At 71.6% G+C, this 56,847-nt stretch carries 48 protein-coding genes (1 of these 48 only partly in view); 17 read left to right on the top strand and 31 right to left on the bottom strand.

Features of this window, described 5'->3' with window-relative positions; translation table 11 throughout:
• A protein-coding gene (locus ACLF3M_RS16815) for a multidrug effflux MFS transporter (protein WP_430658110.1) crosses the window boundary here: on the top strand, positions 1-1,120 show its 3' portion. Its footprint begins 71 nt before the window's first position; only the last 1,120 of its 1,191 coding nucleotides appear in the window; the start codon falls outside the window, past its left edge; it ends in the stop codon at positions 1,118-1,120.
• A 26-nt stretch (positions 1,121-1,146) separates the two neighbouring features.
• On the opposite strand, the gene ACLF3M_RS16810 is transcribed toward ACLF3M_RS16815, so the two are convergent.
• The 7 genes from ACLF3M_RS16810 to ACLF3M_RS16780 form a co-directional block, all read right to left on the bottom strand.
• Positions 1,147-2,232, bottom strand: a complete 1,086-nt coding sequence (locus tag ACLF3M_RS16810; protein WP_430658109.1) for a divergent polysaccharide deacetylase family protein — start codon at positions 2,230-2,232, stop codon at positions 1,147-1,149.
• Positions 2,233-2,246: 14 nt separating this feature from the next.
• Positions 2,247-3,749 carry a S41 family peptidase gene (locus ACLF3M_RS16805; RefSeq protein WP_430658108.1) on the bottom strand — a complete coding sequence of 501 codons (1,503 nt, stop codon included), beginning with the start codon at positions 3,747-3,749 and terminating at the stop codon, positions 2,247-2,249.
• Positions 3,750-4,008: 259 nt separating this feature from the next.
• A complete protein-coding gene (locus tag ACLF3M_RS16800) occupies positions 4,009-5,193 on the bottom strand; it encodes a murein hydrolase activator EnvC family protein (RefSeq protein ID WP_430658107.1) in 1,185 nt (394 codons plus the stop codon).
• 238 nt (positions 5,194-5,431) lie between these two features.
• Entirely contained in the window at positions 5,432-6,979 is a 1,548-nt protein-coding gene (gpmI, locus tag ACLF3M_RS16795; RefSeq protein ID WP_430658106.1) for a 2,3-bisphosphoglycerate-independent phosphoglycerate mutase, read from the bottom strand.
• Positions 6,980-7,044: 65 nt separating this feature from the next.
• Positions 7,045-8,400 (bottom strand): hypothetical protein, encoded by a 1,356-nt coding sequence (locus ACLF3M_RS16790; RefSeq protein ID WP_430658105.1) that lies wholly within the window; start codon positions 8,398-8,400, stop codon positions 7,045-7,047.
• Positions 8,357-8,809 (bottom strand): hypothetical protein, encoded by a 453-nt coding sequence (locus ACLF3M_RS16785; RefSeq protein WP_430658104.1) that lies wholly within the window; start codon positions 8,807-8,809, stop codon positions 8,357-8,359. Before ACLF3M_RS16785 ends, ACLF3M_RS16790 begins: the two co-directional genes overlap by 44 nt.
• Before the next feature lie 151 nt (positions 8,810-8,960).
• Positions 8,961-10,076 (bottom strand): ion transporter, encoded by a 1,116-nt coding sequence (locus ACLF3M_RS16780; RefSeq protein WP_430658103.1) that lies wholly within the window; start codon positions 10,074-10,076, stop codon positions 8,961-8,963.
• A 245-nt stretch (positions 10,077-10,321) separates the two neighbouring features.
• On the opposite strand from ACLF3M_RS16780, the gene ACLF3M_RS16775 reads away from it, so the two are divergent.
• Positions 10,322-11,302: a TAXI family TRAP transporter solute-binding subunit gene (locus ACLF3M_RS16775; protein ID WP_430658102.1), complete on the top strand. Its 981-nt coding sequence runs from the start codon at positions 10,322-10,324 to the stop codon at positions 11,300-11,302.
• A gap of 33 nt (positions 11,303-11,335) precedes the next feature.
• Here ACLF3M_RS16775 and ACLF3M_RS16770 read toward each other — a convergent pair whose 3' ends face one another.
• The 11 genes from ACLF3M_RS16770 to proB form a co-directional block, all read right to left on the bottom strand.
• Complete coding sequence (locus ACLF3M_RS16770; protein ID WP_430658101.1) at positions 11,336-12,007, bottom strand: NnrU family protein; 672 nt, start codon at positions 12,005-12,007, stop codon at positions 11,336-11,338.
• A 200-nt stretch (positions 12,008-12,207) separates the two neighbouring features.
• Positions 12,208-12,711, bottom strand: coding sequence for a 23S rRNA (pseudouridine(1915)-N(3))-methyltransferase RlmH (locus tag ACLF3M_RS16765; RefSeq protein WP_430658100.1), 504 nt, complete (start codon positions 12,709-12,711; stop codon positions 12,208-12,210).
• Positions 12,665-13,447 (bottom strand): ribosome silencing factor, encoded by a 783-nt coding sequence (gene rsfS / locus ACLF3M_RS16760; protein WP_430658099.1) that lies wholly within the window; start codon positions 13,445-13,447, stop codon positions 12,665-12,667. Before rsfS ends, ACLF3M_RS16765 begins: the two co-directional genes overlap by 47 nt.
• Positions 13,444-14,130 (bottom strand): nicotinate-nucleotide adenylyltransferase, encoded by a 687-nt coding sequence (locus ACLF3M_RS16755; protein WP_430658098.1) that lies wholly within the window; start codon positions 14,128-14,130, stop codon positions 13,444-13,446. Before ACLF3M_RS16755 ends, rsfS begins: the two co-directional genes overlap by 4 nt.
• 4 nt (positions 14,131-14,134) lie before the next feature.
• A complete protein-coding gene (locus tag ACLF3M_RS16750; protein ID WP_430658097.1) occupies positions 14,135-14,983 on the bottom strand; it encodes a hypothetical protein in 849 nt (282 codons plus the stop codon).
• Positions 14,984-15,054: 71 nt separating this feature from the next.
• Positions 15,055-15,351, bottom strand: a complete 297-nt coding sequence (locus ACLF3M_RS16745) for a DUF1330 domain-containing protein (RefSeq protein WP_430658096.1) — start codon at positions 15,349-15,351, stop codon at positions 15,055-15,057.
• Between the two features lie 13 nt (positions 15,352-15,364).
• Positions 15,365-15,754, bottom strand: coding sequence for a Rid family hydrolase (locus ACLF3M_RS16740; RefSeq protein ID WP_430658095.1), 390 nt, complete (start codon positions 15,752-15,754; stop codon positions 15,365-15,367).
• A gap of 63 nt (positions 15,755-15,817) precedes the next feature.
• A complete protein-coding gene (locus ACLF3M_RS16735; RefSeq protein WP_430658094.1) occupies positions 15,818-16,111 on the bottom strand; it encodes a DUF1330 domain-containing protein in 294 nt (97 codons plus the stop codon).
• A 57-nt stretch (positions 16,112-16,168) separates the two neighbouring features.
• The gene (locus tag ACLF3M_RS16730; RefSeq protein WP_430658093.1) at positions 16,169-17,434 is read right to left on the bottom strand and encodes a glutamate-5-semialdehyde dehydrogenase; all 1,266 of its coding nucleotides are present in this window, start codon (positions 17,432-17,434) and stop codon (positions 16,169-16,171) included.
• Positions 17,435-17,459: 25 nt separating this feature from the next.
• On the bottom strand, positions 17,460-18,953 hold the full coding sequence (locus ACLF3M_RS16725) for an ABC transporter substrate-binding protein (protein WP_430658092.1): 1,494 nt from the start codon (positions 18,951-18,953) through the stop codon (positions 17,460-17,462).
• A gap of 163 nt (positions 18,954-19,116) precedes the next feature.
• Complete coding sequence (gene proB, locus ACLF3M_RS16720; protein ID WP_430658091.1) at positions 19,117-20,241, bottom strand: glutamate 5-kinase; 1,125 nt, start codon at positions 20,239-20,241, stop codon at positions 19,117-19,119.
• Between the two features lie 181 nt (positions 20,242-20,422).
• On the opposite strand from proB, the gene ACLF3M_RS16715 reads away from it, so the two are divergent.
• On the top strand, positions 20,423-22,126 hold the full coding sequence (locus tag ACLF3M_RS16715; protein WP_430658090.1) for a calcium-binding protein: 1,704 nt from the start codon (positions 20,423-20,425) through the stop codon (positions 22,124-22,126).
• Positions 22,127-22,187: 61 nt separating this feature from the next.
• Here the strand turns inward: ACLF3M_RS16715 and ACLF3M_RS16710 are convergent, their stop codons facing one another.
• From ACLF3M_RS16710 to ACLF3M_RS16695, 4 genes are all read right to left on the bottom strand, one after another.
• Positions 22,188-22,478 (bottom strand): hypothetical protein, encoded by a 291-nt coding sequence (locus ACLF3M_RS16710; protein ID WP_430658089.1) that lies wholly within the window; start codon positions 22,476-22,478, stop codon positions 22,188-22,190.
• 4 nt (positions 22,479-22,482) lie between these two features.
• Positions 22,483-22,800, bottom strand: coding sequence for a hypothetical protein (locus tag ACLF3M_RS16705; protein WP_430658088.1), 318 nt, complete (start codon positions 22,798-22,800; stop codon positions 22,483-22,485).
• 166 nt (positions 22,801-22,966) lie between these two features.
• On the bottom strand, positions 22,967-25,021 hold the full coding sequence (locus tag ACLF3M_RS16700; RefSeq protein WP_430658087.1) for a sodium:solute symporter family protein: 2,055 nt from the start codon (positions 25,019-25,021) through the stop codon (positions 22,967-22,969).
• Between the two features lie 4 nt (positions 25,022-25,025).
• A complete protein-coding gene (locus tag ACLF3M_RS16695; protein WP_430658086.1) occupies positions 25,026-25,421 on the bottom strand; it encodes a DUF4212 domain-containing protein in 396 nt (131 codons plus the stop codon).
• A gap of 73 nt (positions 25,422-25,494) precedes the next feature.
• Between ACLF3M_RS16695 and ACLF3M_RS16690 the strand changes: the two genes are divergently transcribed.
• Complete coding sequence (locus ACLF3M_RS16690) at positions 25,495-26,106, top strand: hypothetical protein (RefSeq protein WP_430658085.1); 612 nt, start codon at positions 25,495-25,497, stop codon at positions 26,104-26,106.
• On the opposite strand, the gene ACLF3M_RS16685 is transcribed toward ACLF3M_RS16690, so the two are convergent.
• The 4 genes from ACLF3M_RS16685 to ACLF3M_RS16670 all read right to left on the bottom strand — a co-directional run bounded on the left by ACLF3M_RS16685 (position 26,107) and on the right by ACLF3M_RS16670 (position 30,800).
• The gene (locus ACLF3M_RS16685) at positions 26,107-26,778 is read right to left on the bottom strand and encodes a 3'-5' exonuclease (protein ID WP_430658084.1); all 672 of its coding nucleotides are present in this window, start codon (positions 26,776-26,778) and stop codon (positions 26,107-26,109) included.
• A 153-nt stretch (positions 26,779-26,931) separates the two neighbouring features.
• Positions 26,932-28,752 carry a DUF294 nucleotidyltransferase-like domain-containing protein gene (locus ACLF3M_RS16680; protein ID WP_430658083.1) on the bottom strand — a complete coding sequence of 607 codons (1,821 nt, stop codon included), beginning with the start codon at positions 28,750-28,752 and terminating at the stop codon, positions 26,932-26,934.
• A 36-nt stretch (positions 28,753-28,788) separates the two neighbouring features.
• Entirely contained in the window at positions 28,789-30,495 is a 1,707-nt protein-coding gene (locus ACLF3M_RS16675) for a cation acetate symporter (RefSeq protein WP_430658082.1), read from the bottom strand.
• Positions 30,495-30,800, bottom strand: coding sequence for a DUF485 domain-containing protein (locus ACLF3M_RS16670; protein WP_430658081.1), 306 nt, complete (start codon positions 30,798-30,800; stop codon positions 30,495-30,497). The genes ACLF3M_RS16675 and ACLF3M_RS16670 overlap by 1 nt, the downstream gene beginning before the upstream one ends.
• Positions 30,801-31,332: 532 nt before the next feature.
• On the opposite strand from ACLF3M_RS16670, the gene ACLF3M_RS16665 reads away from it, so the two are divergent.
• From ACLF3M_RS16665 to ACLF3M_RS16640, 6 genes are all read left to right on the top strand, one after another.
• Positions 31,333-33,057 (top strand): MFS transporter, encoded by a 1,725-nt coding sequence (locus ACLF3M_RS16665; RefSeq protein ID WP_430658080.1) that lies wholly within the window; start codon positions 31,333-31,335, stop codon positions 33,055-33,057.
• 196 nt (positions 33,058-33,253) lie between these two features.
• Positions 33,254-35,158, top strand: a complete 1,905-nt coding sequence (locus ACLF3M_RS16660) for an AMP-binding protein (protein ID WP_430658079.1) — start codon at positions 33,254-33,256, stop codon at positions 35,156-35,158.
• Positions 35,159-35,160: 2 nt separating this feature from the next.
• The gene (locus ACLF3M_RS16655; protein ID WP_430658078.1) at positions 35,161-35,964 is read left to right on the top strand and encodes an enoyl-CoA hydratase; all 804 of its coding nucleotides are present in this window, start codon (positions 35,161-35,163) and stop codon (positions 35,962-35,964) included.
• The gene (locus ACLF3M_RS16650) at positions 35,964-37,595 is read left to right on the top strand and encodes an acyl-CoA synthetase (RefSeq protein ID WP_430658077.1); all 1,632 of its coding nucleotides are present in this window, start codon (positions 35,964-35,966) and stop codon (positions 37,593-37,595) included. Before ACLF3M_RS16655 ends, ACLF3M_RS16650 begins: the two co-directional genes overlap by 1 nt.
• Before the next feature lie 5 nt (positions 37,596-37,600).
• Entirely contained in the window at positions 37,601-37,972 is a 372-nt protein-coding gene (locus tag ACLF3M_RS16645; RefSeq protein ID WP_430658076.1) for a nuclear transport factor 2 family protein, read from the top strand.
• Positions 37,973-38,267: 295 nt separating this feature from the next.
• Entirely contained in the window at positions 38,268-39,086 is an 819-nt protein-coding gene (locus ACLF3M_RS16640) for a hypothetical protein (protein WP_430658075.1), read from the top strand.
• Positions 39,087-39,093: 7 nt separating this feature from the next.
• Here ACLF3M_RS16640 and ACLF3M_RS16635 read toward each other — a convergent pair whose 3' ends face one another.
• Positions 39,094-39,729 carry a class II aldolase/adducin family protein gene (locus ACLF3M_RS16635; RefSeq protein ID WP_430658074.1) on the bottom strand — a complete coding sequence of 212 codons (636 nt, stop codon included), beginning with the start codon at positions 39,727-39,729 and terminating at the stop codon, positions 39,094-39,096.
• Between the two features lie 91 nt (positions 39,730-39,820).
• Here ACLF3M_RS16635 and ACLF3M_RS16630 point away from each other — a divergent pair, with 91 nt between their 5' ends.
• Complete coding sequence (locus ACLF3M_RS16630) at positions 39,821-39,994, top strand: hypothetical protein (RefSeq protein ID WP_430658073.1); 174 nt, start codon at positions 39,821-39,823, stop codon at positions 39,992-39,994.
• Between the two features lie 5 nt (positions 39,995-39,999).
• On the top strand, positions 40,000-40,548 hold the full coding sequence (locus ACLF3M_RS16625) for a disulfide bond formation protein B (RefSeq protein ID WP_430658242.1): 549 nt from the start codon (positions 40,000-40,002) through the stop codon (positions 40,546-40,548).
• Here the strand turns inward: ACLF3M_RS16625 and ACLF3M_RS16620 are convergent.
• Positions 40,541-41,503, bottom strand: a complete 963-nt coding sequence (locus ACLF3M_RS16620; protein ID WP_430658072.1) for a Bug family tripartite tricarboxylate transporter substrate binding protein — start codon at positions 41,501-41,503, stop codon at positions 40,541-40,543. The two genes, ACLF3M_RS16625 and ACLF3M_RS16620, sit on opposite strands and share 8 nt — an antisense overlap.
• 98 nt (positions 41,504-41,601) lie before the next feature.
• Here ACLF3M_RS16620 and ACLF3M_RS16615 point away from each other — a divergent pair, with 98 nt between their 5' ends.
• Positions 41,602-42,309: a hypothetical protein gene (locus tag ACLF3M_RS16615; protein WP_430658071.1), complete on the top strand. Its 708-nt coding sequence runs from the start codon at positions 41,602-41,604 to the stop codon at positions 42,307-42,309.
• 3 nt (positions 42,310-42,312) lie between these two features.
• On the opposite strand, the gene prfB is transcribed toward ACLF3M_RS16615, so the two are convergent.
• Together prfB and ACLF3M_RS16605 are read right to left on the bottom strand one after the other, a co-directional pair.
• Positions 42,313-43,443, bottom strand: coding sequence for a peptide chain release factor 2 (prfB, locus tag ACLF3M_RS16610; RefSeq protein ID WP_430658070.1), 1,131 nt, complete (start codon positions 43,441-43,443; stop codon positions 42,313-42,315).
• Positions 43,444-43,695: 252 nt separating this feature from the next.
• Entirely contained in the window at positions 43,696-46,299 is a 2,604-nt protein-coding gene (locus ACLF3M_RS16605; RefSeq protein WP_430658069.1) for a penicillin-binding protein 1A, read from the bottom strand.
• Between the two features lie 246 nt (positions 46,300-46,545).
• Here ACLF3M_RS16605 and ACLF3M_RS16600 point away from each other — a divergent pair, with 246 nt between their 5' ends.
• The 3 genes from ACLF3M_RS16600 to ACLF3M_RS16590 all read left to right on the top strand — a co-directional run bounded on the left by ACLF3M_RS16600 (position 46,546) and on the right by ACLF3M_RS16590 (position 52,459).
• A complete protein-coding gene (locus ACLF3M_RS16600) occupies positions 46,546-49,119 on the top strand; it encodes an arylsulfatase (RefSeq protein ID WP_430658068.1) in 2,574 nt (857 codons plus the stop codon).
• Between the two features lie 62 nt (positions 49,120-49,181).
• Positions 49,182-50,018 (top strand): hypothetical protein, encoded by an 837-nt coding sequence (locus ACLF3M_RS16595; RefSeq protein WP_430658067.1) that lies wholly within the window; start codon positions 49,182-49,184, stop codon positions 50,016-50,018.
• Positions 50,019-50,113: 95 nt separating this feature from the next.
• Positions 50,114-52,459: a tetratricopeptide repeat protein gene (locus ACLF3M_RS16590; protein ID WP_430658066.1), complete on the top strand. Its 2,346-nt coding sequence runs from the start codon at positions 50,114-50,116 to the stop codon at positions 52,457-52,459.
• A 9-nt stretch (positions 52,460-52,468) separates the two neighbouring features.
• Here the strand turns inward: ACLF3M_RS16590 and ACLF3M_RS16585 are convergent, their stop codons facing one another.
• Positions 52,469-53,593 carry an N-acetylmuramoyl-L-alanine amidase gene (locus tag ACLF3M_RS16585; protein ID WP_430658065.1) on the bottom strand — a complete coding sequence of 375 codons (1,125 nt, stop codon included), beginning with the start codon at positions 53,591-53,593 and terminating at the stop codon, positions 52,469-52,471.
• A 792-nt stretch (positions 53,594-54,385) separates the two neighbouring features.
• Here ACLF3M_RS16585 and ACLF3M_RS16580 point away from each other — a divergent pair.
• Positions 54,386-56,847, top strand: a 2,462-nt coding sequence (locus ACLF3M_RS16580) for an Rne/Rng family ribonuclease (RefSeq protein ID WP_430658064.1), incomplete at its 3' end; no start/stop codon positions are given.

The raw sequence follows: 56,847 nt of genomic DNA, 5'->3' as shown, positions 1-56,847 counted from the left end.
CACCATGCAGGTCGTGGTGCCGTCGCTGCCCGCGATCGGTCGCGACCTCGGCGCCGGCATCGCGACGGTGCAGCTGATCGTCACGCTCTATCTCGTCGCGGTCGGGGTGGGGCAGCTGATCTACGGGCCGCTGTCGGATCGCTTCGGGCGGCGGCCGCTGCTGATGGGCGGGCTTGCGGTCTATGCGGTGGCGAGCCTGGCGGCCGCCGTCGCGCCGGGCATCGGCAGCCTGATCCTGGCGCGGCTGGTGCAGGCGGTCGGCGCCTGCGCCGGCGTCGTGCTGGCGCGCGCGGTGATCCGCGACGTCTGGCCGCGCGACCAGGCGGCGTCGGTGCTCGGCTACGTCACCATGGGCATGACCGTCGCGCCGATGGTCGCCCCCGTGATCGGCAGCCTGCTTGAGCTCTGGTTCGGCTGGCGCGCGATCCTGCTGTCCTGCCTGGCCTTCGCGATCCCGCTCGCAATCGTGGCTGCGCGCCGCCTGCCGGAGACGCTGCCAGCGCCTCAGCACCTGCCGGGCATCGCGGCGATGCTCGGCGCCTATCGCGGGCTGTGGGCGATCGCGGCCTTCCGCACCCATGCTGCGGTGCTGGGCTGCGCGTCGGGCGTGTTCTTCGCCTTCCTTGGCGGCGCGCCCTTCGTGGTGGTGCAGGGCATGGGCTACTCCGCCGTGACCTTCGGGGGCGCCTTCGCGCTGCTGTCCGCCTGCTTCGCCGCCGGCAGCTGGGTCGCGGGTCGGGAGGCGGTGCGGCTCGGCACGCTGCGTCTGATGGGCATCGGCGTGGCGATGAACGGCATCGGCGCGGGAATGGCGGTGCTGGCCGTGCTGGCGCTGCCGCCGCACCTGCTGACGTTCTTCGTCCCGATGGCGCTGGTGGCGATCGGCAACGGCATGCTGCAACCCCCTGCCTTCGCCGGCGCGCTCAGCGCCCGGCCGCAACTCGCCGGCACGGCCTCGGCGCTGGTGGGATCGCTGCAGATGCTGTCGGGCGCGGCCCTGTCCTTCACGGTGGGCCTGGTCGAGGGCGGCGCCGGCATCGGCACGGCGCTGGTCATGGCCGGCGCCAGCATCGGCGCGTGGCTCGCGCTGCGCGGCGTGCGGCGCGCGGTGGGTGGGTGATCCTGGGGAGGGCGCTGCCCAACCACTCACCGGCTCGCCTGCTCGCTCGGGCGGCGGATCAGCACGCTGACCGGCGCGATGACGACGCCGCGTTCCTCGAGCCCCGCGCTCCAGGCCGAGATGGCGGCCACGACGCTCGGCACCGGGTCGTTCGCCAGGCCGAGCGCGGAGCCCTGGCTGCGCGCCAGCGCCTCCAGCCCCGCAAGGCGGCGTTCCACTTCCGCGCGCACGGCGGAGGGCTCGTCGAGCAGCACGTCCACGCTGCGGCCGAAGGCGCGCGCGGGCGTCGGCGCGCCAGGGCGCGGATCGACATACAGCAGGCCGCGCTGGGTCAGCTGCTGCTGCAGCGCGCCCAGCAGCTCCGCATTCGCGGCGTAGCGCTCGCCGCGCATGCCGCCCAGGCCGCCGATCGCGCCGACCTGGCCCTGGATGCGCGACAGCGCCCAGTCCAGCCGATCCATGTTCTCGTTCAGCGTCAGCGTCGTCAGCAGCGCGCGGTCGCCGGGATCGGCGGCCTGGCCATAGCCCTGGGGCTCGAGCGGCAGCGCGATCAGCACTTCCATCCCGCGCGCCCGCGCGCGGTCCAGCATCGCCTCGGGCCGCAGCGCATAGGGGCTGACGGCGAGCGTGATCGCGCCGGGCAGGCGCCGGATCGCGTCGTCGGAATGCTGCGCGAAGAGACCGATGTTGTTGACGATGACGCCCACGCGCGGGCGCTGGTCGCCGCGGTCGAAGGCGCGGGCATAGGCGCGGATCGAGCTGCGGTTGTCCGGCCCGAGGCGCGGGATGTCGCCATGCCGCGAGCGTTCGAGAAGCTGCGGGTCGGGCGGCGCGATGACTGGGCTCGCGTCGCTGCGCGGCGTCGCGGCGGCCGAAAGCGGCGGCGGCTCCGGCGCAACGGGGGTGCCGGCGGGGGCGGGCGGCGGCGGCGTCGGTGCGGCGGCCTGCGGGGGCGGTGCGGGCGCCGGTGCCGGAGCGGCGGCCGGGGCAGCCGGCGCTTCCGCCACGACCGGCGCGGCCGGTGGGCCGAGCCAGGCCAGCGTCCCCGCGCCGCCCGCGAGCAGCGCGGTCACCGCGGCCCAGAACAGGCCGAGGGCGCGCCACCCGCGCATCCGGAAGAGCTCTCCTAGCGTTGGGCGCGCCGCTGCGGGCCGCCTTGGCCGGCCTGCGCCGAGGCCAGGTTGCGCAGGAACTGCACGGCCTGCTGCAGCTGGTGGTCGGTCTCGGGCTTGGTCGGATCGAAGGCCGGCGCGTTCTCCGCCGGGGCGCGCACCACGCGGTCGGCGACGCCGTTCGGCAGGTTCAGCGGCGGCGGCGCGGCCTGGGGCTGCTGCTGCTGCTGCGACGCCTGCCCGTCGTTGCGCAGCGCGCGGCGGAGGTCGGCCTCGCGGTCGCGCTGCGGCGCGTTGGGGTCGGGGCGCTGGGCCAGCACCTCGATGTCGGGCTCGATCCCCGTGGCCTGGATCGAGCGGCCCGACGGCGTGTAGTAACGCGCGGTCGTCAGGCGGATCGCGCCGTTGCCGGGGATCGGCATCACGGTCTGCACGCTGCCCTTGCCGAAGCTCTTGGTGCCCATCACCACGGCACGCCGATGGTCCTGCAGCGCGCCGGCCACGATCTCGCTCGCGCTTGCGGAGCCGGAGTTGATCAGGACGACCATCGGCAGGCCCTGCGCGATGTCGCCGGACCGCGCGTTCCAGCGCTGCGCGTCCTCGTTCCGACGCGCGCGCGTGCTGACGATCTCGCCCTGGTCGAGGAAGTCGTCGGCGACCTGCACCGCCTGGTCGAGCAGCCCGCCCGGGTTGTTGCGGAGGTCGAGGATCAGGCCGCGCAGGTTGCCGCCGGCCTGCTGGCGCATCGCCGCGACGGCGCGGCGCAGCGCGGCCTCGGTCTGCTCGTTGAAGGCGGAGAGGCGGACATAGGCGATGTCGTTGCCTTCGAGGCGGAACCGCGCGACCTGCGGGCGGATCACGTCGCGCTGCAGCGCGAGCTCGATCGGCGCGCGCTCGCCTTCGCGGCGGATGGTCAGGCGGATGGTCGTGCCGCGCTCGCCGCGCATCTGCTCGACCGCTTCCTGCAGGGTCAGGCCCTGGGTGGATTGGCCGTTGATGTGGGTGACGAGGTCGCCGGGGCGCACGCCGGCACGCGCGGCGGGCGTGTCGTCGATTGGGGAGATGACCTTGACGTAGCCGCCTTCCTGCGTGACCTCGATGCCGAGGCCGCCGAACTCGCCGCGCGTCTGCACCTGCATGTCGCGGAAGCTGCGCGGGTTCATGTAGGAGCTGTGGGGATCGAGGCCCTGAAGCATCCCGTTGATCGCGTTCTCGATGACGTCGCGGTCGTTCACGGGCTCAACGTATTCCGCGCGGATGCGCTCGAACACGTCGCCGAAGAGGTTGAGCAGCCGATAGGTCTCGGCGCGGCCGCCATCCTGGGCGAAGGCCTGGAAGGTCGGCAGGGCGATGATCGGGCCGATCACGGCGCCGGCCATGAAGGCGGCGGCGACCGCGCCGACGCTGCGCAGGCGGCGCTTGCGGTCGCCAGGCGCCGGCGGCTCGGCGGGGCTGTCCGTCACCTGGCCGACGCTCGGCAGCCTGCCGCTGCGCTCCGTGCCGTTGTTCATGCCCATGCGATCACCCGATCTCCTGGCCGGAAGCCGCGGCCGCTGGAAGTTCCCGTTGCAGGGGGCCCCTTATGCCCCGGCCGTGTAACCCGCATATTTCCCCAAACCGGCCCGCCGACGCGAGTCCCAGAAAGCCCTCTCCACCCGCAGGGGGGAGAGGGTTGGGTGAGGGGGGCGTGCAGGATGATGAGCGCGCCCCTTTTCCTCGCCGTCCCCGTCACCCCACCCTCTCCCGCATTGAAGGGGAGAGGGCCCAAGCGCCCCTCTAGCTCCGCGCGGCGAACCAGGGCCGCGGGTCCACCGCCTGGCCGTTGCGCCTGAGCTCCACATAGAGCGAAGCGCCCTGGCCGCCAGAGGCCGACAGCACGCCGACCGGCTCGCCGGCCAGCAGCCTCTGCCCCGCCGAGGTGTCAAGGCGATCGAGCCCGGCGAGGACAAAATGGTACCCCCCGCCGCAATCCACAATCAACAGCAGGCCGTAGGAGCGGAACGGCGCGGCATAGACCGCACGCCCCGCACAGGGCGAGACGACCCGCGCGCCGGGGGCGGCCGCGAAGGTCAGGCCGCGATGCGTGCCGCCCGCCCCCTGGTCGCCCCAGCCCTGGGAGACGCGGCCGGCCACCGGCAGCACCCGCCCGCCCGCGACGGCGGGGAGAGAAGCTTCCTGCCGGCGGGCGCTGTCGGCGCGCTGGCGCGACCGCTCCTGCTCGGCGAGCTGGCGCTCCCGCGCCTCTTCCGCCCGCCGGCGCGCCTCCTCCGCCGCGCGGGCGGCGGCGTTCGCGCGCTCCTCGGCCTCGCGCCGGAAGCGCTCGCGCTCCAGCCGCTGGAGCATGTCGGCGAGGTCGCGGGCCTGCGCCGCCGCGGCCTGGGCACGATCGGCGGCCTGGTCCTCCGCCGCCTCCGCCGCGGCGCGGCGACGGCGGGCCTCGGCGAGCTCGGCATCAAGGCGCACCTCGGCCTCCCGCGCCTGGCGCTCGGCGGCGGCGAGCGACGCGGCCTCGCGCTCGGCCGTCGCCTGGGCCTGGGCAGCATCCAGCTGCGCCTCCCGCAGCGCGGCCGCCTCCTCCTCGAGCCGGCGGACCATGCCGCGCAACACCAGCGCGCCGCGCAGGGCTTCCTCGGGGTCGGCGGGCACGGCGAGCACCGTCTCGGCCGGCCAAAGCGACAGCCTCACCATTACCGGCAAGAGGGGCCTCAGCGCCTCGGCCCGCGCGCGGACCTCGGCCGTCGCGCCATCGCCCATACGGCGCGCGGCGGCGACCCTCGCCCGGGCGGCGGCGACCTCGGCCTCGGCGTCCTGCGCGCGCCTGGCGGCCTCGACCCGCTGGCCCGCCAGGCGCACCTCCTCCTCCGCCCGGCGCCGGACCTCGGCCGCGGCGTCCTGCGCGGCCTGACGCTGCTCCCGCGCGACCCGCTCCGCGTCCCTCAACTCCCGGGGCGACTGGGCCATCGCTGCCGCCGGGACGACGAGGAGCGCTGCCGCGAGGAAGGTCGCCAGGGGGCTCCGCCCCCTGACCCCCGCCGGGGAGCCATGGGGCTCCCCGGACCCCGCCGTCAGTTTTCTAACGCCGAAGGCGGAGGGGGCACTTCGGCCCCCTCCGCCTTCGGCGTTGAACGGATCGCAGGTCCAGGAGGCCGATGCCTCCTGGCGGGAGGGTCCAGGGAGGGCAGAGCCCTCCCTGGGCGACTCACCCCGCCGCAACGCCACCCTCGCCGCCGCGCAGCAGCGACTGGCCGGTCATCGCCGGGGGTTGGGGAAGGCCGAGCAGGGCGAGCAGGGTCGGTGCGATGTCGGCCAGGCGGCCGTCGTGGAGGGTGGTGCCCGCGGGCGCGTTGTGCAGCAGGACGGGGACGGGGTTGGTGGTGTGGGCGGTATGGGGCCCGCCGGTGACGGGGTCGCGCATCAGTTCGGCGTTCCCGTGGTCGGCGGTGACGAGGAGGCGGCCGCCCATCGCGGTGATGGCCTCGGCGATGCGGCCGAGGCCGGCGTCCACGGTCTCGACCGCCTTGATCGCGGCGGGGAGGCTGCCGGTGTGGCCGACCATGTCGGGGTTGGCGAAGTTCAGCACGATGAGATCGTAGCGGCCGGAGCGGATGGCCTGAACCGCTTTTTCCGTCAGTTCCGGTGCCGACATCTCGGGCTGCAGGTCGTAGGTCGCGACCTTGGGCGAGGGGACCATGGTGCGGTCCTCGCCGGGGTAGGGTTTCTCCTCGCCGCCGTTCAGGAAGTAGGTGACGTGCGGGTATTTCTCGGTCTCGGCCATGCGCAGCTGGGCGAGGCCGGCCCTGGACGCGACCTGCCCGAGGATGTCGGCCATGGATTGGGGCGGGAAGAGGGTCAGCAGGAAGCGGTCGAGCTCCACGCTGTATTGCGTCATGCCGGCGGCGGCGGCGAAGCGGATCGTGGGGTCTGCGGCGAAGCCGTCGAAAGCGGGATCGACAAGGGCCGACAGGATCTCGCGGACCCGGTCGGCCCGGAAGTTGAAGCAGAGCAGGCCGTCGCCGTGGTGCATGCCGGCGTAGTCGCCAATGGCGGCGGCGGGGACGAACTCGTCGAATTTCCCGGCGGCGTGGCCGGCCTTGATGGCGGCCTGGGCGGTCGGGAAGCGCGCCCCTCGCGGGTTGACCATCACGTCGTAGGCCTGCTGGACGCGGTCCCAGCGCTTGTCGCGGTCCATGGCGAAGTAGCGGCCGCAGATCGTCGCGATGCGCGCGCCGTCCGGAAGCTTCGCTTCGAAGTCGGCGACGAACCGGGGCGCGGCCTGCGGCGCGGTGTCGCGGCCGTCGGTCCAGGCGTGGACGAGGACCTGCAGCCCCGCGGCGGTGGCGGCCTTCGCCAGCGCGATGGCGTGGTCCTGGTGGCTGTGCACGCCGCCGGGCGAGAGCAGGCCGATCAGGTGAAGCTTGCCGCTGCCGGCCTTGGTCTTCTCGACCAGGGTGCGGAAGGCCGGGAGGGTGCCGATGGTGCCGTCCTCGCACGCCGCATCGATGCGCACGAGGTCCTGCATCACGACGCGCCCGGCGCCGATATTGAGATGCCCGACCTCCGAGTTGCCCATCTGCCCGTCGGGCAGCCCGACATCGCGGCCGGAGGTGCGGAGGAAGGCGTGCGGCCCGTGCGACCACAGCGCGTCGAAGCCCGGTGTCTTCGCCTGCCTCACCGCGTTGTCCGCGGGATCCTCGCGCCAGCCCCAGCCGTCCAGGATGACGAGCATGACGGGACGGTGCGGGGGCATGGCGGAGGTTCCGGTTGCTGCGGCAGGTCAGCAGATGCGGCGGCTGTCGGCTCCGGGCAACCCGCTCAGGGGCAATGATAGGGCAGCAAATGATTGCGGATGAGGGGCGCCGGCAGCGGGATCGGTGCCATGTCCTTGTAGCCGTGCCGGACGACGACGCGGTCGAAGCGGCCCGCCGGGGGCGCGGCGGTCCCGTTGAAGCTCACATCCCAGCCTGACGCCGCGCTGGCCGTGACGCCGGCGATAGTCGCGCCAGGATACAGCAGGGGGTCGCGCCCGGCGTTGCGCAGGAAGCGGTCGAAGAGAAGGGCGAGGAACCGGTTGAGGCCGTAATAGGCGGTCAGCCATGGCTGGCGATGGACGACGCACACCATCGGCCGGCCGGCGGCAAGAGTGGCATCGACGGTGGTGCGAAGCCTTGGCGCCGCCAGCGCGATATTCACGGCGTCGCGGTGAACGTCGTCGAGTTCGCGGAAGCAATTCGCTCTCGAGCCGCCGGCAGGCAGCCAGACGCGGATCCGGTGGGCGCGGTCCTCCGCGCTCTGGACCAGGGCGGCCGCGGCGGGATCGATGTCGAGGTCACGGAGCAGGTACCCCATGTCGTCCCGCCCTGTCAGGGCGCGCAGCGCATCCTGCAGCGCGCCGTCACCGGCGCCGCTGACCAGGACGCGGGCACCGGCGCCGAGCATGGTAAGGTCGTCAGGTCCCCAGAATGGCCGGCCGGTGAAGCCGGAGCCTGCGATCGCCGTGTCCTCCTGCTTGTCGCCCGTGGCCCAGATCAGCGCGCCGCCCTCGAAAGACCCTACCCCATCGAGGACGACGCGGGTGCCAAGGGTGGTGTCGGGCAGCTGGATCGTCGCGATGCCGATGGCTGCGGCCCCCCAATAGCAGGTCAGGAGTGTGGCGGGCGCGGCCGCCTGGGCCTGCAAGGTCGCCATCCATTGCGACGCTAGACGGGAGGCATAGTCGGCCGCAAAGGGAAGCGGCACGGAGCCGCCGTGGCGAAGAAGGCGACTGCCCCAGTGGTCCACGGGCCAGTCATAAACGGCGGGATCGATGAAGCGCGAGCCCGCAAAGCGCTGTAGGGCGAGGGAATCGTTGCTGGCCTCGAAGAGCATGGCAGGGACCCCGGCGCGTACCGCGGCCAGGGCGGCCGTGACCCCGGCCGCGCCGGCGCCGGCGACAAGAAGTGGTCTGTCCGGCGCGATCTCGCCGCTTTGGAGAAGCCTGGCCACCAGCGTGGCTCCCCGCAGGACCTGGTCCCGGAGGCTGATCGGGGTGAGGTGGGAAGCGAGGTAGGCGCGCTCAGCGAGCCGATGCGCCTGCAGATAGGGGTCTGTCACGCCAGCCAAGCCGATGCGTTGCGCGCGGCGCCCCTTATCGGCCGGCGCTGCGCCGGCCGACGAGCGCCGCGAAGACATACTTGTCGGCCGCGCTCGTGACGTCCACAGCGCCCAGCCCAAAGCGGGATGCCCGGTTCGTGCCGGTTGGCGCGGCGACGGGTGGCACGGCTGCAGCGACGTCATGCGCGACCGCCAGGGCTAGATCGGCACCGGAGGCCGGCCCCTCAGGGCCGAATGCGTGCGGGCCGTGGTAGATCCCGCCGGCCTTGGCGATGGCGCCCATGGTGTCGGGATCGAGACCCGGCCCATAAGCGACGAACTGGACGCGGCCGTGGATGTCGGGGACGGCGCGCAGTTCGTGGATCAGTGCTGGGAGAGCCCGCGCTTCTTCCTGGCTGCGAACATACCAGCTGAAGGCCTGGACGCTGGGGAGGTGCCGGATCAGGTCGGCGAGACGGCGGCCGGTCGCGTCGAAGACGGGGCCCAAGGGCGAGGTCTCTAGGCCCGATGGCCCGCTGGCCGGATTTTGGCGGATTGGCACGTTGCTCGCACCTTGCTGCTGTCGCTGGGGGCCCTCAGGCCGGGACACCGATGCAGCGTCCCGCCCGAACGCGGCATTGGAAGGGCGACCTGGTGCATCATTCGTGAACGCGGTCGGGGTGTGGCGGTTCATGGCAGCCTCTGGCGGCCCAGGCCGCCGTCCTGATTCGTGTGCAAAGCGCCTGCCCCCGCCCCCGCGAAGGCGGGACATTGCGCCGCGGCGAGACGGGCAGGCAAGCTCGGAAAACGCGAATCAGCGTGTTCCGGCAAAACGAACACGAAATGTTGCAAATTCGACTCAGCGTCGGATTGCCGTCGATCGATGGCGGGGGGGTGCGGGTAGGGATTAGCTGCCCTGGCGCGCCCGCTCGCCGCGCAACTCCCGCACCTCGGCGCGCAGCGCGCGGATCTCGGCCACCAGGAGCAGCGTGTCGAGATGTGCCTCGGACCGCGCGGCGTCGGTGGCGGCCTGGGCGGCGCGGCCATCGGCGCTTTCCCGCGTGTCGCGCATGGCCTGGATGCTCTCCACGATCACCGATGAAGAGGTTCAGCACGACGAAGGTCGCGACGATGCTGAACGGGATGAAGAACAGCCAGGCATGGGGGCTGTGCTCCATCGCCTGGCGGACGACGTTGCCGAAATCGTCCATCGCCATGAGCTGGAACAGCGTGAAGAGCGCGGCGCCGAGATCGCCGAACTGCTCCTCCATCGCGTCGCCGAACAGCTCCACCGCCATCACCGCGAAGACATAGAAGATCAGCGCCATCAGCAGCACGATGGAGCCCATGCCGGGCAGCGCGGCGAGCATCGCCTCCACCACGCGGCGCAGGCTCGGCACCACGCTGATCAGGCGCAGGACACGGAGGACGCGCAGCGCGCGGAGGACGGCGAGCGGGCCGGATTCCGGCACCCAGGAGATGCCGACGACGACGAGGTCGAAGAGGCCCCAGGGGTCGCGGAAGAAGCGGCTGCGGAAGGCGTAGATGCCCAAGCCGAGCTCGGCGGTGAAGAGCACCAGCAGCACGCGGTCGATCGTGTGCAGCAGGCCACCCCAGGACGCCATGACGCTGTCCGAGGTCTCGAGCCCCAGCGTCACGGCGTTGAAGAGGATCAGGCCGATGACCACGCGCTGGAAGGGCGAGGACATCACGAGGCGCGCGGCGCGCGCGCGGAGCGTGTCGGCCATGTCGGCCTGCGTCAGCACTTCCAGCATGGTCCAGGATCCCGGCTTTGGCGGACGGAATGGCCATGAACTGCGTGTAATGCAAGCGGCCTGCTGCCGGCCGGTGCGATCCCGCTGAAGCCTCCCCTTGCGCCGCCGCGGCCTGCGACGTGCCGGAAGCGGTAATGCTGGACCTTCCCTGGAGGTCGGTGCCTTATGCGATCGCGTAGTCCGGCCCACCAGGCAGACCGAGTGCTGGCGGGCGCCTCGGCAGGCAGAAGCGGAGGAGACGCGTCATGAAGCCCCGGCGGTTCTGGATCACGGCGCCGTTCTGCGTTCCGGCGCTCGTCAGCAGCATCTCGCCTGCCCGTTCCGCGCAGCCCTACTGGCCCGACGCGCTCCTCATCGCCACGGCCTCGGCAGGTGGCACCTACCACGCCTACGGCATCGGGCTCGCCCGGATCCTGTCGCGCGAGCTCGGCGTGTCGGTCGCCACGCGGGACACCGCGGGTCCGAGCGAGAACATCACGCTCCTCGAGGAAGGCGTCGCGCAGATCGCCTTCGTGACGAAGAGCGCCGCGGTCGAAGGCTGGACCGGCTCGGGCGACTGGACGGGAGGCCGGCCGCTCCGCGCGATGCGGGCCATGTTCGCGATGTACGACACGCCCTTCCATTTCGTTGCGCGCCAGGACTCCGGCATCGCGCAGATCTCGGCGCTCGACGGCAGGACGGTCGGAGTCGGGCCCGAGGGCGGCACGGCCGCGATCTACACCCCGCGCATGCTGCCGAGGCTCGGCGTGCAGGCCCGTCTCGTGCACGGCAGCTGGGAGGAACTCGCCGCCCAGCTGCGGTCAGGGGAGGTCGACGGCCTGGCCGCCGCCGCAGGCGTGCCTTTCCCCGCACTTGCCGAACTCGAGGCCGGGCGGGCGATCCGCTACCTCCCGCTCACCCAGGACATGGTGGTGAGCCTCCGCCTCGCCGTCCCGGAGCTCGCGGCATCCGTCATACCCGCGGGAAGCTATGCGTCGCTCCGATCGAACTACAACACTGTCGGCATCTACAATCTTGCCGTCGGGCATCGCGATCTGCCCAGCGATCTCGTTTACCGGCTCGTCAAGACCGTCTTCGATTTCCACGCGGAGATGATGGAGGCGCATCCGGCGGCGGCGGCGACCGTGCCGGCCAACTTCGTCCAGAACACAGTCCTGCCATGGCATCTCGGCGCGACGCGGTATTACGAGAACAGGGCGGTGCAAGGCGTTCTGTTCGGGGACTGAAGGCGAGCGCCGCAGTCCGCGCTCCGAGGCCGGTCAGAACAGCAGCGGCGAGACTCCGAAGAAGCTGCGGTGGAAGTGCAGCATCGCGGCCCAGAGGATGAGGCCCACGACCGGCGGCATCCAGCCGATCTCCGACAGCACCAGCCGGTTGCGGCCCTGCGCGATGGCGGCGAAGGGAAGGATGGAGGTCTTCACGGCGAAGTCCGGCCATTCGCGCGGGTGCCGGCGCGCCAGCTTCGCGTCGATCGAGGGCATGCCCGCGGCGGCGGTCAGCAGGAAGGCGCCGAAGAAGACGATCGCGGCGGTGTCGCCGTTGCCCAGCACATGCACCGCGCCCCAGATCGCGAAGGACATCAGCATGGGGTGGCGCGTCACGCGCTGGATGCCTCGCGGTTCCTCGCCGAGGCCCTTGTTGCCGACCGCTGTCGGGTTGCGCTTGTGGGACGCCATGAACAGCACGAAGGCCGGCAGCATGGCGATCGCGAGGATCCAGCGCAGCCAGGCGGGCGCGGTCCAGAGCACGGTGGTCTCCGCATTCTGCCAGGCCATGACGAGCAGGAAGATCGAGACGAAGGAGGCGACGGAGAAGGCGATCATGAAGCGCGTCGGGCCGAGCTTCGCGACGGCGGCGTCGCGCAGCGACGTGCCGGAGACGCCGATATGGATGACGACCCAAAGGGCAGCGGCGAGGAGGAGAAGAAGCATGGCGGTCGCCTTGTTCTCCCGCCCCCGCAGGCGGGGGAGGGCTGGGGTGGGGGTGCGGAGGATAAGGGAGTCGCGGGACGAAGCACCCCCATCCTGACCAGCCTGCGTGTCGTCGGCTGAAGCCGACCACTCCGGCGTCGCGACAATGCCGCGAACCCCGCTAGCGGGGGAGGGAAGTCGATGGGGTACAGGACGGGCACCTACGGCCGCCAGGCCCGATGATAGGGATGCCCCTGCCTGATCGCCTGGGCGCGGTACAGCTGCTCGGCCAGCATCCCCCGAACCAGGAAATGCGGCCAGGTCATGGGTCCGAGCGCGATGCGGTGCGCGGCGCGGGAGAGCACCGAAGGGTCGAGGCCCTCGGCGCCGCCGATGACGAAGGCGACGGCCTTGCCCGACGCGCCCCAGCGGTCCATCAGGGCGGCGAAACCCTCCGAACTCTGCGCCTCGCCGCCGAGGTCCATCGCGACCAGCACCGCGCCGGCCGGGAGCGCCGCCAGCAGCGCCTCGCCCTCCCGCCGCCGGACCTCGGCCGCGCTGCCGCGCGCCTCGGGGATCTCGGTCACCACGGGCGGCGGGCGCAGCCTGGCGGCGTAATGCTCGTACAGGTCCCGCTCCGGCCCGGGCTTCAGCCGCCCGACCGCGAGGATCGCGAGCCTAATCGTCGTCGTCTTCCGTGGCGGTGGACCCGCCGATGCCGTCATCGGGCAGCACGGAGCGGTCCTGCGGGCCCTCCGGCGCCGGGCTGTCCGGGCCCCACATGCGCTCCAGCGCATAGCGGCTGCGCGCCTCGGGCTTGAAGAGGTGCACGACCAGGTCGCCGGCATCGATCAGCACCCAGTCGCCCGACGCGCTGGTGGCGTCGCGGCGGAGCTTCAGCCCCTGCTTCTCGAAGGCGTCTTCGAGATGCGTGGCCATGGCCTGGATCTGCCGATCGGCGAGGCCCGTCGCGATCACCAGCCGGTCCGCGTAGTCCGCGCGTCCCGTGACGTCGAGGACGACGACGTCCTCGGCCTTGTCGTCCTCCAGGCTCTTCTGCGCGGCGACGACCAGGCGGTCGAGCAGCGCGGGCTCGACCTTCGGCTTCCGGGCCCGCGGCGGGCGGTCGGGGCGCGGGGGCGCGGCGCGCTTAGCGGCGGCGGCGGCCGAGGCCTTGAGCTGCGGCGTCGCCTTCGGCGCGGGCTTCCGGACGGGCTTGGCGCCGGGCCTGCCGACGGGCCGGGCGGCCTTGGGCGCCGTCGGCTTCTTAGCCGCGGGCTTCGCCGCCTTGGCGGCGGCCTTCGGCCTAGCGGCGGCCTTCGCCTTGGCGGCAGGCTTCGCCTTCGCAGGCGCCTTCCCGCCCGGCTTCGCAGGGGCCTTCGCGGCGGGCTTCTTCGCTTCCGATGCCTTTGGCGTGCGGGCTATGGCCGCCTCCTCTTCTCGATTGCCTTGAAACGTCACCTAGCAGCCGCCGCGGCGGGCTGCATCCGCGCCGGCGCCGCAACGGGTTTCCCAGCCGCCCGCCGCGGCGCCGGGGCCACACCCCCGCGCTGCAGCGCCGCCCTGATCGCGGTGGCGGAGGCCGGGTGCTCCGCCGCGCGCACGAAGGCCCAGGGCGCATGCGCGGGCGCCGCCCCGGCGAGCAACGCGCCGGGTCGCCGGCGGTGCCGCGCCAGCCGCTGCGCGGCCTGGCCGGCCAGCGCCTTCCGCGTCCAGCCCGGGCGGGGCAGCACGGCGATCGGCGTGTCGGCGGCGAGCCTTTCCCATCGCTGCCAGCGCGGCAGCTGGACCAGGTTGTCGGCGCCGATGACGAAGACGAAGCGCGCGCAGGGAAAGCGCCGGCGCAGCGCCGCCAGCGTGTCGGTGGAATAGGTGGTGCCGAGCGTGGCCTCGATGTCGGTCGCGATCACCCGCCGCCCGTCGGCGACGCGGCGCGCCCAGGCCAGCCGCTGCGCCAGCGGCGCCATCCCCGCGCGCGGCTTCAGCGGGTTGCCCGGCGAGACCAGCAGCCAGACCTCGTCCAGCTTCAGCGCGCGGCGCACGGCGTCCGCGACATGCCGGTGGCCTTCATGGGCGGGATTGAAGCTGCCGCCGAGCAGGCCGATGCGGCGCCGCCTTCGGTCGCCGCGCTTGTTCAGCGTCATCCCCTCAGTCCAGCCGCACGGCGACGGTCGCAGGCTGAGGCGCGAGGCCGATCAGGGTGAGCCGCGCCTCCCCCGCCGTGGCGGGAAAGGACGGGCCGAGCATCACCGCGACGTATTCGCCCTCCTGCAGGCGCCGCCCCTGTTCACGCAGGTCGCGCGCCAGCCAGGCCAGCACGTCGAGCGGATGGCCGGCCGGGCCGCTGCCCGGGCCTTCCTCGCGCCGGCTGCCCTGCTCCAGCACCGCGGTCAGGTCGCCGAGCGCGCGGGCGAAGGCCGGCGTCGGCTCCGGCGCGATCTCCTCCCCCTGCACGCCGAGCCGCGTGCCGAGGTTGATGCCGAGCAGCAGCGCCGGCGTGAAGGCCGCGTCCCGCCATATCCTGTCCCCGAGGTCGAGGAAGGGGATCACGGCGTCGAGGTGCCGGATGAGCGAGAGGTGGTCGTCCCCGACCTCGCCCACGCCGTCGTAGCGGATGCGCAGCAGCAGGCCGGCGCCAAGCTGCGGGGCGATGCCGTAGGCGGCCGGCAGCGCCGCGGCCTGGCCGGGCCGGAAGGTGCTGCCGGGCCTTTCGCGGAGCGTGCCGAAATAGAGCGTGCCGACCTGCGGCTGCGCGGCGGTACCAGCGACCTTCCAGCCGACCTGGTCGCCCCAGGGCTGCGAAAGCGTCCCGGCCACGCGTTCGCGCATGCAGGCTGCGTCCTGCGCGGTCAGCGCGGTGGGCGGCGGCGGGGGCGTGGTCCGGTCGAGCAGCGCCATCGCCAGCCGCGCGACCTCCGGCAGGCCGGGACAGGCCGCGCGCGCCGCCGCGGGCGCGAGCGCCAGCATCAGGCAGAGGGCAGCGAGGGCGTGGCGCATCGTTCCTCCCGCATCGCGCCGCGTCATGGTAGCGCAAACCGGGCCGGTGCTGAATCAGGGCCGCGTGGCCGTCAGGCCGGCGCGTAGCCCTCGACGATCACGACGTCGGAGGCTGTGCTGTCCAGCCGCAGCTTCAGCAGCGGCGCATAGTCCGGGCTGTCGTAGAAGCCCTGCGCCGCTTCCATGGACGGGAATTCCAGGATCACCAGGCGCTTCAGCGGCAGGCTGCCTTCCAGCGGGCGGTACTCGCCCCCGCGCACGAGGTAGCGTCCGCCATGCGCCGCGATGACGGCGGGGACCGCGGCGCGGTAGCGCTCGAAGGCCGCGCGGTCCGTCACCTCGATATTGGCGATGAGATAGGCGGGCATGGCGTTTCCCCCTTCAGGCCAGCGCGACGCATTCGATCTCGAGGTCGAACGCCATCGGCCAGGATCCCACGGCGACGAAGGTGCGCGCGGGCGGGCTGTCCGCGAAGAAGCGCGCATAGACCGCGTTGATCGCGGCGTAGTGCCCGCTGTTCGCGGCATAGACCGTGACCTTCACGACCTTGTCCAGCGACGATCCCGCGGCTTCGAGCGTGTGCTTCAACGCGAGCAGCGACGCCTCGGCCTGCGCCTCGATCGCGCCGCTGACGATCTTCCCGGTCGAGAGATCGATGCCCGGCAGGCCGGAGACGAAGACGAAGCCGTTGGCGCGCACGCAGGGCGACAGCGGCACGCCGGTGCGGCGGATGGTGTCGGAGACGACCGGGACCTCGATGATCTCCTTCATCGCGCCCTCCCCTTGTTGCGGGGGCGAGCCTAGGCGTGGCGCCGGCGGCCGCGCAAGCGCGGGTCAGCCTGGCACGCCTTCCACCAGCGCGACGTCGCTGCGTGTGCAGGTCAGCCAGAGATCGAGCAGTGCCGGGTTGTCGCCGCTGTCGAAGAAGCGCCGCGCCGCCTCGGTCGTCGGGAATTCCAGGATCCAGAGGCTGCTGAGGCCGAGGTCGCCTTCCAGCATCTCGGGCCGGCCCGCGCGGACGAGGTAGCGGCCGCCATGCTTCGCGACGACCGGCGGCAGCATCTCGCGGAAGCGGGCGAAGCCTTCCTCGTCCGTGACCTCGACGCTGGCGACGATGTAGGCGGGCATGGAAGGCCTCCTCCGCCGGCACGCTAGCATGCCGGCGGGGGTCGTTTCACCAGCGCATCACGGCCGCGTCTGGCCGGTGCCGATCACCTGGTAGCGATAGGTGCAGAGCTGCTCGAGGCCCACGGGCCCGCGGGCATGCAGCCGGCCCGTGGCGATGCCGATCTCGGCGCCGAAGCCGAATTCTCCGCCGTCGCAGAACTGGGTGGAGGCGTTCCACATCCCGACGGCGGAGCCAAGCCGGCCGAGGAAATGCGCTGCCGCCGCCTCGTCCTGCGTGACGATGGCTTCGGTGTGCTCGCTGCCGTAGCGGCGGATGTGATCGAGCGCCGCATCCACGCCGTCCACCACCTTCACCGACAGGATGGCGTCGAGCCATTCCGTGCGGAAGTCGTCGTCGGTGGCGGGCGTCAGCTCCGGCAGGATGGCGCGCGCGCGCTCATCCCCGCGAAAGTCGCAGCCCAGCGCGCGGAGGTCGGCGACGATCGCCGGCAGCAGCGAAGGCGCGATGGCGGCGTCCACGAGCAGCGTCTCGGTCGCGCCGCACACGCCGGTGCGGCGCATCTTCGCGTTCGCGACCAGCGCGCGCGCCATGACGGGGTCGGCGGCTTCGTGGACATAGGTGTGGCAGAGGCCCTCGGCGTGGGCGATGACGGGCACGCGGCTCTCCTCCATCACGCGGGTCACCAGGCCCTTGCCGCCGCGCGGGACGATGAGGTCGATCAGCCCCGCCGCGCGCAGCATGGCGCCGACGAAGGCGCGGTCGGCGGTGGGTGCCACCTGCACCGCGGCTTCCGGCAGGCCGGCGGCGCGCAGGCCCTCGGCGATGCAGGCATGGATCGCGAGCGCGCTGCGCAGGCTCTCCCGCCCGCCGCGCAGGATCACCGCGCTGCCGGCCTTCAGGCAGAGGCCGCCGGCATCCGCCGTCACATTCGGGCGGCTTTCATAGATCATGCCGACCACGCCGATGGGCTGCGCGACGCGGCGGATCACCAGGCCGTTCGGGCGCGTCCATTCGCTTAAGGTCCGGCCGACGGGATCGGGGAGGGCCGCGATCTCCTCGAGGCCCTGCGCCATCGCCTCGACCCGGGCGGGGTTCAGCGTCAGCCGGTCCTTGAAGGCGCCCGACAGGTCGGGGGCGGCGGCGAGGTCCTCGGCATTCGCGGCGATCACGGCCTCCGCGCGGGCGCGCAGCGCGGCCGCGGCGGCGGTCAGCGCCGCGTCCTTCTGCGGTCGCGGCGCGACGGACAGCGCATGCGCAGCCTCGCGCGCATCACGCGCGGCGGTCTCCAGCAGGCGGGTCACTTCGTCTGCGACGACGTTCATCGCGGTAACTCCTCGGGGCGGAGCATTAGCGCCCGATGCGCAACCCCGCCAGACGGATGATCCCATCGGGCGCGGATTCGAAGCCCTGCAGGTCCGCGCGCATCGCCCAGAACCAGCGGTGGTGATAGAGGATCAGCATCGGCCGGTCTGCCAGCCAGATCCGCGTCGCCTCCCGATAGAGGCGCTGGCGCTCCGGCACAGCGGTCACCGCGCGCGCCTGCTCGAACAGCCGGTCCAGCTGCGGGTTGAGGTATTTCCCGCGGTTGAGGAAGCCGTCCGAGGCCAGCCAGAACGCGATGTTGCCGTCGGGGTCGGGGCGGCCGGACCAGATACCGATGAAGCCCTCGAAATCGCCGCGCTCCACCGCGGCGACGGCGGTCGAGGCCTCCGTCACCTCGAGCTTCACGTCGAAGCCGCCCTCGGCCGCCATGGACTGGATGATCTCCGCGACCTGCGCATCCACCGGCGCGTTGGGCACGCGGATCGTCACCGCGACGCGGTCGAAGCCGGCTTCCCGCAGGATGCGCCGTGCGCGGGCGGGATCGCGGGCGGGCGGAGCGAGGTCGGAGAAGTAGTAGGGCGTGCCCGGCGCCTCGGCCTGGTTGTTCGGCGTGAAGCGGCCTTCGAGCGCGACCTGGTTGATGATGGCGCGGTCGATCGAGAGCTCGAAGGCTTCCCGCACGCGGGCATTGGCGCCGATCGGGCGGCTGCCGAGCGGCCCGTTGCCGAGGTTGAACTGCAAGGTCTGGTAGGCGATGGACGGCCCCGAGACCATGCGCAGCCGCCGGTCGCGCTCGATCGCGGGGATGTCGGAGGGCGAGACGCGCTCGATCAGGTCGAGTTGGCCGCCGCGCAGGTTCAGCAGCCGCACCGTGTTGTCGGGCAGGGGCAGGAAGGTCACGCGGTCGAAGTGGAAATTGGCGGCATTCCAGTGGCCGGCGAATCTCTCCATCTCGATCCGGTCCTGCGCGACGCGGCGCGTCAGGCGGTAGGGGCCGGAGCAGACGGGATTTTCGCCGATCCGCTCGGCCATCGGCAGGACGGAGGGGGCGAGCATCATCCCCGCGCGGTCGGACAGGACCGAGAGCAGCGGCGCGAAAGGCTCCGACAGCACCAGGCGGACGGTGCGGGGGTCCACCACGACGACGTCGCTGACGGGGCGGAGTTCGCTGCGCCTGCGGGATTCGCGGGCGGTGCGGTAGCGGTCGAGATTGGCCTTCACCGCCGCCGCATCCACCGGCGAGCCATCCTGGAAGCGCGCGCCGTCGCGCAGCGTCAGGGTCAGCGCGCGGCCGTCGGGCGCCCATTCCCAGGCCGTCGCGAGCTCCGGCCGGAAGGAGAGGTCGGGCGCCACGTCCACGAGCTTGTCGCAGAGCGCGGAGAAGACGACGCGCTCGACGAAGGAGCCGGATTGCGCGGGGTCGAGGACATTCGGGTCGGCGCCGATGCCGATGCGAAGGGTGGTCTGCGCGAGCGCCGGTGCGGCGGCGAGCGAGAGGGCGACGGCGAGGCGGAGCATGCGGCGGTCTCCTGGATATGGCCATTAAGCCCTCTCCCCCGCTTATGGGCGAGAGGGTCGGGTAAGGGGGACGCGGAGGACATGCGAGGTGCTCGGCATCCTACACGCCCCCCTCACCCCACCCTCTCCCCCCTGCGGGTGGAGCGGGCCTTGCCGCGAGCCCTCAAGCCCCCGCCAGAACCACCAGATCATCCCGGTGGACGATCTCGTCCCGCCCGCGCCAGCCGAGGATCGCCTCGTGCTCCTCGCTGCGGTGCCCCGCGATGCGCCGCGCATCGGCGGCGTCATAGGCCGAGAGCCCCCGCGCCAGCTCCTGCCCCGAGGCGTCCTTCACGCTGACGGGATCGCCGCGGCGGAAGTCGCCTTCCACCGCGCGCACGCCGGCGGGCAGCAGCGACGATCCCCGCGCGAGCGCTCGCGCCGCGCCTTCGTCCACAACGAGCGCGCCCAGCGGCGCCAGGCTACCCGCGATCCAGCGCTTGCGCGCCGACCGGCCCGCGGGCTCCGGCAGGAACCAGGTGCAGCGCGCGCCCTGCTCCATCGCCTGCAGCGGCCTGTCCGGCTTGCCGAGCGCGATCGCCATGGCGCAGCCCGCTGACGTGGCGATCCTCGCCGCGATCAGCTTGGTGCGCATGCCGCCCGAGGAATAGCCGGGCGGCGGCTCGCCACCCATGGCCATGATCTCGTCCGTCAGGTGCTCGACCACCGGCAGGTGCTGCGCCGCCGGGTCCTTGCGGGGGTCGGCGGTGTAGAGGCCGTCTATGTCGGAGAGCAGCACCAGCGCGTCGGCCTCCACCATCTCCGCGACGCGCGCGGCGAGCCGGTCGTTGTCGCCAAAGCGGATCTCGGTGGTGGCCACCGTGTCGTTCTCGTTGATGACGGGGATGCAGTTCAGGGACAGCAGCGTGCCGAGCGTGGCGCGCGCATTCAGGTAGCGGCGCCGGTCCTCGCTGTCCTCGAGCGTCAGCAGCAGCTGCGCGGCGTTCAGCCCGACGCCCGACAGCGCGGTGGCCCAGGCGCCGGCGAGCCGGATCTGCCCGACCGCGGCCGCGGCCTGCTTCTCCTCAAGCCGCAGCTTCTTGCGCGTCAGGCCGAGCGCGCGGCGGGCCAGCGCGATGGCGCCGGACGAGACCAGGATCACCTCGGTCCCGCGCGCGCGCATGGCGGCGACATCGGCGGCGACGCCGGCGAGCCAGGGGTCGCGCGGCGCAGCGCTGCGGTCGTCCACCACCAGGGCGGAGCCGATCTTCACCACGACGCGGCGGGCGGAGCGGAGGTCGAAGGACATGGCGCGGGGCCGATAGCACGGGCGCCGCGCGGGGGGGAGGGCGCGGCGGCGACACCGTGCTTCCGGCCGGGGAACAATTGAAACGCGGCACCGCGCGGCGCGAAGTCCTGGCGAAACCTGCCATCCCCATCCTGCCGCCATCGCCGGGCGCCGCCCGGTCCGGGAAGACAGGAGCCAGAGCGTGACCATCACCTACGTCAACAACCAGGCCAGCACGCAGCAGGTGCTCAGCGGCCTCAACGACATGCTGGTCGTCGGGCTCGACGGCGCGGTGACGGTGCAGAGTGATCCGGCCATCCGGATCGAATACGTGCCGGGCGCAACTGTCGTGGTGAACGGCCTGGTCGCCACCGAGTCCCGCGGCATCACGACCGCCACGGCATCGCTCCAGCCCGCCATGTCGAGCGGCGTGAGCGTCGAGATCGGCGAGCACGGCCTCATCGTCGCCGGCGTCGGCATTGACCTCCTCGGGCAGTCGAACACCGTCTCGAACGACGGCATCATCAAGGCCAGCCAGGAAGGCGTGCTGATGACCGGGCTCGACTCCACGCTCGTCAACAACGGCCGCATCACCGCGAACAACTGGGCCGCCACCCTGAACGGGGACTTCGCCAGCATCGTCAACAATGGCACCGTGACGAGCAGCAGCAACGGCGGCGTCGCCCTGCTCGGGTCGCACGCGGATCTCGTGAACGCCGGCATGATCGGCGCGCAGGGGAACGGCTACGCGGCCGCGGTCATGACCGCGAACGAGGGCAGCATCCGGAACACCGGCACCATGGCGAGCCAGAACGGCCAGGGCCTGTTCCTCGCGAGCGACTCCTCGGGCGGCGCGCCGGGATGGATCGACGTGTTCAACGCCGGGACGATCTCCGGCAAGGTCAATGCCGTCGAGGTCAGCGACTTTTACGGCACCACCACCGTCAGGCTGGTGAATGCCGGGGTCCTGGCCGGCACCGTGCAGCTTGCCGGCGGCAACGATCTCTATGACGGCCGCGAGGGCAAGGCGTTCGGCACGATCTCCATGGGCGGCGGGAACGACGTCGCGCTCGGCGGCGCCGGTGCGGAGAGCATGGATGGCGGCGCCGGCAACGACGACCTCGAAGGCGATGGCGGGAACGACGTGATTGTCGGCGGCGCCGGTGCCGACACGATCGACGGTGGCATGGGCAACGACACGCTTTGGGGCGAGGACGGCGACGACGCCATTGACGCCGGCGACGGCCACGACCTCGTCTATGGCGATGCCGGCGCGGACTTCCTGACCGGCGGCGCCGGGATCGACACGCTGAGCTACGTGCTGAGCAATGTCGCGGTAAAGGTGAACCTGGCGACCGGCGAGGCCTCGGGCGGCTTCGCTCAGGGCGACGAGTTCACGGGCTTCGAGCGCCTGGTCGGCAGCGGCTTCGCGGACACGCTGACGGGGTCGGCGAAGTCGGACACTATCGAGGGCGGCGACGGCGCCGACATCGTCAAGGGCGGGGCGGGCGGGGACCTGATCCGCGGCGGCGCCGGCAGCGACACCATCGAGGGCGGCGCCGGGCGCGACGTGCTGTTCGGCGGCGACGGGGCGGACCTCTTCCGCTACCGCGCGCTGGGCGACAGCAAGGTGGACCCGACGGCGCGCGACGTGATCCGCGACTTCCAGGTCGGCGTGGACAAGATCGACCTGGCGCTGATCGATGCCAGCACGAAGGCCATCGGCAACCAGGCCTTCACCTGGATCGACCAGGCGGATTTCAGCAAGGCCGCGGGGCAACTCCACTACAGGACCGCGGACGGCAACACGCTGGTCGAGGGCGACGTCAATGGCGACGGCGCGGCCGACTTCTCCATCCTGCTCAACGGCACGCTCGCGCTGAGCGCGACCGACTTCATGCTCTGACGCGCGATCGCCGGGCTGGACGGGCGGCCGGGGGGCGACCCCCGGCCGTCGTCATCTCGGCTCAGCGCAGGCCGATCAGCACCAGCAGCGCCGCGACGCCGCACCAGACGGCCATGGCGCGCTGCTGCGCCAGCCCCGCGCGTTCCGCGATCGCGGCCGGCACGGCGGAGACCAGCAGCGTGCCGGTCGAGACGAGCAGCGACGCCCCGTAGAAGACGACCTCGTTTGACGGGCGCACCATCTCCGGCAGCCAGACCGGCCAGAGCGCCATCGTCACCGGCAGGGCGGGGCTGATCAGGCCGTTGACCAGGCAGACCGCGACGGTCGCGACGAAGAGGTTCTGCGGCGTCACCGATTCAGCCCCCGGCTGCCGGCGTGATGCTCGGCACGAGGCCGGCGCCGACGAGCAGCACGCCCGCCACCAGGCGGATGCCGAACAGCCAGCAGGCCGCGACCAGCGGCAGGAAGCGGCCCTGCACGTAGGACGGAACCATGCGGCGCGCGCACCACACCGCCCAGTCCGTCAGCAGGCGGAAGCCGCGCCAGATGTAGTTCGGGCTGTCCGCGGGCACGAAGGCCTGCATCGCGAAGCGGCCGATGCAGGCCCAGGCGGTCAGCGCCAGGACATACATGACGATCCAGAACAGGAGGTGGTCGGTGACGAAGGACTGCATCGGCCCCCCAGCGCAGCGCGTGCGGCATGTGCAAGAAGAAGGGGCGGCCAACAAGTGGCCGCCCCTGGGATCCTCCGGTGGCTTCGCCACCGGAGGGAGAGCCACGCCCCGCAGGATCAAGCAGCCTCCGGGGCCCCCATCGCGACGCGCAGCGTCGCGCTGGGAACTACTCGATTGCCTCCCGGCCATCGGCTAGGCGGACGTCGCCCTTCGGGATGCGGATATCGTCGATGAAGTCCTGCATCGCCTGGCTCGGCGCCTCGGTGAACTTCGACACCAGCCAGATCGTCAGGAAGGACAGCGGCACGCCCACGATGCCGCCGGAGATGTTGTTCAGCGTCCAGAGACGCGCGACGGTGCGGCCGCGCAGGACCACGCTGTCGGTCGTCAGGATCAGCTGGCCGAACCAGGACAGCGCGCCGTCCTGGATCTGCGCGGCATTGGCCACCAGGCCCTGGGCATAGGCCTTGAGATCGGCGCCGGCCTGGGGCAGCGCCGCGGTCTGCCGCGCCGCGGCCAGGATGGCGTCCTTCGTGCCGAAGAGCTCGACGAAGGACAGGCCGTAGAACTCCGTCCAGATGAGGTAGCCGAAGGTGAAGATGTAGCCGACGCCCATGCCCCAGATCGCGGCGGCGTTGGTCGTCGTCTTGTACCACACGCCCATCACCAGCGCGGCGAAGAGCCCTGCGGCGGCGATGGAGAAGGCCCAGGCGACGAGGAACAAGATGTCGGCGCCCATGTTGCCCGCGGTCCAGGCCGCCAGGATCGCGACCACGATCAGCAGCACGCGGGAGATGACCAGCCGGCGCTTGGTCGGCGCCTCGCGGTCGATCATCTTGTAATAGACGTCGTGCGACAGCGCATTGGCCAGCGCGAGCAGCAGCCCGTCCGCGGTGGACAGCGCCGCCGCCAGGCCGCCCGCGGCCACGAGGCCCGCGATCACATAGGGCAGGCCCGCGATCTCCGGCGTCGCCAGGACGACGACGTCGGGGTGGATGCGGAACTCGCCCCATTGGACGATGCCGTCGCGGTTGGTGTCGACGATGTTGATCCATGGCGTCCCGTAGGGCGACATGATCTGCCAGCTCTTGATCCAGTCCGGCAGCGCCGCGATGGGCTGGCCGATGACGGTCTGGTAGATCTCGAGCTTGGCGAAGGCGGCGTAGGCCGGCGCGGTGAAGTACAGCAGGAAGATGAAGAACAGCGACCAGGCCACGGACTGCCGCGCTTCGCGCACCGACGGGGTGGTGAAGTAGCGCATCAGGATGTGCGGCAGGGCCGCGGTGCCGACCATCAGGCAGAACACCAGCGCGAAGAAGTTGAACGCCGCGCTCCAGCTGAAGGCGCCGTTCGGCCCGATGAAGGGCGCGCTGTGCCAGCCCGTCACGCCGGGCGGGGGGGTCATGCCGGCGGCGCGGAAGCCGTTCTCCAGCTCCGCGATGCGCTCCAGCGCGAAGCCGTACATCAACTGCGGCAGGGGCACGCCGGTGACCTTCACCGACATCAGGATGGCCGGGATCAGGTAGGCGATGATCAGGATGATGTACTGCGCCACCTGGGTCCAGGTGACGGCGCGCATGCCGCCGAGCATGGAGCAGACCAGGATGCCGGCGAGGCCCACGAACACCGCGACGCCGAAGGAGACGTCAAGGAAGCGCTGGGTGATGATGCCGACGCCGACGATCTGGGCCACGACGTAGACGAAGCTCGCGGTGAGCAGCACGGTCACGCCGACCGCGCGCGCGATGTTGCCGCCGTAGCGGGCGCCGAGGAAGTCGGGGACCGTGTACTGGCCGAACTTGCGGAGGTAGGGCGCGAGCAGGATGGCCACCAGCATGTAGCCGCCGGTCCAGCCCAGGATGAAGGCCAGCCCGCCATAGCCCAGCGCATAGAGGCTGCCGGCCATGCCGATGAAGCTCGCTGCCGACATCCAGTCCGAGCCCGTCGCCATGCCGTTGTAGAGCGCGGGCACGCGCCGGCCGGCGACGTAGTATTCGCTGACCACCGCGGTGCGGCTGATGATGCCGATATAGGCGTAGACGCCGATCGTCAGGAAGACGAAGAGGTAGCCGATGATGCGGTCGGGCACGCCCATCTGCTCGAGGATGGCGAGCAGGATGACAAAGACGACGAAGCCGCCGGTGTAGCCGGCGTAGATCCTGCCGAGTGAGGAGATGAAGGGATCCTTGTCCCCAATGGGACCGGGGGTGCTGGCGGACATGGCCTCAGTCTTCCTGCACGCCGAATTCCTCGTCGATCCGGTTCTGGCGCCCGGCGAACCAGAACAGGCCGACGACGAAGATGATCAGGCTGCCTTGGGCTGCCATGTAGAAGCCGAGCGGGAAGCCCAGCACATGGATCGCGTTCAGGCTGGAGGCGAAGAAGTGCACGCCGAACCCCGCGAAGAACCAGATCGCGAGCACCGTCCACATCAGGCCGGAAGTCTTTTTCCAATAGGCCTCGCCGGTCTGCCGATCCACCGGCGCGGTGGTCGCGCGGGCGGCGGGCCGGACGCTGACGTCCTCGAAGGGCATCGGATTTCTCTCCCCGTCCAGGGTTCGGGGCCGGACCTGTTCCGGCACCGCTTTCCGCTCCACCCGGCATGGCGGCGCGGTGAACATTTGGTTAGGCGCGCCGCTAGCATTTCACGGGGTCGATACGCAATATGACCGAACCCATGCGAGAGATTAAGAAGTGGTAACGTGGCTGCGCTGTCTTGTCACGCGCGAGCTCGACGCCAGCCCCGACGGGCTGGGCCGCTTCATTGCCGCGCGGGCCGCCTTCCTCACGCAGAAGACGGTGCTGGACTATTGCGAGGTGAAGGCCGGTCGGAACCAGCGCGAGCACTTCGCCGACCCGGATTTCGCGGCGGCGCTGCGGCATTGCCGCTGGCAGGTCTTCAGCGGCGCAGTGCCGGACGTCCTCGGCATGGCGGAGTCCTGGCTGCGCCCGCATGCGACGGGCCGGGAGACCGCGCTGGCCGCGGCGCTGGCGCGGATCGGCGCGACGATCATCGACCAGGCTCCTGCACCGGAGGAGGAGCGGGCGGACCTCGACGCCGCGCGGGACGCGCTGCCCGACCATCTCCGCCGCCTGCAGGCGGCCGCGCCCTGTCCGGCCGACCGGCTGCCGTTGCTGTCCGAGGCGCCGCTGCTGGCCACGCTCCCGATCCACCCGAGCCAGCGCGTCGGCGAGACGCAGGCCATCAAGGGCGCGCTGCGCTTCCACCTGGTGTCGAGCCAGCAGGAGATGGAGCGCGCCTTCGATCCCGCGCCGCTCGCCGCGGCACTGGTCGCGGGGGCGTAGCTACCCGCCGGTCGGCGCCAGCAGGGTCCGGGACCGGTCGCGCCCGATCCGCACGCCGCGCGCCTTCATGTCACGCAGCTGCAGCCAGGCCATCGCAGCCATCAGCGCGTCGTTGATTGCGACATGCTGCTCGAGCTCGGGGATGCCGAGATCGGCCAGCAGCGAGGCAAAGCGCAGATCCACCTCGGTCCCCGGCGGGGCGTTGCCGTATTTCCGCTCGTAGTAGAGTTCGCTGACCTCGATGGTAGGGTTGGGCAGCTTCGCCTGGATCTGGCGCAGCGCATACTTGTCGATCATGCGGACGTCGAAGGCGATGTAGTAGCCGACCAGCGGGCGCGGGCCGATGAAGCGCAGCAGCTCCGGCAGGACCTCGTGCATCGGGCGGCCGCCCGCGACGTCGCTACGGCGGATGCCGTGCACCTTGATGGTGTCGGCCTCCGGCCGGGCATCGGCGGCGACGATCGCCTCGTAGCGCTCGCTCGTCAGGATGCGGCCGCCCGCGATGCGCACGGCGGCGACGGCGATGATGTCGTCCACGCGGGGATCGAGGCCCGTCGTCTCGCAATCCAGCGCGACCGCCTCGTCCAGCGGCGGGCGGCCGAAGAGGAACTTGTAGTCGTGGTTGCCGAGGGTGGCGCGGTAGAAGAGCCGGCGCAGCCAGTGCGGCAGCATGTCAGCGGGTTGCCGGGAAAGGCCCTCTCCACCCACAGGGGGGAGAGGGTTGGGTGAGGGGCGTGCTGAGGAAAATGTGCTCGTTCCACATCCTGCACGTCCCCCTCACCCAACCCTTTCCCCCATGAGTGGGGGAGAGTGCTTACCTGCCCGCTAGAACGCGTTGAGCTTGTAGCGCGAGGACACGATCTCCCGGAACTGCCGCACGATGCGCAACGCGTCGCGCAGCAGGTCGCGGTCGCCCGGCGAGAGGCGCGAGGGGAAGACCAGCGACTCGCCCTCCATGGACCCGCGCCGGACTGCCTCCAGCTGGCTGCGCAGGCGGAATTCCATGAAGACGCGCAGCGCCGAGAGCAGCTCCCGCCCGAAGTCGCGGTCGAATATGCCGCCGGCGTCCGCGAGCGCGCCGATCCGCGCGGCGGTGGAGTTGGCGGTGCTGCCGCGATCGATCGCCATCACCCGCACGCCGTGCACGATCGGGAAGATGCCGGAGCGCTTGAGATCGATCGCCTCCGACCCCACGCCGACGGTGCGCATCAGCGCCTGCAGCCGGCCCATGGCCGGCGTCTCGAAGCTCTCGATCAGGCCGGCGAAGCGGGCCAGCAGCACCTGCTCTCCCTTCAGCAGCTTGACCAGTGCGGTCTTGGCCTGGACCAGCAGGTCGGTGCGGCCCGTCACCGCGTCGGCGTCGCTGAAGATCGCTATGTTCATCGCGGCCTCGGGCGAGCGTTCCAGCACCCAGGCACGGAGCTGCCGCACCAGCCCGTCCACCGGCTGCGACCAGAGCGGGTTGCGGACCATCACGTTGCCCGGGCAGGGCGGGAAGCCGAAGCTCTCGAGCGCGCCGGAGAAGCCGGCGCGGAAGGCGTCCAGCTCCGCCTCCGGCACGGGCGAGGCCAGCAGCAGGCCGTTGTCCTGGTCGGTGCGGACGGTCTGCTCCTCCCGCCCTTCGGAGCCCATCAGGATCAGGCAGCCCTTCTCGCGGATCGCGGGCGTCGCCAGCAGCTCGAAGAGGCGGACGAAGAGGCGGCGGTTGAGGTCGGAGGTGATCTCGGCGATCGCCTCGGCCTTCACGCCCTGGCGGTGCAGGCGCTCGACCTGGGCCTGGATCTCCCGCGCGGGGGCGGCCAGGTCCTCGACGCGGTGCGCGGCGTCGATGCGGCCGGGGATGAGCTGGGAGTTGCCGGCGACCAGGCCGAGAATGTCGATGTCCTCGAGGAAGCCGACATGGACGCCGTTCTCCTGCACCGCGACGCGGCGCTTGTTGTGGCGCGTCATCGTCAGCAGCGCGTCGAAGATGAAGGCGTCGTCGGGGACGGAGACGACGTCGAAGTGGCAGGCCTCCCGCACCGGGGTGTCGAGCGGCAGGCGGCGCAGCACGACGGCCTTGGACAGGTTCATCCCCGTCACGACGCCGATGCGCTCGCCGTCGCGCACGAAGAGCGCGTTGGTGTCGGCGTCGCGCATGCGATGGCCCGCCTGCTCGATGGACGCGCAACCGTCGATGAAGACCGCGGCGCCGCGCATCGCGTCATGCACGCGGGCGCGCAGCACGCTCTCCACGGCGTCGGCCTTGTGGGCGGCGGCGAAGGCGTCGAGCTTGCGGGAGACGTCGGCATAGAAGAAGGCCGCGAAGGCCGCGTTGCGCGCGATCAGCCGCATCACGACCGCGCGGGGGATCAGGTGGCAAAGCGTCTCCTCCGACGCCCTGAAATCCTCGCCGGCGGCGCCGTGGACGACGGCGCGGCTGTCGAAGCTGTCCTTGGGGCCGAGCACGGCGGAGAGCGTCTCGCCCTCCCGCAGCTCGACGGTGCCCTTGATGACGACGTGCAGGTGGTCGGCGCCCCGGCCGCGCGCAACGATGACCTCGCCCGGCGCGAAATAGCCGATGTCGAGGGCGGCCTTGAGTTCCTCGCACTCCGACTGGGTGAGCCGGTCGAAGGGTGGGTTGCGGGTGTCGAAGCCTGACGACATGAGTGAAAGGGCCGGGGCGAACCCCGGCCCGATCCGTCAGTGGACCGACGCGGAGGCCGCGCCGATGCCGGTCTCCGACCGCAGGTACTGCGAGTCGAAGGCGTCCTTCTCGGCCCGCGCGCGGGCGGAGGCATCCGCCTTGCTGATCAGCCAGATGCCGATGAAGGCGATCGGCATCGAGAAGATCGCGGGGTTGTCGTAGGGGAAGATCGCGGCGGGGAAGCCGAAGGTCTGCACCCAGACCGCCTTGGACAGCACGACCATCGTGACTGCGCTGATCAGGCCGAGGAAGCCGCCATACAGCGCGCCCCTGGTCGTCGTGCCCTTCCACAGCACCGACATCGCCAGCACCGGGAAGTTGCAGGATGCCGCCACGGCGAAGGCCAGGCCCACCATGAAGGCGACGTTCTGGTTCTCGAAGATGTAGCCGAGGATGATGGCGACGATGCCGATCACCACGGCCGAGATCTTGGAGATGTTCACCTCCTTCCGCTCATCCGTCCGGCCACGGGCGATCACTTCGGCCCAGAGGTCGTGCGAGATGGCCGACGCGCCGGCGAGCGTGAGCCCGGCGACGACGGCGAGGATGGTCGCGAAGGCGACCGCCGAGATGAAGCCGAGGAAGAGCGAGCCGCCGACCGCGTTGGCCAGGTGCACCGCGGCCATGTTCGTGCCGCCGACGAGGTTGGCGATCTTGTTGTACGCGCCCTGCGCGTTGAGCGTGTAGAAGCCCGGGTCGTCCATCAGGAAGGTTATGGCGCCGAAGCCGATGATGAAGGTCAGGATGTAGAAATAGGCGATCAGGCCGGTGGCGTAGAACACCGACTTGCGCGCGGCCTGCGCGTCGCTGACGGTGAAGAAGCGCATCAGGATGTGCGGCAGCCCCGCCGTGCCGAACATCAGCGCGAGGCCGAGCGAGATCGCCGAGACCGGGTCGGCCACCATCGCGCCCGGCGCCATGATCGCGTCGCCGCGGGGGTGGATGCGCACCGCCTCGGCGAACATCGCCTCCGGCGAGAAGCCGAAATGCAGCATCACCATGAAGGCCATGAAGGACGCGCCGCCGAGCAGCAGGCAGGCCTTGATGATCTGCACCCAGGTCGTGGCCTTCATGCCGCCGAAGGCGACATAGACGATCATCAGGCAGCCCACGATCACCACGGCATAGAGGTAGTCCAGCCCGAAGAGCAGCTGGATCAGCTTCCCCGCGCCGACCATCTGCGCGATCAGGTAGAAGGCGACGACCACCAGCGTGCCGGTCGCCGAGAGGATGCGGATGCGCGTCGAGTCCAGCCGGAAGGACGCGACGTCGGCGAAGGTGAACTTGCCGAGGTTGCGCAGCCGCTCCGCGATCAGGAACAGGATCAGCGGCCAGCCCACGAGAAAGCCGATGGAGTAGATCAGCCCGTCGAAGCCCGAGGTGAACACCAGGCCCGAGATGCCGAGGAAGCTCGCGGCCGACATGTAGTCGCCCGCGATCGCAAGCCCGTTCTGGAAGCCCGTGATGCCGCCGCCGGCGGCGTAGAAATCGGCGGCCGACTTTGAGGATGCGGCCGCGCGATAAGTGATGAAGAGCGTCATCAGCACGAAGGCGAAGAACATCACGATCGCCGCGAGGTTGAGCCCCTGCTTGTGGATGTCGCCCTCGACCGCGCCGGCGGCCCAGGCGCGGGACACGACGGCCCCGGCGGCGATGCCGAGCGCGAGCGCGGCAACGAGGAGGAGTCGGGCGGGCCGGCTCATCACGTGAGCTCCTTCCGGAGTTCGCGCGTCAGCGCGTCGAAGCGGCCATTGGCACGCTGGACGTAGAGGCCGGTCAGCACGAAGGCCGCCACGATCACGAACAGGCCGAGCACGATGCCGACCGAGGTGACGCCGCTGCCGACCTTCGCCGCCATCAGCGGCTTGGCGAAGGCGACGAGCAGGATGAAGCCGTAATAGATCACGAGCATTGCGACGGAGAGCTTCACGGCGAAGCCGTTCCGCTCCGCGACGAGGGTCCTGAAGTTCGAACTCGACAGGATGCGGTCTTCTGCTGGGGTGCGCACGGGCTTTCCTCATTCCTGATCCGGTCCGGCGCGCCCGGAGGGGGCGGCGCTCGGCCGGAAAACGCTCCGGGTCCGGCCCCGGCGAAGCGGAGCGCGGCGATGGATCTGGATGCGTTGCGCGACTGCCCTTCGGGCTTGCCACGCCGGAATCGACCGCTCCCCCGCGGTGTCGGATCGCGCGCCATGCGTGACGTCGAACCGGCCTTCCGGTGCCCTGAACGTGACGGTTTGAAGCTTTCCTGCCCTGGGCCGGGCAGTGAATGTTCAGACATGTCGCCGACGTAGCGTCAGCGGCCGAAAGCGACGCAATCGCTTAAGTTGCAGGCTATTAGATTACTTGGACGTTATGCAGCAGCACGGCGTTGTCCATGCAATTTCGTATCGCAGCGTTCCGATCTTATCTGACAGCAAGTTAAATTGCGGAATGCCCATGTTTCGGTCAGTTTCGGTCACGCGTGTGCCAACGACCGCGCGCGGGCGCGTCGGACGCGTCCAAACGTGGGCCGCAGAGCCGGCCGGGAAAAGGGTGGGAATGTCAGCGACAACCAACGCGGCCCGCGACAGGGCCATGACGCCGGAGGAGCGCAAGGTCATCCTGGCGTCCTCGCTCGGTACCGTGTTCGAGTGGTACGACTTCTATCTCTACGGATCGCTGGCGGCGATCATCGGCGCGAAGTTCTTCTCGATGTACGACGAGACGACGCGCAACATCTTCGCCCTGCTCGCCTTTGCCGCGGGCTTCCTTGTGCGGCCCTTCGGCGCGCTGGTCTTCGGCCGGCTCGGCGACCTCGTCGGGCGGAAATACACCTTCCTCGTCACCATCATGATCATGGGCGCCTCGACCTTCATCGTCGGCATCCTGCCGACCTCGGATGCGATCGGCATCCTAGCGCCGGTGATCCTGATCGTGCTGCGCCTGCTGCAGGGCCTGGCGCTGGGCGGCGAATACGGGGGTGCGGCGACCTATGTCGCGGAGCACGCGCCGAACAACCGGCGCGGCTTCTACACCAGCTTCATCCAGATCACCGCAACCGCGGGCCTGTTCCTGTCGCTGATCGTCATCCTCGCCACGCGGTCCTTCACGGGCGAGGCCGCCTTCGCGGATTGGGGCTGGCGCGTGCCCTTCCTGGTCTCGATCGTGCTCCTCGGGATCTCCGTCTGGATCCGTATGCAGATGGAGGAAAGCCCGGCCTTCCGTAAGATGAAGGCGGAAGGGACGGGATCGAAGGCGCCGCTGACCGAGGCCTTCGGCCAGTGGAAGAACGCCAAGATAGCGCTCTTCGCGCTGCTCGGCCTGGTGATGGGCCAGGCGGTCGTCTGGTACACTGGCCAGTTCTACGCGCTGTTCTTCATCTCCTCGATCCTGAAGGTGGACGGCTTCACCACCAACATGATGATCGCCTGGTCGCTACTGCTGGGCTCGGGCGGTTTCGTGCTGTTCGGCTGGCTGTCGGACAAGATCGGCCGCAAGCCGATCATCCTCGGCGGCTGCCTCATTGCCGGTCTGTCCTTCTTCCCGCTCTTCAAGCTGCTGAGCGCGGAGGCCAACCCGGCGCTGTCCCAGGCGCACCAGACCATCGTGACGACGGTGGAGGTTGACCGGTCGAGCTGCTCCTTCCAGTTCAACCCGACCGGCACGTCGCGCTTCACCCAGCCCTGCGACATCGCCAAGGCGCGACTGGCCGCGCTGTCGGTGAACTACTCGGTCGTGGACAAGCCGGGGCAGCGCGACGCGGTGGTCACCGTCGGCAGCCAGCCGCCGGTCTCGACCACGCAGCCCAACTTCGCCGCCGCCGTCGGCACCGCCGTCACCGCCGCGGGCTACCCCGCGGCGTCCAACCCGACGGTGGTGAGGATGTCCGGTCCCTTCGACATCTTCCGCGAGCAGGTCGCGGTGTCCATCGCCGTGCTGACGATCCTGGTGATCTTCGTCACCATGGTCTACGGCCCGATCGCCGCGGCGCTGGTGGAGCTGTTCCCGACGCGGATCCGCTACACCTCCATGTCGCTGCCCTACCATATCGGCAATGGCTGGTTCGGCGGCCTGCTGCCCGCGACATCCTTCGCGATCATCGCCCAGACCGGCGACGTCTATTCCGGCCTGTGGTACCCCGTGAGCTTCGCGCTGGCCTGCGTGGTCATCGGCATCTTCATGGTGCCGGAAACCAAGGATCGCGACATCTTCGCCGACGACCTCGGGGCCAGCAGGAAGCAGCGCGGCCCGCACGCGCTGGAGCCCGAATCCAGCCTGCCCTGAGGCCGCGATCGTCCTGGCCGTGCACGCCGCAGGCGGGCAGGGCCAGGACGTGAATCGCCGCCTGATGAGGGCCGTGCCGACGCGTTGACGAAGGCGCCGGGGGCAATCCCGGCGCCTTTCTTCTTGCGCTGGGTCAAGCCCTGGCGCGACCGTCCGTGCAAGGGTCCCGCCACCGAACTCGAGGAGGACGCAGGCCATGGACGGCAGCGCGACCGGTTCCCGCTACGACGAGACCTATGCCCGCTGGAAGGCCGACCCGCAGGCCTTCTGGGGCAAGGCGGCGGAGGGCATCGCCTGGTCGGTGCCGCCGCGGACGGTCTTCGACCCGACGCTCGGCGTCTACGGACGCTGGTTCCCGGAAGGGCGGCTGAACACCTGCCACAATGCGCTGGATCGCCACGTCGCGGCGGGGCATGGCGGGCGTACCGCGCTGATCTGGGACAGCCCTGTCACCGGGCGTTCCGCGCGCTACACCTATGCCGAGCTGCGCGACCGCGTCGCGCGCCTGGCCGGCGCGCTGGCGACGCGCGGCGTCGGGGCGGGCGACCGGGTTATCGTCTACATGCCGATGGTGCCGGAGGCCGCGATCGCGATGCTCGCCTGCGCGCGGCTCGGCGCCGTGCATTCCGTCGTCTTCGGCGGCTTCGCCGCGGCGGAGCTCGCCGCGCGCATCGCGGATGCCAAGCCGAAGGTGATCGTGAGCGCGACTTGCGGGCTCGAGCCCGGGCGGGTGGTGAAATACAAGCCGCTGCTGGATGCCGCGATCGCCCTCTCGCCGCACCGGCCCGATGCCTGCATCATCCTCCAGCGGCCGGAGAGCCCCTGCGAGCTGACGCCGGGCCGCGACACGGATCTCCTGCAGGCCGAGGCCGAGGCGATGCCGCATCCCTGCGTCGCGGTTGCGGCGACCGATCCGCTCTACATCCTCTACACCTCCGGCACGACGGGCGCGCCGAAGGGCATCGTGCGCGACAATGGGGGCCACGCCGTCGCGCTGCTGAACTCCATGTCCATGTTGTACGGCCTGGCGGCCGGCGACGTGATGTGGACGGCCTCCGATGTCGGCTGGGTGGTGGGGCATTCCTATATCGTCTATGGCCCGCTGCTCGCGGGCTGCACGACGGTGCTGTACGAGGGCAAGCCCGTCGGCACGCCCGATCCCGGCGCCTTCTGGCGCGTCTGCGCCGAGCATGGCGTGAAGGTGCTCTTCACCGCGCCGACCGCGCTGCGCGCGATCAAGAAGGAGGATCCGGAGGGCCGCCACGTCGCGAGATACGACCTCTCGAAGCTCGAGGCGCTGTTCCTGGCGGGAGAGCGCTGCGACCCGCCGACCGCGGAATGGGCCAGCGCGCTGTTCGGGAAGCCCGTGATCGACCACTGGTGGCAGACCGAGACCGGCTGGTCCATCAGCGGCAATTTCCGCGGCCTCGGCCTGTTCCCCGCGAAGTTCGGTTCGGGCGGCAAGCCCGCGCCGGGATACGACCTGCGGGTGCTGGACGAGGGCGGGCAGGAGGTGCCGCGCGGGCAGATCGGCACGCTGGCCGTGAAGCTGCCGCTGCCGCCGGCTAACCTGCCGACGCTGTGGCACGCGGATGATCGCTTCCGCAGCGCCTACCTCGAGACCTTCCCCGGCTACTACAACACCTCCGACGCCGGGATGATCGACGGTGAGGGCTATGTCTCCGTGATGAGCCGCACGGACGACATCATCAACGTCGCGGGCCACCGGCTTTCCACCGGCGCGATGGAGGAGGTGCTGGCCGCCCACCCCGACGTCGCGGAATGCGCGGTGGTGGGCGTCAAGGACAGCCTGAAGGGCCAGGCGCCGATCGGGCTGGTGGTGCTGAAGGCGGGCGTGGACCGCGCCGAGGCCGACATCGCGAAGGAGCTGGTGGCGCTGGTGCGCGACCGCATCGGGCCCGTCGCGGCCTTCAAGGAAGCGCGCGTGGTCGCCCGGCTGCCCAAGACGCGCTCGGGCAAGATCCTGCGCGGGACCATCCGCCGGATCGCCGATGGCGAGACCTATACGGTGCCGCCCACCATTGACGACCCCGTCATCCTCGACGAGATCACGGGGGTGCTGAAGGCCGCGGAGAGATAGGGATGGACGGAGGAAGCGCGCTGCTGCTGCGGACGGACACGTCGGAGGGCGTCACGACGCTGACGCTGAACCGGCCCGAGGCCCGCAACGCGCTGTCCTTCGCGATGCTCGGCGCGCTGGAGGAGGCGCTGGCGCATGTGGCGGCCGATCCCCGCGTGCGCGTGGTGATCCTGGCGGCCGAGGGGCCGGTGTTCAGCGCCGGCCACGACCTCCGCGAGATCACGGCACATCGCGACGACGCCGATGGTGGCCGCGCCTTCTTCGACGCCACGATGAAGCGCTGTGCGCGCGTGATGCAGGCCATCGTCGCGCTGCCGCAGCCCGTGATCGCGCGGGTGCAGGGGGTGGCGACCGCGGCGGGCTGCCAGCTCGTCGCGACGGCGGACCTGGCGGTCGCCTCCGACCAGGCGCGGTTCTGCACGCCGGGGGTGGATATCGGGTTGTTCTGCTCGACGCCGGCGGTGGCGCTGTCGCGCGCCGTGCCGGCGAAATCGGCGCTCGAGATGCTGCTGACCGGCGAGATGATCGGCGCCGAGCACGCGCAGCGCATCGGCCTGGTGAACCGCGTCGTGTCGCCGGAGGCGCTGGAGGCAGCGGCGCTCGCGCTGGCGTCCCACATCGCCGCGCGCAGCGCGCATACCGTGCGCATCGGCAAGGCCGCCTTTCACCGGCAGCGCGGCCTGCCGCTGGCCGAAGCCTATGAGCACGCCGCCGCGGTGATGACCGAGAACCTGCTGGCCGAGGACGCGATCGAGGGCATCGGCGCCTTCCTGGGCAAGCGCACGCCGGTGTGGAGAAACAGCTAATGGCCGCCCGCGACTACGACGCCCTGCCGCGCGTCGCCGCCAACCACCAGCCGCTGACGCCGCTGCTCTTCATGGAGCGAGCGGCGCAGGTCTATCCCGGCAATCTGGCCGTCGTGCATGGCCCCATGCGCCGGAGCTACCGCGAGCTGCGCGACCGCTGCGTGAAGCTTGCGCATGCCCTGTCCCAGGCCGGCATCGGCCGCGGCGACACCGTGGCGGCGCTGCTGCCGAACATCCCGGCGATGCTGGAATGCCATTACGGCGTGCCGATGACGGGCGGCGTGCTGAACACGCTGAACACGCGGCTCGATGCGGGGACGATCGCCTATTGCCTCGACCATGGCGAGGCGAAGGCGGTCATCGTGGACCGCGAGCTCGTGCCGCTGCTGCGCGTCGCGCTGATGCAATGCCAGGCCAGGCCGATCCTGGTCGAGGTGGACGATCCGGAAGCGCCGGAGGCCGCGCGCGCCAACCGGCTCGACGGTGCCGTGGACTACGAGGCCTTCGTCGCGAAGGGCGACGCGGCGTGGAACTGGGTCATGCCCGGCGACGAATGGGACGCGATCACGCTCAACTACACCTCGGGCACGACAGGCAAGCCGAAGGGCGTGGTCTATCACCATCGCGGCGCGCAGCTCCTCGCGATCGGCAACGTGCTGAGCGCGAACCTGTCCAAGCATCCCGTCTATCTCTGGACGTTGCCGATGTTCCACTGCAACGGCTGGTGCTTCCCCTGGACCGTCACCGCGCAAGCCGGCGTCCACGTGTGTCTCCGCGCCGTGCGCGGCGCCGACATGTGGCGTCTGATGGCGGGAGAAGGCGTGACCCACATGTGCGGCGCGCCGATCGTCATGTCCACGCTGCTGGCGACGCCCGACGCCGAGAAGAAGAAGCTGCCGCACCAGGTGCAGTTCGTGGTCGCCGGCGCCCCGCCGCCCGAGGCCGTGCTCGCCGCGATGAAGGAAGCGGGCTTCGCGGTTTGCCATGTCTATGGCCTGACCGAGGTCTATGGCCCCGCCGTCGTCAACGAATGGCATGCCGAGTGGAACGACAGGCCCGCGCAGGAACAGGCCGGGCTGATGGCGCGCCAGGGCGTGCGCTATCTCGCGCTGGAAGGGCTCGATGTCATGGACCCCGACGGCATGACGCCGGTGCCGTCCGACGGCACGACGATGGGCGAGGTCATGATGCGCGGCAACGTCGTGATGAAGGGCTACCTCAGGGATCCCGACGCCACTGCCAAGGCCTTCGCGGGCGGCTGGTTCCACACCGGCGACCTCGCGGTGAAATACCCCGACGGCTACATCCAGCTGAAGGACCGCTCCAAGGACATCATCATCTCGGGCGGAGAGAACATCAGCTCGATCGAGGTCGAGGACGCGCTCTACAAGCATCCCGCCGTCGCCGTCGCCGCCGTCGTCGCGCGCCCCGACGAGAAATGGGGCGAGGTGCCCTGCGCCTTCGTCGAGCTCCGCCCCGGCATGACCGCGACGGCCGAGCAGCTGATCGCGCATTGCCGGCAATACCTCGCGGGCTTCAAGCTGCCGAAGCAGGTGCTGTTCGAGGAGCTGCCGAAGACCAGCACCGGCAAGATCCAGAAGCACGTGCTGCGGTCGAAGGCGAAGGGGTGACCGCGATGAGCGACCGCGAGGACATCGAGGCCGTCGTGCGAACCTATCTCGACGGCCTCTACGAGGGCGACGCCGACAAGCTTGCGCAGGCCTTCCACCCCACCAGCGCTCTGACGCAATGGTGGGAGGGCGAGCTGAAGATCGTGCCGCGCGACGCCTGGCTCGAGGCCGTGCGGAACCGGCCCTCGCCGCAATCGCAGGGCCTGGCGCGGTCGGACGAGATCGTCTCGATCGCGCAGCACGGGCCGGAGATGGCGGTGGTGACGCTGCGCTGTGCAATCCCGCCGCGATTCTTCACCGACGCGTTGTCGCTGCTGAAGATCGGCGGGCGCTGGCAGGTCGCGCAGAAGGTCTTCCGCACCGAGATCAGGGGCTGAAGACCGCCCGCGAATCTTTGCTTGAAGCCGGCGGCAAGGATTGCCACTCTGGTAGCATCCGCAACCAACCGAAAGGAGGTGATCCAGTGTCTCATTGCAGTTCGGCCCATACCGTGGGCGCCTGGATCATCGCCATCGCCAGCGCGACGGCGAGTCACTAGGTCAGGCCGCGGCGCAAGCCACCGGCAATGCGAGGGCCCGGCGGATCGATCCGCCGGGCCTTCCTTTTTCAGGAGCGCATCGTTACCGTCCTGCGGACGGCCTCGTCCCAAGGCCGCGAGAAAGGGAGGTGCCCATGCCCGCCGTCAAGCGCGCGCTCGTCGCCCTGTGCCTGCTCGTCCTCGCCTTGCCGGCCGGCGCGCAGACGCGTCCCGCCGTCACCGACATCGGTGAACAGCCGGCTTCCGCGATCTGGATCGGCAATTCCTTTTTCTACTTCAACAACGGCATCATCGGCCATGTCGGCGGCTTCCGGCGCGCCGCGGGCGCGCCGCCGCAGCGCGTGACGATGGTCACCATCAGCGGCTCGGGTGCCGACTGGCACGACGTGGAGAGCTATTTCCGTCCCAACGCGGTCGGCGCCTACAGCTTCGACGATCGCAACAACATCATCTTCAACCCGCCAGGCCAGCGCCTTTTCGACGTCGCGGTCATGATGGATTGCAGCCAGTGCCCGGTCCATCCGCAGCTTGCACCGGTCTTCGTCGAGTATACGCGCCGCCACGCCGAGACGGTGCGCCGCCACGGTGCGCGACCGGTCTTCTTCATGTCCTGGGCCTACAAGGACAAGCCGGAGATGACGGCACAGCTGGCCGAGGCCTACACCGTCGCGGGCAACGCCAACCAGGCGCTGGTGATCCCGGCCGGCCTGGCCTTCGCACGCGCCATGGCAGAGCGGCCGGCGCTCGATCTCTACGTCGCAGACCTGCGCCACCCCAGCCTGGCCGGCACCTACCTTGCCGCGGCGGTGAGCTACGCCACGCTGTCCGGGCGCTCGCCGGAAGGCAGCAGCTACACAGCGGGGCTCGATGCCGACACCGCCGCCTTCCTGCAGCGCGTGGCGGCGCAGACCGTGCGCGAGTATTTCGGCGCGCAGCGCGCGGCGGCGAACTGACGCGCGCTCAGGCGGGGCGGCCGTAGCCCTTCAGCTGCGCGGCCGCCTCGGCCAGCTCCGCCTCGTCCAGCAGCACGGGATCGAGCCTCGCAGCCAGCAGGTCCAGGTACTGCCCCGCGAGGTTCTCGACCTCCCTCGCCAGCGCCACCGCGCCGGCCAGCGTCGCGCCCAGCGCGACCACGCCGTGATTGGCCAGCAGCGTCGCGCGCAGCGTACCGCCCAGCGCCGCGACACAGGATCGCGCCAGCGCCTCCGTCCCGAAGGTCGCGTGTGCGGCGCAGGGGATGGCGGTGCCGCCGGACAGCGTGACCATGTAGTGGATCGGCGGGATGCCCCGCCGCGCGCAGGACAGCGCCGTCGCGCGCGGCGAGTGCGTGTGCACCACGGCCTGCGCATCCGCCCGCGCGCGATAGGCCGTGGCGTGGAGCCGCCATTCCGACGAGGGCCGGCCGCTGCCGAGCGGCGCGCCGTCCGGCGCGCATTCCACCAGGTCGGCCTCGGTCAGCGCGGCATAAGGCAGGCCCGAGGGCGTGATCACGAATCCGCGCGGCGTGCGCAGCGACAGGTTGCCCGATTTCTGTGGCATGAAGCCCGCCGCATCCAGCGCGCGGGCGGCGGCGACCAGCGCGGCGCGATCGGTCATCGGCGGCACTCCCTCGGGGCTGCACTGCATCATTGCGTCGGCCAGGGTTCCGCATCCATCCTGCCGCCGACCAGGCGGGGGCAGGCTGTCCATGATGCTGGCGATCTTCGGGGCGATGCTGCTCGCCCTCGTGCTGGCCGAGCTCGGGCTGAAGGTCCCGGCCAATGCCGCCGTCGCGTGCTGCATCGGCCTGGCGCTCTGGCTTTTCCAGTACGAGATCCACAGCCCGGACTACGGCTACGCCATCCCCTGGCTGCGCTGGTGAGCGCGATGCTCTCGGCACGCCTCGACCACCTCTTCCAGCTCGGCGTGCTCGCCGTGCTGGTCGGCGTCCTGTCCGCCGCGCTGGTCATGCAGTTCGCCTTCGGCGAGCTGCCCTGCCCGCTCTGCCTGCTGGAGCGTGTCGCGATGTTCGGCGTCGGCTTCGCCGTCGTGCAGAACTTCCGCAACGGCTTCAATGAGCGGATGACGGGCCTGGCGCTGATCTTCGCGGTGGTGCTGCTGGTCATCGCGACGCGGCAGAGCATGCTGGACATCGAGCCGCGGCCGGGCCACGCCTATATCGGCTCGGCGGTGCTCGGCCTGCACATGCCGGTCTGGGCGGCGGTGATCGGCCTGGTGCTGATCCTGGCGCATGCGCTGAAGATCACGCTGCTCGGCGCCGCCGCGCGCGACGTCGCGCCGCTGCCCCTGCTGGCGGTGGCGGGCCGCGTGCTGGGTCTCGCGCTGCTCGCGCTCTGCGCGATCAACTTCATCGCCGTGCTGCTGCAATGCGGCGCCGGCGAGTGCCACACCTTCGGCTATCGCCTGCTCAGCTAGGCTCGATCCCCGCCGCCCGGATCAGCGGCTGCCACTTCGCGGCATCCGAGGCGAGCTGCGCGGCCATCGCCTCCTCCGTCGTCGGCCAGGGCACCAGGCCGCGGCGGCCGAATTCCGTGGCGACCTGCGGATCGGCCAGCGCCGCGCGCACGACCTGCCCGATGCGCGCGCGGATCGGCGCCGGCGTGCCGCGCGGGACGATCACGCCGTCCCAGTTCAGCACCTCGTAGGTGGCGAGCCCCGCCTGCTCCATCGTCGGCACCTCCGGCAGCTCCGCCGCGCGCGTGCGCGTCGCGACGCCGAGCGGCCGCAGCGTCCCGGCCTGGAAATGCGTGAGCACCGTGCCGAGTGGCGAGAAGCCGAAATCATGCTCGGCGGCGACGGCGGCCAGGATCTGCGGCCCGCCGCCGCGATAGGGCACCGCGACCGTCTTCGTCCCCGCCAGATGGTCGAACAGGATGCCGCAGAGATGCCCGGGCGAGCCGACGCCGCCGGTGCCGTAGGTGATCGCCTCCGGCCGCGCCTTGGCCGCGGCGACGAGTTCGGCCACCGACCGCCAGGGCCGGCTGGCCGGCACGTACAGCACGTTGGTCGCGTTGAAGATCATGCTGATCGGCGAGAGCTCCGCCGTCTCGAAGCCCATGTTGCGCACCAGCGCGGGGTTCACCGCGAGCGTGCCCATGTTGGCCGAGCCGATCGTCGTGCCGTCCGGCACGGCGCGGGCGACGGCCTGCGCGCCGAGATTCCCGCCGGCGCCGGCGCGGTTGTCCACTACCACGGGCTGGCCGAGCGCTGCCTGAAGATGAGGCTGGAGGATGCGCACCGCGGCATCCGACGCCCCGCCCGGCGGAAAGCTCAGTACCAGGGAGACCGGGCGGGTGGGCGCCCAGCCCTGCGCGAGCACGGGACGGGCGAGCAGGCCGGCAGCGCCGGCGAGGAGGAGGCGTCGGTTCATGGCGACAACATAGCAAGCTCCGCGCCATGCGTGCGGCCTCCTTTCCGCGGCCGACATGCGCTACTGGAGCAGGGGCCGCCCCGGGGATCCCGCGACGCATGATCATCAGCCACTGCCGCCGCTTCGTCTTCATCCACATCCACAAGACCGGCGGGACGAGCATGGAGGTCGCGCTCGACCCGCACCTCGCCTGGAACGACCTGGTGCTGGGCAGCACGCCGCTCGGCCAGGCCATCAACGACCCCTACCAGCGACGCTTCGGCCTTTCGAAGCACGGCAGCCTGGCCGACATCGCGCGGGTCTGCGGGCGCGGCGTGCTGGAGGACAAATACGTCTTCGCGCTTGTGCGGGAGCCCGCCGCCCGTCTCTGCTCGCTCTACAACTTCGTCGCGCGGATGATCGCGCGCTGGTCCGCGCAGCACGGCCTGGAGCTCGACGCGATCCGCGCTCAGGGCGAGGCGCTGTCGAAGGACCACCCGACGCTGCGCTGGCCGGCTTCGCGCGCCTTCATCGAGACCACGGATTTCGGCGGCTTCCTGCGCCATCCCCGGCTGCACCAGGACCTGGCCTTCCGCAGCCAGCTCTCCCGCATCACGGGCGTGGACGGCATCACCGTGGACGCCATCCCGATCGAGCGGGCGGAACGGCACCTGCCGGCGCTGGCCGAGCGGCTCGGCGTCGTGGTGACGCTGCCGCACCTCAACCGCACGGAGCGCCAGCTGGTCCGCGCCGCCGAGCTGACGGAGGCCGACCGCGCCCTCATCCGCGACCGCTTCGCCGAGGACTACGACGCCTTCGGATACTGAAGGCTACTCCGCCTTGGCACTCGCCTCGGACCGCGTCGCGCCGACCCTTAGCGCCAGCGCCGCGGCCATGAACTCGTCGAGCTCGCCGTCCAGCACCGCGGCGGGGTTGCCCTTCTCCACGTTGGTCCTGAGGTCCTTCACCATCTGGTAGGGCTGCAGGACGTAGCTGCGGATCTGGTGGCCCCAGCCGATGTCGGTCTTGCCGGCCTCGGTCGCGGCGTTGATGGCCTCGCGCTTCGACAGCTCCAGCTCATAGAGCCGCGCGCGCAGCATCTCCATCGCGATGGCGCGGTTGCGGTGCTGGCTGCGGTCCTGCGTGCTCGCCACCACGATCCCGGTCGGGATGTGGGTGAAGCGGACGCCGGATTCCGTCTTGTTGACGTGCTGGCCGCCGGCACCGGATGCACGGAACGTGTCGGTCTTGAGGTCGGCCGGGTTGATCTCGACCTGGATGCGGTCGTCCACGACGGGATAGACGTAGACGCTTGCGAAAGAGGTCTGGCGCCGCGCCGCCGCGTCGAAGGGGCTGATGCGCACCAGGCGGTGCACGCCGCTTTCGGTCTTCAGCCAGCCATAGGCGTTGGAGCCGCTGACCTGGATGGTCGCGGACTTCACGCCGGCCTGCTCGCCTTCGCTCCGCTCCGTCACCTGAACCTTGTAGCCGCGGGCCTCGGCCCAGCGGACATACATGCGCAGCAGCATCTCGGCCCAATCCTGCGCCTCGGTGCCACCGGCGCCGGCGTTCACCTCGAGATAGGCGTCGTTGCCGTCGGCCTCGCCGGACAGCAGGCTTTCGATCTCGCGCCGCTTGGCCTCGGCGGCATAGGCCTTGAGGTCGGCGACGGCCGCATCGGCCGTGCCCTGGTCGCCCTCGGCCTCGGCGAGCTCGATCAGCTCGATCGCGTCGGCGACGTCGCGCTCCAGCTTCTGGACGCCCTCGACCTGGGCGGCGAGGCGGTTGCGCTCCCGCATCACGGCCTGGGCCTCCTCGGCCCTGTTCCAGAGCTCGGGATCCTCGGCGCGCGCGTTCAGCTCCTGGAGCCGCACGACGGCGGCATCCCAGTCGAGGTGCCGACGCAGGAGCGCAACGCTCTCCGCGATCTCGGCCCGAAGGTTCTCGGCATCAGCACGCATGGGAGGCGCGGGATAGCGCGGAACGGGGCGGGGCGCTACGGCGCGGGTTGCCCGGGGAGGGCGCTGCCCTCCCCGTACCCCACCCGCAAAGGGCCAGTGGGCCCTTTGAACCCATGAGTTTAACGCCGAAGGCGGGAGGGGGCCGAAGTGCCCCCTCCCGCCTTCGGCGTTGAAAAACTGATTGCGGTCCAGGGGCCCATCGGCCCCTGGCAGGGAGGGTTCGGGAGGGACAGCGTCCCTCCCGGCCGCCGCTCAGTAGAGCCCGCCCAGTCCCCGATCCAGGCCCGCGGCCGCGCCGGCCGATCCGCCCGTGAGTGTGCCGCCGCCGCCCGCGAAGGGATCGCTCGGCGGCCGCGCCGCGTGTTCGGTCCCCGGGCGGAAGGCTTCCATGATGGTCTGACCGTTCTCCAGCTGGACGCGCACCAGTGCCGTGCCGGGCGGGGCGCGGAACGGCACGGGCGGGCTGCTCTGCAGCGCCGCGGCCGCGACGTCGCGGAAGACAGGCGCAGCCAGGCGCCCGCCGGTCACATCGGCGTCCGGCAGGCCAGGGATGCTCATCGTCCGCGGCTCGTCGTAGCCGATCCAGACCGCGACGACGAGGTCGGGCGTGAAGCCGACGAACCAGGCGTCCTTGTAGTCGTCCGTCGTGCCGGTCTTGCCGGCGATCGGGCGGCCGAGGCCCTCGCCCGCGCGGGTGCCGGTACCGCGCTGCACGACGCCCTGCAGGATGCTCACCATCTGGAAGGCCGCGACGGGGTCGGCGATCTGGCGGCGTTCCTCGGTCAGGTTCGGCGGGCCGCCGGCGGGGCTGTCGCTCTCGCAGCCTTCGCAGCGCCGCTGGTCGGTGCGCCAGACCAGGCGGCCGTGGCGGTCCTGCACGGTGTCGATCAGCGTCGGCGTGACCTGCCGGCCTCCGTTCACGAAGGCGGCATAGCCCGCGGCCTGGCGCAGCACCGTCGTCTCGCCGGCGCCGAGCGACATGGCGAGGTAGCGCGGCATGTTCGGGATCACGCCGAAGCGGTTCGCGACGTCGGCCACCGAATTCATGCCGACCTGCTGCGCGAGGCGGACGGTGACCAGGTTGAGGCTGCGCTCCATCGCGCTGCGCATCGTCACCCAGCCGTTGGACACCGTGCCGCCGTAGTTGCCGGGCCGCCAGAGGCCCTGCGGCGTCATCAGCTCCACCGGCGCGTCGAGCAGCAGCTGATTCGGCGGGATGCCCTGCTCCAGCGCCGCGAGGTAGACATAGGGCTTGAAGGAGGAGCCGGGCTGGCGCATCGCCTGGCTCGCGCGGTTGTACCAGGACCGCTCGAAGGACCAGCCGCCGACCATCGCCATGACGCGGCCGTTGTTGGGGTCGAGCGCGACGATCGCGCCCTCGACCTCCGGGATCTGGCGGATGGTCAGGCGTTCGGGGCGCGCGGGAGTGCGACCCTGCGCGGCGACCGCGGGCAGCGTCTCCACCATCACGACGTCGCCGGGCTGGATCACGTCCTGCAGGCGCCGCGGCGGCTGGCCGAGGCGGCCGTTCTGCACGGGGCGGGCCCAGGGCTGGACCTCGTCGAGGAAGAGGGTCCCGGTGCGGGGCTGCGGCGCGCCGCGGGGCTCGGGGCGCTCCAGCCAGGCCATGCGCGCCTCGCGGTCGCGGACCTCGAGCGCGACGGCCAGGCGCCATTCCGGCAGCATCCCCGGCGGGCGGGCCACGGCCTGCAGCGCGGGCAGCCATTCGGTCGCCGAGGCATCGACATGCGCGACCGGGCCGCGCCAGCCGCCGCGGCGGCGGTCGAAATCCAGCAGGCCGCGGCGCAGCGCGCGCTCGGCCTCCACCTGCAGCGTTGGCTCGAGCGAGGTGCGGACGACCAGGCCGCCCATCGTGGTCTGCTCCACGCCGAAGCGGGAGACGAGCTCGCGCCGAACCTCCTCGGTGAAGTGCTGGCCGCCGGCGACGGTGTCCGGGCGGCGAGTGGGGCGGGGGACGATCGGCTCGGCGCGGGCGCGTTCCATCTCGTCGCGGGTGATGTGGCCATCCTCGGCCATGCGGCCGAGCACCCAGTCGCGGCGGGCCTTCGCGGCCTCGGGGAAGCGGAGCGGGTTGTAGTTGTTCGGCGCCTTGGGCAAGGCGGCCAGGAACGCGACCTCCGCCAGCGTCAGGTCGTCGAGCGACTTGTTGAAGTAGGTCTGCGCCGCCGCGGCGACGCCATACGCCTGGGCGCCGAGATAGATCTCATTGAGGTAGATCTCCAGGATGCGCGACTTCGGCATGGCCTGCTCGATCCGCAGCGCCAGCAGCGCCTCGCGCAGCTTGCGGGCCAGCGTCCGGTCGGCGCCGACCAGCATGTTCTTGGCGACCTGCTGGGTGATGGTGGAGGCGCCGATCGGGCGGCGGCCGGTGCCCATCTGCTCCACATTCACCATCACGGCGCGCAGCACGGCGGTGGGGTCCACGCCGGGATGGGTCCAGAAATTCTGGTCCTCGGCCGAGACGAAGGCCTGCTGGATGCGGGCGGGGATCGCCTCCACGGGCACGAAGACCCGGCGTTCCTGCGCGAGCTCCGCCATCAGGCGGCTGTCGGCGGCGTAGACGCGGCTCATCTGCGGGGGCTGGTAGTCCGCGAGCCAGGAATAGTCCGGCAGGTCCGACCCGGCCGAGCGGTACAGCGCCCAGAGCGCGCCGCCGCCGGCCAGCACCGCGGCGACGCCGAGGATCAGGCTGGCGCGCAGGACGACGCCGATGAAGGAATAGCCGCGCCGGCGCGGCTTGTCCTGCCTGGGCTTCTTCTGGGGTGCGGGCGGGGGCGCCAGGCTGGATTTAGGTCCGACCAGGCGGTCCTCGGCGCGGAGCTCGGGGCTGTCCATGACGCCCTCTTATAGCAACCGTGCCGGCAAGGCACATGGCGGCCGCGCGAGGCGGCAAAGTTTGTAACAAGGGATCGCCTCCGGGCCACGGCGCGGGCGTCCCGCCCGGTTCCGGGCCGAGCCGGTGCCGCCGTCCCGAAATGGACATCCAATTCCTATGGCGCCACCACCGTGGTTCCCGCCAAGGTGGTCAGGCCGATCGGCATGCCGGCGCCCGCCCTCCCGCGGGGCCGAGGAGGACTGTGCATGAGTGGCTTGGGAATCGTCGGCCGTGGCCTCGCCGTTTCCGCCGTTCTGGCGGTGGGGTGGTCGCTGCCGGCTTCAGCACAGCAGATCCGCGGCACGCCCGGCGCGCCGAGCGCGGTGATCACGCCGCAGGGCCTGCAGCTGCCGGCACCGACGCCCAACTTCACGGGCCAGATCCTGCCCAATGCCGTGGACAGCACCCCCGCCTGGCCGCCGCAGGTCATGCCGCCCGAGCGCGCGCCGAACGTCCTGCTGATCCTGACCGACGATGTCGGCTTCGCCGCGCCGTCCACCTTCGGCGGCGTCATCCCGACGCCGACGCTCCAGGCCGTCGCCGACAGCGGCCTGCGCTACACCACCTTCCACACCACCGCGCTCTGCTCGCCGACGCGCGCCGCGCTGCTGACCGGGCGCAACCACCACCAGGTCGGCTTCGGCAACGTCAGCGAGCTGTCCACCGGCTATCCCGGCTACAACTCCATCATCCCGCGGGAGACCGCGACGATCGGCGCGATCCTGCAGGAGAACGGCTACTCTACGGCGTGGTTCGGCAAGAACCACAACACCCCGGCCTGGGAGGCGAGCTCCGCCGGGCCCTTCACCAACTGGCCGATCGGCCTGGGCTTCGACTACTTCTACGGCTTCGTCGGCGGCGACACCTCGCAGTGGCAGCCCGGCAACCTGTTCCGCAACACCACGCCGATCCATCCCTATGTCGGCCAGCCCGCAGGCAGCTGGAACCTAATCACGGCGATGGCGGACGACGCCATCACCTATATCCGCACCAGCACCGAGATCGCGCCCAACCGGCCCTGGTTCGTCCACTACGCACCCGGCGGCACGCACGCGCCGCACCACCCGACCCGAGAATGGGTGGAACGCATCGAGGCGATGAATCTCTTCAACGACGGGTGGGAGGCGCTGCGCGAGCGCATCTTCGAGAACCAGAAACGCATGGGCGTCATTCCCGCGAACGCCGTGCTGCCGCCCTGGCCCGATTTCCTGCCGCGTTGGGACAGCCTGACGGCCGACCAGAAGCGGCTCTACATCCGCCAGGTCAACGTCTACGCCGCCTACCTCGCCTACACCGACGCCGAGATCGGCCGCGTCGTCGCCGAGGTCGAGCGGCTGGGCCAGCGCGACAACACGCTGATCATCTACATCAGCGGCGACAACGGCAGCAGCGCCGAGGGGTCGTTGAACGGCACGCCGAACGAGGTGATGTACTTCAACGGCGTCGCGCTGACCGCCGAGCAGCAGATGCCCTTCATCCCGGTCTGGGGCACCGACCGCACCTACAACCACATGGCGGTGCCGTGGACCTGGTCCTTCGGCACGCCGTATCGCTGGACGAAGCAGGTCGCCTCCCACTTCGGCGGCACGCGCAACGGCATGGCGATCTCCTGGCCGGCGCGCATCGCCGACCGCGGCGGCATGCGCACGCAGTTCCACCACGTCATCGACGTGGTGCCGACGATCCTCGACCTCATCGGCATCCCGCAGCCGAACACGGTCAACGGCATCGCGCAGCGCCCGATGGACGGCGTGAGCATGGCCTATACGCTGCCGAGGGAGGCCGTGAACGCACCCTCCACAAGGCGCACCCAGTATTTCGAGATTCTCGGCAACCGCGCGATCTACAACGATGGTTGGATCGCCAGCACGACGCCCGCCAACCCGCCCTGGGCCGGGCTGACGGCGCCGATCCCGTCGGACGTGATGAACGGATACCGGTGGGAGCTGTACAACATGGTCGAGGATCCCACGCAGAGCCGCGACCTTGCCTCGGCCCAGCCGGACCGGCTGCGCGCGATGCAGGAGCTGTTCACGATGGAGGCCACGCGTAACCAGGTCTTCCCGCTGAACAACTCCGGCTCCGCGATGGTCTCGCCGCGCCCGGGACCGGCCGCGGATCGGCGGCAATTCGTCTACACCGGGACGTCCTGCTGCACGCAGGCCAATGCGGCGCCGAACACGCTCAACCGATCCTATCGGATCACGGCGGAGATCGAGGTGCCGCAGGGGGCCGGGCCTGGCGGGGCGAACGGCATGCTGGTGACGCAGGGCGGCCGCTTCTCGGGCTGGGGCCTCTATCTGCGTGAGGGCCGGCCGGTCTTCACCATGAACCTGCTCGACGTCGAGCGGGTGAAGTGGGAGGCGCCGCAGGCCCTGCCGCCCGGCCTGCACACGGTCGTCTTCGACTTCGCGATCGATCCGCAGGGGCAGACCCCGTTCGGCCATGGCGGCACGGGCGTCCTCTCGGTCAACGGGCAGGAGGTGCAGCGCCGCACCCTGCCGCACACCACGCCCCTCACCTATGCCTGGGACGAGACCTTCGACGTCGGCATGGACACCGGCACGCCGGTGGACGACCGCGACTACCAGGTCCCGTTCAACTTCACGGGCCGCATCGTGAAGATCACCTTCGACGTCGGCGAGGCCGCCCTGACGCCGGAAGTGATGATCCGCTTCCTGAACGAGATCCAGGCCCGCGCCCGCGACGCGGAGCGGCCGGCGGCAGGTGTCGCCCCTGCGGCCGCACCGCCTGCCGCCGCGCAGCCGCCGCGGCGGTAAGCCGACCCGGCCCGGGCGCCACCCGCCCGGGCCGACCGCCCCCAGCCGGAGTGAGAGCGACGATGTCCTTCCGCCTCGCCGCGTGCAGCGCCGCCGTGCTCGTCGCGGCCGCCCTGCCGGCCTCCGCGCAGACCGCCGGCGCCCAGGTGCGCCCCAACGCCGGCAGCGACGCCGGCGCGCTGGCGCGCGCCGTGCAGAACCCCGTCGCGAACCTCATCAGCCTGCCGTTCCAGAACAACACGAACTTCGACTACGGCCCGAACGGCCACACGCAGAACATCCTCAACATCCAGCCCGTCGTCCCGATCGAGGTGACGCCGGACTGGAACCTCATCACCCGCACCATCCTGCCGGTGATCTCCCAGCCCGCGCTGCAGCCCGGCGAGGGCACGACCTTCGGCCTCGGCGCGACCCAGGCGTCGTTCTTCCTGTCGCCCGCGCGACCGGGCCATGTGATCTGGGGCGCCGGCGCCGTCGTCCAGGCGCCGACCACGACAGACCAGAACCTCGGGAGCAATGTCTGGGGCGGCGGGCCGACCTTCGTCGCGCTGACGATGCAGGGACCCTGGGTGATCGGTGGACTGGTCAACAACATCTGGTCCTTCGGCGGCAACGACCGCACGCGCTACAACACGCTGACCTTCCAGCCCTTCATCAACTACAACTTCCCGGAATCGCGCGGGACCTACCTGTCCTTCTCGCCGATCGTCACCGCGAACTGGGAAGCGCGAAGCGGCCAGCAATGGACCGTGCCGCTTGGCCTGGCGGCGGGCCAGATCTTCAAGATCGGCGAGCAGCCCATCAACGCGCAGCTCGGCGCCTACTACAACGTCGTGCATCCCGACATCGGCCCGACCTGGCAGGTGCGGTTCCAGGTCGCGCTGCTCTTCCCGAAATAGCCCGATCGGGATGACGCCGCGGCCGGGCCGCGCGATGGTGGCGCGCGTGTTCCGCCGCGCATCCCCGCCACGCCCGATTGGAGCAGGACCGTCGCGTGCCGCATGATCGCCTGATCCGTCGCCCGCCGGCTCTCCGCGCCGCCGCCGCGCTCGCCGCGACCCTCCTGCCCGTCGGCCTGGCCGCGCTGCTCGCCGTGCCGCCGGCGGCGCGGGAGGCGCGACGCGAGGGCTTCGTGGGATCCGCGACCTGTGCCGGCTGCCACGCGGCGGAGCATGCGGCCTGGTCCGCCAGCGATCATGCGCGCGCCATGCAGCCCGCGACCTCGGCGACCGTGCTCGGCGCCTTCGACGGCGCGACGGCCGAAGGCGGCGGCGAGAGCGCGACCTTCCGGCGCGAGGGCGAGCGCTTCGTCATCCTCACCGACGGCCCGGACGGCCGGCCCGCCGACCTCGAGGTCTCCGAGACCTTCGGCCTCGATCCGCTGCAGCAGTATCTCGTGCGGATGCCGGACGGCCGGCGCCAGGTGCTGCCCTGGGCCTGGGATTCGCGTCCGCGTGAAGCCGGCGGCCAGCGCTGGTACCACCTGATGCCGGATGAGCGGCTGCGCGCCGGCGACCCGCTGCACTGGACCGGGCGCGACCAGAACTGGAACTTCATGTGCGCGTCCTGCCATTCGACGGGGCTGGTGCGCGGCTTCGATCGCGCCACGGGCCGCTACGACACGACCTGGTCTGAGATCGCCGTGGGCTGCGAATCCTGCCACGGTCCGGGGGCGGCGCATCTCGCCTGGGCGCAGGCCGGTGCGCCGGCGGATCGGCCAAACGGCATCGCCGCGCTGCGCAACCGCGAGGGCGGCTGGCGCTTCGCCGAGGGCGACACGCGCGGCATCGCGCGCTGGGAAGGCCCGCCGCGCCGCGCCGCCGCGCAACTCGACGCCTGCGCGTCATGCCATTCGCGCGCAAGGCCGCTGGTGGCCGATCCGTTGCCGGGAAGCCGCTTCCTAGACACCCATGCGCCGGTGCTGCTCGATGCCGGCCTCTACCACGCCGACGGGCAGATCCAGGGCGAGGTCTTCGAATGGGGCAGCTTCGTGCAGTCCCGCATGGCCCGTGCCGGCGTGGTCTGCGGCGACTGCCACGAACCGCATGGCGGCAGGCTGCGGGCGGAGGGCAACGCGGTCTGCGCGCAATGCCACCTGCCCGCGCGCTTCGACACCGCCGCGCATCACCGCCACGAAGCGGGCTCGCCCGGCGCGCAATGCGCGTCCTGCCACATGCCGCAGGCCACCTACATGGGCGTGGACCGCCGGCACGACCATGCCTTCCGCGTGCCGCGCCCGGACATCGCCGCCGCGACCGGCGCGCCCGATGCCTGCACCTCCTGCCACGCCGACCGCCGCCCCGACTGGGCCGCGGCGCGCATCGCCGATTGGTTCGGCCCGGCGCGGCGCGAGGACCCGCACCCCGCACTGGCGATCGCGGCCGGCCGCCGCGGGGAGCGCGGCGCCGACGCCGGGCTCGCCGCCATCGTCACCGACCGCGACCAACCCGCGATCCTGCGTGCCACCGCCGTTTCGCTGCTGCCCATGCCGCCGTCGCAGGTCACCGCCGGCGCGATCGGCGCCGCGCTGCTGGATGCCGAGCCGCTGGTCCGCGCCGCCGCGTTGCGCGCGCTGGACGGGCTCGACCCGCGCAACCGGCTGCACGCCGCGCGCTTCCTCGCCGACGACACCCGCCTGGTCCGCATCGAGGCCGCGCGCGCCCTCGCCCCGGTGCCGCTGGCCGGCATCCCCGAGGCGCAGCGCCCCGCCTTCGCCCGCGCCTGGCAGGAGCTGATCGAGAGCGAAGGCGTCGCCGCCGAGCGGCCGGAGGCGCATGTGAACATCGCCGGCCTGCTCGCCGCCCGCGGCGACGCCGCCGGCGCGGAGGCGGCCTATGCCGAGGCCCTGGCGCGCGACCCCGCCTGGCTGCCCGCGCTGGTCAACCTGGGCGACTTCCAGGCCCGCAGCGGCCGCGCGACGGAGGCCGTGGCGACGCTGGCGCGCGCCGTCGCGCTCCATCCCGATGCGGCGGACGCGCAGTTCGGCCTGGCCCTCGCCCTCGTGCGCGCGGGCCGCACGCCGGAGGCGCTGGCCCCGCTCGCCCGCGCGGCGTCGCTGCGGCCGGAGGAGCCGCGCTATGGCTACGTGCGCGCCATCGCGCTGAACGACCTTGGCCGCCGGCCGGAGGCGATCGCCGCGCTGCGGGAGGTGCTGGCCCGCACGCCGGCGCATCGCGACAGCCTGCTCGCGCTGGCGACGCTCGAGCGCGACCGCGGCAACCTGGCCGAGGCCGAGCGCGCCGCCCAGGCGCTGCTCGCGGCCGATCCGGCGGACCGCCAGGCGCAGGCGCTGATTGCCCAGCTGCGCGCGATGCGCCCGCGGCCGCCTGCCGCGCGCTGACCACGCGCCTCAGCCAGCCCCGGGCGCCGCAGCCAGCGCCGCGCCCGGCGTCCGCGCCAGCCAGCCCGTCACCGCCCGCGTCAGCGCGCGCGCCACCTTCGCGCGGTGGTCCGGGCGCCGCAGCGCGTCCTCGTCCAGCGGATGCGACAGGAAGCCCATCTCCACCAGCACCGAGGGCACTTCCGGCGCCTTCAGCACGACGAAGCCGGCCTCCCGGTGGGTGTTGGGCAGCAGGGGGACGGTGTCACCGAGCTCGTTCACCACCAGGCGGGCCATCCGCTCGCTGCCCGCCCGCGTCTCCTGCCGCATGAGGGAGAGCAGGATGGCCTGCACCTCCGGCGAGACGGAGGAGCTGCGCAGCCCGCCCGCGATGTCGGCCCGGTTCTCCCGCGTTGCCAGCGCGGCGGCGAAGGCGTCGCCGTCGCCGAGGGTGTAGACCGAGGCGCCGCGCGCGCCCGGCGCGCTGTCGGCATGGAGCGAGACGAACAGCGCGGCGTTGCGCTGCCGCGCGAAGGCCACGCGGTCGCCGAGCGGGATGAAGCGGTCGTTGCTGCGGGTCATCGCGACGCGGCAGCGGCCGGTCGCTTCCAGTTGCCGCTTCAATTCCTGCGCGGCGGCCAGCACGATGTGCTTCTCCTGCGTGCCCTTGCCGCCGATCGTGCCGGGATCCCGCCCGCCATGGCCGGGGTCGAGGACGACCAGCGGCAGCGCGCCGGTGCGGCCGCCTTCTGCGAGCGGCCGGCCCGACGCGACGGCGCGGGCGAAGGCCGCGGCCGGGGCGGGCGCGATCTCGGCGGTCAGCCGGCCATCCGCCTCGGCGGCGTTGCGGAGCTGCACCGGGCCCGTGAGGTCGAGGACGAGCTGGCCGTTGGCCGCGCGGCCGGCGCGGACCGGGCCGGCGCCGGCGAGGCGGGCGGGTCCGCGCCAGCCCGCGCCGGGGAAATCGATGATGAGACGGGGCGGGTCGTCCTCCGCCATGATGCGCCAGCGCGCGCCGGGCGAGAGGGTGACGGCCAGGCGCGCGGCGCCGCCGGAAGCGACGATCGTCGCACCGGTCCCGGCCTCCGCCCCGCGGGGCGGTGGGAGTGCGGCGAAGGCGGCCAGCAGGCCGGCCAGCCCGCGACGGCGGAGCATGAACATGACCCCCCTGGGCGTCCCCTGGGGAAGCGGTCCACGGCCGGTAAGCCCCCGGGCCGTGGACGCGCCCCATGATGTGACCACGCCGCCGCCCCCCGACGGCGACGCGGCTGGCCCAAAAATTAGCACGGATTCGCTGATACTTGCCACAAATCCCTGTAGCGCGATCTGAGATCGGATCGAAACGCGGCCGTCGCGGTGCGGCAAGCGCCTTGTGGTCCCCCGCCCGTCCCACTATGGTGCCTTGCCCCGGCGGCGACGCTGCCGGCGGGCAGGCGCGCTTCGCGTGGCCGCCCGGTTCCGTCTCCAGACCGCGTTCAGCGGCGGGACAGGGCCGGTGGGTGGCCTCAGTCCTGGCATGGGTTGGGCATTTCGTCCGAAACCCGCGTTTCGCCAGGTGCCGCGATCACCGTCCCCCCGTCGGCGCGGAGCGCGTGCGCGACATGCCTCATTCCGGTCCTTTCCGTTCCGGGCCCGAGGCATGCCCCGTGCGACCGCCGCCCGCCCATGCGCCTGCGACCGGCGCCCCCGTCCTGCCGCTGAAACAGCGTGCCGGCGGCGGCGCCGCCCGAAGGGCCCCGGGGCACCGCGAGGCGCGACATCCGCCGGCCCGGCGGAGCGCGGCGCTGCCGCCTTCCCGGGCTACCGAACCCACCCCGGGCCTTGCGGCCCGCCGCGACGGAAAGGAGGCAGGCAGTTGGTCGAACGCCCGCCGCGCCTCCGCCCCGCGGACCCCTTGCGACGCCGTGACCTGGCCCCGTGTCGGCGCGGCGCGGAGCGACCGCCTCCATGACCAAGCGCATGCTGATCGATGCATCCCACCCCGAAGAGACGAGGGTGGCGGTGCTGGACGGCAACCGGCTCGAAGCCTTCGACATCGAGTCCGCCAACCGACTGCCCCTGAAGGGAAACATCTACCTCGCCCGCGTCGTGCGGGTGGAGCCCAGCCTGCAGGCCGCCTTCGTCGAATACGGCGGCAACCGGCACGGCTTCCTCGCCTTCGGCGAGATCCATCCCGACTACTACCAGATCCCCGTCGCCGACCGGCAGCGCCTTCTCGACATGCAGCGCCAGGAAGCCGAGGAGGACCGCCGCCGCGAGGAGGCCGAGGACGCCGCCCGCGCCAACGACGCCGCGCTGAACGACGCGATCGAGTCCGAGGCCGCCGAGCCGCCGGCCGAGGCAGCCGAGGGCGGCGCCGAGCTGCCCGCCGCCGCCGACACCGCCCCGGCAGGGGAGGCCGCCGCCGAGGCCGCGCAGTCCCGCGTCGTAACCATCGAGGCCGTCGCCACGATGCAGGACGCCGCCCTGCCGCCGGAAGGCGTGCCCTCCGCCGCGCCGCAGGAGGCCGCCGAGGCCGGCCCTGCCGGCGAGGACCGCCTGCCCGGCGAGGCCGGCCACGATGGCGAGGACGCGAACGGCTACGCGGACGCCGAGCACGAGGACGGCAACGGCGCCGACGCCGAGCCGGCCAGCCCGCCCGAGATGGTCGGCGGCTCCACCGAGGACGACATGCGGGAGCGGCGGATCCCGCCGAAGTTCCTGCGCCACTACAAGATCCAGGAAGTCATCAAGCGCCGGCAGATCATGCTGGTGCAGGTCGTCAAGGAGGAGCGCGGCACCAAGGGCGCGGCGCTGACGACCTATGTCTCGCTCGCCGGCCGCTTCTCCGTCCTGATGCCGAACTCGCCGCGCGGCGGCGGCGTCTCCCGCAAGATCACCTCGGCGGCCGACCGGAAGCGCCTACGGGAAGCGATCGACGAGCTCTCCCTGCCCGACGGCATGTCGCTGATCGTGCGCACCGCCGGCGCGCAGCGGCCGAAGCCCGAGATCAAGCGGGACTGCGAATACCTGCTCAGGCTCTGGGACAACATCCGGGAGCGCACCTTCGCCTCCACCGCGCCGGCGCTGATCTACGAGGAAGCCGACCTCATCAAGCGGTCCATCCGCGACACCTTCGGCAAGGACGTGGACGAGGTCGTCGTCGAGGGCGACGAGGCCTGGAACGACGCGCGCGACTTCATGCGCATGCTGATGCCGCAGCACGCCTCCAAGGTCCGCAGCTGGCGCGACCAGGTGCCGCTGTTTGCCCGACACGGGGTGGACCAGCAGCTCGAGCAGATGCACTCGCCCGTCGTGCAGCTGAAGTCCGGCGGCTACATCGTCATCAACCAGACCGAGGCGCTGGTCGCCATCGACGTGAACTCGGGCCGCGCGACGCGCGACCGCCACATCGAGGACACGGCGCTGCGCACCAACCTGGAAGCCGCGGACGAGGTGGCGCGGCAGCTCCGCCTGCGCGACCTCGCGGGCCTGGTCGTCATCGACTTCATCGACATGGAGTCGTCCAAGCACGACGGCATGGTCGAGCGGCGACTGAAGGAAGCGCTGAAGCAGGACCGCGCGCGCATCCAGGTTGGACGCATCAGCCATTTCGGCCTGCTCGAGATGTCGCGCCAGCGTCTGCGGCCGTCCCTGGTCGAGCACAGCTTCATCGCCTGCCCGCATTGCCAGGGCCGGGGCCTGGTGCGCAGCGTGGAGAGCAGCGCGCTCGCCGTGCTGCGCGCCATCGAGGAGGAGGGCGGCAAGCGCCGCGCGGCGGAGATCGTCGTGCATGTCGCGACCCCCGTCGCCTTCTGGCTGCTCAACAAGAAGCGCGAGCGCCTGATGGAGGACGAGCAGCGCTTCGGCATGACGATCGTCATCCAGCCCGATGACAGCCTGACCCCGCCGGCGCTGCGCATCGAGCGCACCCGCGCCCAGTCGCCGGAGGCCGCCGCAGAGCGCCAGGCGGCGCTGCGCATGGACTACGCGCCGGAGCCCGAGGAGCCCGAGGTCGAGGAGGCCGAGGCCGAGGAAGCCGCGCCGCGCGCCGAGGGAGAGGCCCCGCGTGGCGAGTCCGAGGACGGCCGGCGCCGCCGCCGCCGCCGTCGTCGCGGCGGGCGCCGCGAGGGTGGCGAGGCCATGCCGGCCGAGGCCGGCGCCGAGGGCACCGAGGAGGAGGAGGGCGAGGAGCCCGCCGAGGCCGCCGAGGGCACCGAGCCTGCGGAAGCCGAGGCCGAATCCGAGACGGATGGCGAGGCCGAGGAGGCCGCGAGCCCCGACGCCGAGGATCGCCGCCGCCGCCGCGGCCGGCGTGGCGGCCGTCGCCGGCGCCCCGAGGGCGAGGCGACCGCCGAGAGCACCGAGCCCGTCGAGGCCCCGCCCCCGCCGGTCGCCGCGCCGGCGCCGGCCCCGGTGCGTCGCGCGCC

It is taken from the genome of Falsiroseomonas sp. HW251 (assembly GCF_050563545.1).
Taxonomy (GTDB): domain Bacteria; phylum Pseudomonadota; class Alphaproteobacteria; order Acetobacterales; family Acetobacteraceae; genus Falsiroseomonas.
Note: the sequence above shows the minus strand (reverse complement) of the source record. Positions and strands in the feature narration are given on the sequence as shown.

Bases quoted from the DNA above. Each gene is read 5' to 3' on its own strand.
- ACLF3M_RS16810 (WP_430658109.1), bottom strand. From the start codon at position 2,232: ATGCGCGGGTGGCGCGCCCTCGGCCTGTTCTGGGCCGCGGTGACCGCG.
- ACLF3M_RS16805 (WP_430658108.1), bottom strand. From the start codon at position 3,749: ATGGGCATGAACAACGGCACGGAGCGCAGCGGCAGGCTGCCGAGCGTC.
- ACLF3M_RS16800 (WP_430658107.1), bottom strand. From the start codon at position 5,193: ATGGCCCAGTCGCCCCGGGAGTTGAGGGACGCGGAGCGGGTCGCGCGG.
- gpmI (WP_430658106.1), bottom strand. From the start codon at position 6,979: ATGCCCCCGCACCGTCCCGTCATGCTCGTCATCCTGGACGGCTGGGGC.
- ACLF3M_RS16790 (WP_430658105.1), bottom strand. From the start codon at position 8,400: ATGTCTTCGCGGCGCTCGTCGGCCGGCGCAGCGCCGGCCGATAAGGGG.
- ACLF3M_RS16780 (WP_430658103.1), bottom strand. From the start codon at position 10,076: ATGCTGGAAGTGCTGACGCAGGCCGACATGGCCGACACGCTCCGCGCG.
- ACLF3M_RS16775 (WP_430658102.1), top strand. From the start codon at position 10,322: ATGAAGCCCCGGCGGTTCTGGATCACGGCGCCGTTCTGCGTTCCGGCG.
- ACLF3M_RS16770 (WP_430658101.1), bottom strand. From the start codon at position 12,007: ATGCTTCTTCTCCTCCTCGCCGCTGCCCTTTGGGTCGTCATCCATATC.
- ACLF3M_RS16765 (WP_430658100.1), bottom strand. From the start codon at position 12,711: ATGACGGCATCGGCGGGTCCACCGCCACGGAAGACGACGACGATTAGG.
- ACLF3M_RS16755 (WP_430658098.1), bottom strand. From the start codon at position 14,130: ATGACGCTGAACAAGCGCGGCGACCGAAGGCGGCGCCGCATCGGCCTG.
- ACLF3M_RS16750 (WP_430658097.1), bottom strand. From the start codon at position 14,983: ATGCGCCACGCCCTCGCTGCCCTCTGCCTGATGCTGGCGCTCGCGCCC.
- ACLF3M_RS16745 (WP_430658096.1), bottom strand. From the start codon at position 15,351: ATGCCCGCCTATCTCATCGCCAATATCGAGGTGACGGACCGCGCGGCC.
- ACLF3M_RS16740 (WP_430658095.1), bottom strand. From the start codon at position 15,754: ATGAAGGAGATCATCGAGGTCCCGGTCGTCTCCGACACCATCCGCCGC.
- ACLF3M_RS16735 (WP_430658094.1), bottom strand. From the start codon at position 16,111: ATGCCCGCCTACATCGTCGCCAGCGTCGAGGTCACGGACGAGGAAGGC.
- ACLF3M_RS16730 (WP_430658093.1), bottom strand. From the start codon at position 17,434: ATGAACGTCGTCGCAGACGAAGTGACCCGCCTGCTGGAGACCGCCGCG.
- ACLF3M_RS16725 (WP_430658092.1), bottom strand. From the start codon at position 18,953: ATGCTCCGCCTCGCCGTCGCCCTCTCGCTCGCCGCCGCACCGGCGCTC.
- proB (WP_430658091.1), bottom strand. From the start codon at position 20,241: ATGTCCTTCGACCTCCGCTCCGCCCGCCGCGTCGTGGTGAAGATCGGC.
- ACLF3M_RS16705 (WP_430658088.1), bottom strand. From the start codon at position 22,800: ATGCAGTCCTTCGTCACCGACCACCTCCTGTTCTGGATCGTCATGTAT.
- ACLF3M_RS16700 (WP_430658087.1), bottom strand. From the start codon at position 25,021: ATGTCCGCCAGCACCCCCGGTCCCATTGGGGACAAGGATCCCTTCATC.
- ACLF3M_RS16695 (WP_430658086.1), bottom strand. From the start codon at position 25,421: ATGTTCACCGCGCCGCCATGCCGGGTGGAGCGGAAAGCGGTGCCGGAA.
- ACLF3M_RS16685 (WP_430658084.1), bottom strand. From the start codon at position 26,778: ATGCTGCCGCACTGGCTGCGCCGGCTCTTCTACCGCGCCACCCTCGGC.
- ACLF3M_RS16680 (WP_430658083.1), bottom strand. From the start codon at position 28,752: ATGTCGTCAGGCTTCGACACCCGCAACCCACCCTTCGACCGGCTCACC.
- ACLF3M_RS16675 (WP_430658082.1), bottom strand. From the start codon at position 30,495: ATGAGCCGGCCCGCCCGACTCCTCCTCGTTGCCGCGCTCGCGCTCGGC.
- ACLF3M_RS16665 (WP_430658080.1), top strand. From the start codon at position 31,333: ATGTCAGCGACAACCAACGCGGCCCGCGACAGGGCCATGACGCCGGAG.
- ACLF3M_RS16660 (WP_430658079.1), top strand. From the start codon at position 33,254: ATGGACGGCAGCGCGACCGGTTCCCGCTACGACGAGACCTATGCCCGC.
- ACLF3M_RS16655 (WP_430658078.1), top strand. From the start codon at position 35,161: ATGGACGGAGGAAGCGCGCTGCTGCTGCGGACGGACACGTCGGAGGGC.
- ACLF3M_RS16650 (WP_430658077.1), top strand. From the start codon at position 35,964: ATGGCCGCCCGCGACTACGACGCCCTGCCGCGCGTCGCCGCCAACCAC.
- ACLF3M_RS16645 (WP_430658076.1), top strand. From the start codon at position 37,601: ATGAGCGACCGCGAGGACATCGAGGCCGTCGTGCGAACCTATCTCGAC.
- ACLF3M_RS16640 (WP_430658075.1), top strand. From the start codon at position 38,268: ATGCCCGCCGTCAAGCGCGCGCTCGTCGCCCTGTGCCTGCTCGTCCTC.
- ACLF3M_RS16635 (WP_430658074.1), bottom strand. From the start codon at position 39,729: ATGACCGATCGCGCCGCGCTGGTCGCCGCCGCCCGCGCGCTGGATGCG.
- ACLF3M_RS16630 (WP_430658073.1), top strand. From the start codon at position 39,821: ATGATGCTGGCGATCTTCGGGGCGATGCTGCTCGCCCTCGTGCTGGCC.
- ACLF3M_RS16625 (WP_430658242.1), top strand. From the start codon at position 40,000: ATGCTCTCGGCACGCCTCGACCACCTCTTCCAGCTCGGCGTGCTCGCC.
- ACLF3M_RS16620 (WP_430658072.1), bottom strand. From the start codon at position 41,503: ATGAACCGACGCCTCCTCCTCGCCGGCGCTGCCGGCCTGCTCGCCCGT.
- ACLF3M_RS16615 (WP_430658071.1), top strand. From the start codon at position 41,602: ATGATCATCAGCCACTGCCGCCGCTTCGTCTTCATCCACATCCACAAG.
- prfB (WP_430658070.1), bottom strand. From the start codon at position 43,443: ATGCGTGCTGATGCCGAGAACCTTCGGGCCGAGATCGCGGAGAGCGTT.
- ACLF3M_RS16605 (WP_430658069.1), bottom strand. From the start codon at position 46,299: ATGGACAGCCCCGAGCTCCGCGCCGAGGACCGCCTGGTCGGACCTAAA.
- ACLF3M_RS16600 (WP_430658068.1), top strand. From the start codon at position 46,546: ATGAGTGGCTTGGGAATCGTCGGCCGTGGCCTCGCCGTTTCCGCCGTT.
- ACLF3M_RS16595 (WP_430658067.1), top strand. From the start codon at position 49,182: ATGTCCTTCCGCCTCGCCGCGTGCAGCGCCGCCGTGCTCGTCGCGGCC.
- ACLF3M_RS16585 (WP_430658065.1), bottom strand. From the start codon at position 53,593: ATGCTCCGCCGTCGCGGGCTGGCCGGCCTGCTGGCCGCCTTCGCCGCA.